Below are 54,685 nucleotides of genomic sequence, written 5' to 3' on the forward strand. Positions count from 1 at the left end.
GGGTGTGGTGGGCTTTGTGCCGCCGCTCATGGGCAAGAGCAAGGCGTCCAAGTCGGCGAAAGAGCTGTTTGCCAAAAACGCTGGCATCAACACGCTGGCCGCTGCGCGGGTGGCGCTGTTTGGCGCGCGCGATGTGTGGTTTGTGGTGGGTGTGCCGGTGTTTTTGTATGCGCAGGGCTGGACCTTCACCATGGTGGGCGGCTTTTTGGCCGCCTGGACCATTGGCTACGGCCTGGTGCAGGCGCTGGCGCCCAACATCGTCAAGCGCAGTGCTGACGGCCTGAGCGCCGAGGTGCCGGCGGCGCGCTGGTGGTCGTTGGGGTTGGCGCTTATTCCGGTGGGCATTGCCGCCGCTGTGCTGCTGCAAGCGCCCCACCTGCAGTGGTGGGTGGTGGGTGGCCTGGGCTTGTTTGGCGTGGCGTTTGCGGTCAACTCGTCGGTGCATTCCTACCTGATCCTGGCCTACGCAGGCTCAGAGAAAGCGGCCGAAGACGTGGGGTTTTATTACGCCGCCAACGCGCTGGGCCGGTTTTTTGGCACGCTCATGTCGGGCCTGCTCTACCAGTGGGGTGGCCTGCTGTACGCGCTGCTGGGCTCGGCGCTGATGCTGCTGGTGTGCTGGCTGCTGACGCTGGGTTTGCCCACGAAGTTGAGCTTGCCACAACCCCAAACCACCTGAGGAAACACCATGGAAGAAGCTGCCGTCGTGCAAGCGCTGGGAGCGCTGGCTCAGGAAACGCGCCTGCGCATTTTTCGTCTGCTGGTGGTGGCCGGTCCCAGTGGCCTGACCCCTGGACACATGTCAGAGGCACTGGGCACTGCGCCCACGGCGCTGTCGTTTCATCTGAAAGAGCTGAGCCAAGCGGGCCTGATTGCCCGTGAGCGAGACGGTCGCAACCTGATCTACCGAGCCGCGATTCCGCTGATGAACGATCTGCTGGGCTTCCTGACGGCGCACTGTTGCCAGGGCCAGGCGTGCCTGGACGTTCCCACCCAGCTGGATTGCCGCGACCACTGAGCGGCCCCACCTGAAAAGTCTCTTTCCTACTCGTCCAACCACTGGCCAGAATAGCTGAAAGGATGTTCATCGTGTCCGTCTACAACGTGCTTTTTCTCTGCACAGGCAACGCTGCCCGAAGCATCATGGCCGAAGCCATCCTCAATCACCTGGGTGGTGGCCGTTTTCGGGCATACAGCGCTGGGAGTCATCCAACCGGCCAGGTGAACCCGCACGCCATCGAACTGCTGGAGCGCAACCGCTTCATGACCGAGAACCTTCGAAGCAAGAACTGGAGTGAGTTTGCCCTGCCTGATGCACCGCACATGAACTTTGTGCTCACCGTTTGCGACAAGGCTGCGGGCGAGATGTGCCCCGTGTGGCCGGGGCAGCCCATGTCAGCGCACTGGGGTGTGCCCGACCCCGCAGAGTTCAAGGACGACGATCAGACAGCAAAAAAAGCGTTTGCCGAAAGCTTCATGATCCTCAGCCGACGTATCGCCCTGATGGTGAACCTGCCGTTTGAAAAACTCGATCGACTGGCCCTGCAAAAGGAGCTGGTGGATATTGGCCGACAACAGGCCTGAGCAGATAATCTGAGACACCAAGCCCGGTCGCCGTTGCGATCGGGCATTTTTCTTTGGCGAGGTGAGCGATGGGTGTGTTTGAGCGGTACCTGACCGTGTGGGTCGGGCTGGGCATTTTGGCTGGGGTGGGCCTGGGCCTGGCCGTTCCCAGCGTCTTCCAGGCCGTTGCAGCGATGGAAATCGCCCAGGTCAACCTTGTCGTGGCCGTGTTCATCTGGGTGATGATTTACCCCATGATGATCCAGATCGACTGGCATGCGATGAAAGACGTGGGCAAGCGCCCGCAGGGCCTGCTGCTGACGCTGGGGGTCAACTGGCTCATCAAGCCTTTCACCATGGCTGCGCTGGGGGTGCTGTTCTTCAAGTTCGTGTTCGCGGACTGGGTCGACCCGCAATCCGCCAGCGAGTACATCGCCGGCATGATCCTGCTGGGCGTGGCACCCTGCACCGCCATGGTGTTTGTGTGGAGCCAACTGGTGAAGGGCGATGCTAACTACACCCTGGTGCAGGTGTCGGTGAACGACCTCATCATGGTGGTGGCGTTTGCGCCGATTGCGGCGTTTCTGCTGGGTGTGACGAATGTGACCGTGCCGTGGGAAACGCTGGTGCTCTCTACCGTGCTGTACGTGGTGTTGCCGCTGCTGGCGGGCATGGCCACGCGCCAGATGCTGCAAAAGAAATCCAGCCACGCGGTCAGCGATCTCGTCGGCCTGCTCAAGCCCTGGTCCGTCGTGGGCTTGATCGCCACGGTGGTGCTGCTGTTCGGTTTTCAGGCCGGCACCATTGTCGAAAAACCCGGCGTCATCGCACTCATTGCGGTGCCCCTGATCATCCAGACCTACAGCATTTTCTTCATCGCCTGGTGGGGCGCCAAGCTGCTGAAACTGCCGCACAACATCGCTGGCCCAGCCTGCCTGATCGGCACATCCAACTTTTTCGAACTGGCGGTGGCGGTGGCCATTTCGCTGTTCGGGCTGAACTCGGGCGCAGCGCTGGCCACCGTGGTGGGCGTTCTGGTTGAGGTACCCGTGATGCTTTCGCTGGTCGCTATCGTCAACGCCTGGAAGCCCAAAACCGCCTGAACGCGCTGCGAGCAACCCGCACATGCCCGACATCACCACGCATCACAGCCCCAGGTGCGGCACGTCCCGCAACACCTTGGCCATGCTCCGCAACAGCGGTGTGGAACCCACCGTCATTGAGTACCTGCAGACGCCGCCCCACACAGAGCAGATCAAGGTCTGGCTGAACGCCATGGGCGCCTAAACACGGGTGTTTCACCCCAGTGGCTTGCCCCTGTCCGACGCGATGCACCGGACACCCATCCCAAGGTGCAGGCGCTCAGCGACCTGGCCTTGTGATCCGAAGGCATGGTCTGGTGCCCACCGGAGCGCCATGGCGCCATGACCGGCATCATGAAGACCCAGATCAACTGAATTGCGCTGGCCGTCGGTACCGTGCGCCCCACCCCGGAAGAGTTGGCGAAGTTGACCTGGCTGACCCGTGATGTTTCACCTTGCTTGGTGGGCAGCTACAGCGAGCGCAAGGAAAACGCAAAAGCACTGCCGCCGCGGGCCAACCTGCCGAAGGCCGTGTGACCTCCGGCGCCGGACCATCAGTCCCGATGGTGATGCCCGTGCTGCTGTACCGCGGAGCGGTCTGCAGGTTCAGACGCATTCGATTCTGCGCCCTGAGGGCTGGACCAATCGCCACACGGTGGGGTGAAGGGCACCTTCACAACCTGCAGGGTGGCATGGCTGATCTCAAAACGGTCGTGCAGCCGATCCGTCACTTCTTTCAGGAACGCATCGTCGGCATGCCCATGCGGCATGACCAGATGGGCCGTCATGGCCACCTGCGACGTGTCCATCGCCCAGATGTGCAGGTCGTGCACGCGGACGATACCCGGCAAAGACGCGAGGTAATCGTGCACCGCCTGCGGATCCACGCTGTCCGGCACACCGTCAAACAACAAATGCAGGGACTTTCGGAACAGGCTCCAGGTGCCCCACAGGATCACGGCGGCGATCATCAGACTGACCACGGGGTCTAGCCACGCCCAGCCCATCCACAAAGTGAGCGCCCCGGCCACGACCACACCAGCCGACACCAGGGCGTCGGCGGCCATGTGCAAAAACGCACCCCGAATATTCAGGTCTTTGTCGCGCCCCCGCATGAAGAGCAAGGCTGTTGCGGTGTTCACGACAATGCCCACACCCGCCACCAACATAATGGTCACACCTTCGGTTCCCGTTGTGGGGTCGGGCGCCATCAAGCGTCCTGCTGCCTCCCAAACCAGCGCGCCCATGGCCACCAACAGCAGCAGGGCATTGGCAAATGCAGCGAGGATGCTGCCGCGCTTCCAGCCGTAGGTGTGGCGTGCGTTGGGACGCAGCTTGCCAGCCAGTGCACCGCCCCAAGCCAGCACCAGGCCGGCCACATCACTCAGGTTGTGCCCGGCGTCCGCCAGCAGGGCCAATGAGTTGATTTTCCAGCCATAAAACGCCTCGATCGCCACAAAGACAAGGTTCAGACCAATACCAATGGCAAAGGCCTGGTTGAAGTTGGCGGGCGCGTGGCTATGGTCGTGTGAGGCACTCATCATTTTGTATGGGTAGAGATCGGATTCAGGCGCGGCGCATCCCGCCGCTCAGCGCCCAGTACAGCACCCTTGGCCAACGTGTTGCAACCCGTACCGCACCGCCAGCACGTTGGCTTGAAGCTTGTCAAAATGCTTTTCTCAGTGTCCACGGTGATCTCATCGCGGAGTCTGTCCATATTGGGCGAACCTTGATGCCGCACACCTTCCACGCTCGACACCCTTGAGCATGCGGGCCAACAGCAACCCGGCCGGTTTGAAGGCGAAGGGTTGCCCGCCCTGTCTGCGCCCGGGCTGATTCAGGCCGCCAGCCATTGTTCAATCTTCTCCCGGCTGGGCACGCCACCGGCGTGCACCACCTGGCCGTTGACGACCACGCCGGGTGTGCTCATGACGCCGTAGCCCATGATCTCGCGCAGCTCTTCGACCTTCTCCAGATTGACTTCAACGCCCTTGGCTTTCGCCACCTGGTCGATCAGCGCGATGGTGTTTTTGCAGTTGGTGCAACCCGTGCCGAGAACCTTGATATCCATGATTTACTCCTGTTCCATTTCGAGATACGTGCGGTTGGCGAGCTGAGGCAGCCAGACACCAACGTGTTTGAGGTGCTGGTAGGGCGCTGCGTCAAAGCCCTTGACCGCTGCACCGATGTCGGTGCCCGCCTCCACCGCCTGGCCCATGTGCGCGCGAAGGGCTTTGAGCAGGTCACCGGTATCTTTTTGCGCCTGGGCCAGCGTGGTCACATTGCCGTGGCCGGGCACCACCACCTTCGGGTTCAGCGCTTCCAGCGCCTCGAAGCTTCGCACCCAGTGCTTCGTCTTGCTCACCGGGTGCAAGCCCAGGATGCGGTCCGTATAAACGACGTCACCGGTGAAGACCACGCCGCTGTGGGGGAGCCAGACCATGCTATCACCCGGCGTGTGGCCGCCGCCCCGGTGCACCACCTGCACGGCCACGCCGCCCAGGTCGAGCGTCGTGTCTGCCTCCTTTAGCCAGCGACTGGGCAGCACCAGCTCGGTGCCTTCCATCTTCTCCTTCAGCACCAGAGCGTTGGCGCGCAGGTGCTCGGGGCCGCGCGCTTTCATGTCGGCTTCGGCGTTGGCGTGCGCCATGACTTCAGCACCCCGTGCCTTGAAGTAACCGTTGCCCAGCCAGCGGTGGTCTTGCCCGCCGGTGTTGATGACCCACTTGATGGGCTGCGGCGTCACCTTCTTTACGGCTTCAGCGATTTGCTTCGCGCCCTGAAAGCTCGCGCCGCTGTCGATCAGCAGCGCACCGGCCGGCGTGACCACCAGGCCCAGGTTCGCGTTGAGTGCCTCGTTCTCATAAGTGCGGCCCTCAATGTCACCCACATAGGCAAACACGTTGGGGGCGACGGGTTGGAAAACGATGTCCACCGCCTGGGCAGAAAACGACAGCACAGCAGCCACGCTGGCGAGGATCATGCGGCTCGAAAAAGTGCCCGCAGCGCGTTGAAAGCCCATGGATGTCTCCTTTTCATGTGTGTAGAAATTACCAATATAAGTGAATGATGATTGTCAAGGCGGATTACCAAACACCGCTTCCGACATGCGGATGGCGTTTGAACTGCGAAAGCGCGTGTCTGCGTAGTTCACCAAGTGGGAAAAAGCCGACTGATCGATCGCTGCGGCCGCTTCTACGGGGTCAAAGGCCCCATCGGCCAGCGCCTTCTTCGCGCCGTCGCGCAGCATTTCCAGGTAGGCCAGGCTGTCGGGAATCACCCGCTCAGGAGGACCCGGTCGCCCGTGCCCGGGCACCACGATCAGCGGCCTGAGGTCGTCGCGCAGAAGCTTGAGTGCGTCGATCCATTTCAGCCCAAGGCCGGGCTGAATACCCAGCAGACGCTCATGAAAAACAATGTCGCCCGCGAACGCGATGCGCTCCTGAGGCAGCCACACGATGAGATCGGCCGGGGTGTGCGCGCCGCCCACGTCGATCAGGTCAATCTGAATACCCTTCACAGGCAGGCGGTAGCGCCGGGCAAAGGTCTCGTCGGGGTACGCGGCCACCGTGCCCGCAAAGCGCTCGCCTACGTTGCGCCGCGCCATGTCCATCTGCTGGAAGGTCCGTGTCTGCTGGTCGTGCTTGCCCGCGTCCGACGCCACCACCCGAGCGCCCACCACCTGCTGAAAGTGGTGATTGCCCAGCCAACGGTGGTCTTGTCCACCGGAGTTCACCACCCAGCGGATGGGCTTGTTCGTCACCGCGCGCACCGCCTGCACGATCACTTCTGCCCCGGCTTTGGAGCCGCCCGAATCGATGACCACGACGCCGTCGTCGGCCACAATGAATCCACCGGTCATGTTATTGCCCAGGTTGCTGGGCGAGCGCTGGGTGAGCTCACCCACCAGCGCATAGGCGCGTTCACTCACTTTCACGGTTTTGAACACCGAATCAGCGGTTTGCGCGCTGGCCCACAACGGCCCGAGCGCCAACGAGGCACTCAACACGAATCGCATCCAGGGACGTGATGGGCTGGATCGCAAGGCTGGGTCGCTTTCTGTGTGGGAAGTGGTCATGTCGTGCACGGCTGCGTCAGAGAATCGCGTCGAAGATGAAGCCCACCGCCAAGATGCCGGTGGCCACTATGCCGACGAAGATGGCGATCAAGCGCAGCTTGAGCACCTTGCGCAGGATGATCATCTCGGGCAGCGACAGGGCCACCACGCTCATCATGAACGCCAGTGCCGTGCCCATGGCCGCGCCCTTGGCGGTCAGCGCCTCGATCACCGGCAGAATGCCTGCGGTGTTGGCGTACATGGGAACGCCTACCAACACCGCCAGCGGTACCGACCACCAGGCGGCGTCCTTGCCCATGAAAGAAACCAGGAATTCCTGCGGTACGTAGCCGTGGATGCCCGCACCCACCGCAATGCCGGCCAGCACATAGGGCCAGACCCTGCCCACGATTTCACGCACCGAGGCCATACCTGCAGATATACGGTCGGCCATCGTCAAGGTTTCCGGATCCACCTCGGCTGAAACTTGGGGCATTTCGCGCACCCAGTCTTCCAGGTGGCGCTCCTGCTTGAGCGCACCGATCACCAGACCGGCAATAACACCGAGCGCCATGCCAAACCCCAGATAGAGTGCGGCGATTTTCCAGCCAAAGAGAGAGAACAGGATCGTGAGGGCAACCGTGTCGACCATGGGCGCCGTGACCAAGAATGAGAACGTCACCCCCAGCGGCACACGGGCCTGCACGAACCCGATGAAAAGCGGCACCGACGAGCAGGAGCAGAACGGCGTTACCACGCCCAGCGCAGAGGCCATGACATTGGCCACGCCGTGCGTGCGCACAGCCAGTAGAGCCCGGGTCCGCTCGGGGGTGAAATAGGTGTTCACCATGCCCATGACGAACACCACCCCGGTCAGCAGCAGCAAGACCTTGGGCACGTCATAGAAGAAGAACTGCAGCGAGTTGCCCAGGTGGCTTTGGCGCTCCACCGGCAGCGCTGCCACCACAGCCTCGGAGAAAGGGACAAGGCTCTGGTACAGCCCCCACCAGACGGCGGCGGCGATCAGCAGAAAAATCACCGGCTGTTTCTGCGGCCAGCGGATCAAATGCGATGCAAGGGTGCTCATGCCTCAGAAGACGAGGCAAGTGGTCAAAGGATGCAGGTCGGCGCGAAAAAAAGTTTTCGCAGCGTCTCCGCTCAGACCGACGATCGCTTCCACGTCCTTGGGAACCATCTGGCTTTTCTGGGCCAGCAGCAGTGCCCCTTGGCTCCCCGCAGCGGCGTGATGTCTGGCATTGGGCCTTCAGCGGTGTGGCTTGTGTCCCGCGCTTTTTTCCCGGTTGCAGGCAGCGTCATCGCCTGCGGCGGCTGCGCAGGCTTCGGGTGCAGCGCTCCCAGGCAGGCGCGCGCGTGGGATGAAGTCGTCCACCCGACCCGTGTCGTCAAACGACACCTGGCAAGCAGAGGTCATGCGTTCGCGCATTCGCTTACGCGCCCGCTGCACGCGCGATTTCGCCGCAGACAACGTCAGCTGCTTGAGTTGGGCAAAGTGGGCCTGCGGCATCCCCTGCAGGTCACACAGCTCAATGGCCTCACGGTCTTGAGGGTCCAGCTCAGCCAGGACTCGGGGCAGGCAAGCTTGCGCCAAGGTGTCCACCGTGTCGGCTTGTTCCACTGGCGCAGGCATCGCTTCAAAATCCTCGGGAAGCGGCAAACTCTCACGCGATCCACGAAAGCGGTCGGTGAGGGTGTTGCGTGTGACTTCAAACAGCCATGCGCGTGGCTGAGAAATGCTTTCCAAGTGTTCTCGATGTTTCAGGGTTTTGAGGAAAACGTCTTGCAACAGATCGTCCACCTCGCTGGCGTTGGGCGCTCGTGAGAGCAACCAGCGGCGCAGCTCGGCTTCATGTCTAGACCAGAGAGATAACAACAATTTCATGCCTGATATGCATCGATGGAGGGCCGCAAGGCTCGGCAGATTTCATGATGATCCACGAATATAAGCAGTTAGCGTTTTCACCAATTGTTCAGTAACCTTTGAAGTGTGAGACTTACGAACTTTTTTGACTTTTATCAATCTCGTCGAAAGAATCCTTATGCAAACCCGCACCCGCCGCGCTGTCATCAAGACCACCGGGGCGTTCGCCACGCTGGTGTCGCTGGGCATCATCACCCAGAGCCAGGCCCAGGCCGCTGTGGATCGCGCCAGCTTCCAAGTCAAGACGCTGGAAGACGCACTCAAAGCCATCGGTGGCACCGCCGCCACCAGCGACCAGGTTACCGTGGTGTCCCCCGACATCGCTGAAAACGGCGCCGTGGTGCCCGTGGGCGCCACCAGCAAGCTGCCCAACACCACCGAGATGTACCTGATCGTCGAGAAGAACCCGACGCCCCTGTCCGCTGGTTTCATGATTCCCGCCGGTACCGTGGCCGACGTGCAAACCCGTCTGAAGATGGGCCAGAGCACCAACGTGATTGCTGTGGTCAAGGCCGACGGCAAGCTGTTCTCGGCCACCAAAGAAACCAAAGTGACCCTGGGTGGCTGCGGCGGCTGATCGCCCCCTGTCCCCCAACTCAAACTTCAACCCATTTATTGAAAATTTAAGAGTCCATCATGGCAGATCCGATGCGCATCCGTGCCGCCCTCGCTGGCGATGAAACCACCGTTCGTGTGCTCATGTCCCACCCCATGGAAGCTGGTACCCGCAAAGACGCGGCCGGCGCCACCATTCCCGCTCACTTCATCCAGGACGTGGAAGCCACCAGCAACGGCAAGACCGTGCTCAAGGCCATGTTCAGCGGCGCTGTGTCGCAAAACCCCTTCCTGTCCTTCAAGTTCAAGGGCGCCGCCAAGGGCGACAAAGTCGTGGTGAAGTGGGTTGACAACAAGGGCGAAACCCGCACCGACGAAGCCGCCATCGCCTGACGCGATCGGCTCCACCCTGTTTTTACCAAGAAGGAGAACCGCAGATGAAGAAAGCCCTCGTGGCCCTGACAGCCATCGCAGCCGCCAGCCTCGTTCAGCCCGTTCTGGCCCAGGATGCGTCAGACGCCGGCATTGCCGAATACCGCGCCGCCCTGCAAGACGGTAACCCTGCTGAACTGTGGGAGATGAAAGGTGAGGAGCTCTGGAAGACCAAGCGCGGCAGCAAAAACGTGTCGCTCGAAACCTGTGATCTGGGCAAAGGCCCGGGCAAGCTGGAAGGCGCCTACGCCGAGCTGCCTCGCTACTTTGCCGACGTGGGCAAGGTGATGGACTTGGAGGCCCGCCTGATTCACTGCATGCAGACCATCCAGGGCTGGGAAACCAAGCAATACTTCAACAAGGGCGCCTTCAAAGGCAGCGGCCCAGGTTCGGACATGGCGGCCATTGCCACGTTCATTTCAGCCCAATCCAACGGGATGGCATTCAAGATCGATACCAGCCACCCCGCGGTGAAGGCCGCTGCCAAGACGGGTGAAGAGTTGTTCTGGCGCCGCAGTGGCCCGTTCGACTTCTCCTGCGCCACCTGCCACGCCGAAGATGGCAAGCGCATCCGCTTGCAAGGTCTGCCCAACCTGCTGAGCAAGGAAGGCGCCGCCTCGGGCGTCTCAACCTGGCCGGCCTACCGTGTCTCTCAGGGGCAGGTTCGTACCTTGCAACACCGCATGTGGGATTGCTACTGGCAGATGCGTCACCCCGACGTGCAATACACATCGGAAGCCGTCACCGCGCTGCTGACTTACATGAACGCGGTCGGCAACGGCAACGAGATCAAGTCCCCCTACATCAAGCGCTGATCACCCAGGAGCAACTGACACATGAATACGAAAAACCTTCTTTTGAGCGCTGGTGCAGTCGCTTTCCTGGCGGCCTGTGGTTCTATGGGTGGTCTGGGCGGTGGTGCCAGCTTCCCCTCTGCCGACCAGGCCGTCGCCAGCTCATGGGAAAACATTCCAGCAGGTTGGGAAAAGCGTCTGGTGCAGGACGACACGCAAAAGACCTGCAGCGCCGCGCGTGACAAACCCAACAAAGCAGACACCGAGCGCGTGGAAAAAATGAACGCCGCCATGCCGGTGGTGTATCCCGCCAGCGGCAAGCTCGTGGGCGACTGGAAAAAGGGCGAAGCCATTGCCCAGAGCGGCTATGGTCTGCGTGTGGGGGACAACAACCCCAATCGCGAGACCGGCGGCAACTGCTATGCCTGCCACCAAATGGACAAAAAAGAACTCTCGTTTGGTACGCTGGGCCCAGGGCTGAATCAATACGGCAAGCTGCGTGGAAACAGCGAAGCGATCGTCAAGTACACCTACGACAAAATTTACAACGCACAGGCGTTCTCGGCATGCTCAAACATGCCGCGTTTTGGCCATAACGGCATCCTCAAGCCCGAGCAAATCGCGGATCTGGTTGGGCTGCTGATGGACCCAGCATCGCCGGTTAATCAGTAATCTGCGTTTCAAGTTTCATCTGGGGTCTTTGGATCCCCTTGCCCCGTCGGCCTACGCCTTCGGGGCTTTTTTGCTGGCCCACGCTGCATGGCCCGCCGAGGCGCTCAAAGGCAAGCTCAAATGCTCATGCGGGCGGATACCGTCCGCACACTTGTTCCAAGGCAAAGACATAGAGGCTCCCGGCCTAGGAGCCTGTGCGGCAGAAGGCATGAGAGCGAAACGGGTGGGAAAAGAGCCCTATTGGGCCCTGATTTTGAGGTTGGTGGCCGTTGCCACAGCCGGAAAAACCGGGGCGAAGTGGGACTTTTCTCCATCCGTTGCACCCGATGCGCTTCTGCCGCGCAGGCTCCTGGATACCGACGGTAAGCCGCGCGGATGCGACCTCCTCGCCCTCAAAGTCCGCGATGTTTGCCATGGGGAACCGCTGGCGATGCGCGCTGCAGGCGTGGATGCATCCGGCTGGACTGAAATCCGATGACTTTCTCTTTCCCCAGCAGGCTCCACGCGTCGCCCCGATCGGGGACTCGACAGTGCGCCCGCATACCTGGCCACCGGGATGCACGGGGTGTTGACCGCCCATCGCAGCGCGGTGGCGCGGGTTGCCATGGCTTTCGCTCGGTATGGCGCGCACGGTATCGCCGAATGCCCCACCCGCTGAGCGGTTTGACGGGGCGCTCCCGCCGGCCGATGATGGACACCCCTTTGAAAGGATGGCCGGGCATGGATACCGTGGCGCACGGTTGGTGGATGGGCGTGGGCCTGGGCGTTGCCGCCCGGGCGGGGTACCCCATGCCCAGACCGCGCACCGTCGGGCTGGTGGTGGGGCTGGCCGTGGTGCCCGACCTGGTGCACCTGCTGCCGGTGGCGCTTGGCGAACTGCGGGGCGCCAGGGGCTTTGGCGCTGTGCGCGACTACGCTCTGGCGCTGCCGGGTGCCGAGCCGCCCATGTCGGCCACGGTGCAATGGCTGGCCCACCACCTGCACTGTATTTTTCACAGCGCGGTGGTGGCTGGGGTGGTCACGCTGGCCCTGCGGGCGGTGCTGAAGCGCTGGTGGCTGCCCTTGCTGGGCTGGTGGTCGCACATCGTGATCGATGTGTTCACGCACTCGGCCGACTTTTACCCGTCGCCCGTTCTGTATCCGTTCACCTACCGCGGTTTTGATGGCATCGCCTGGCACCGGGCGGACTTTCAGGCGCTGAATTACGGCGCGCTGATCGCGGTCACGCTGTGGCTGCTGTGGCGGCGGACGCCGCGCGACAGCCCCTGATAGCCAACGGCGCCAGCACTTTGGCACACTCCGAGCCTTCATTCTCAGGCAGCGCGCCCGTTTTCCATGACCGCCCCCACCGACCACGATCTGCCCCCATTGAACGCCACGCCTGCGGGCCTGTACCGCCATTACAAGGGCGGCTGGTATGCGGTGCTGGACACCGTGCGCTGCAGCGAAACGCTGCAAGGCATGACGCTGTACCGCGCGCTGTATGGCGGTTGGGGCTTGTGGGTGCGCCCGGCGGCCATGTTTGCCGAGCACGGCGTGTTTGACGGCAAAGAGCAGCCCCGCTTCACCCGGCACGACCCGGGTCTGGTACCGCTGGGTGACCTGCCCACGGCGCAGGCGCTCATCGCCCATTTGCGCGGCTTGGCCGAGCGGCGCGGCCTGTGTGTGGACACAGCGCTGCGCCCCCCACCGCCCGAGCCCAGCACCTGCTGCGGGCGCGGCTGCAACGGCTGCGTGTGGGAGGGTTTTTTTGAGGCGCTGCACCACTGGCGGGTGGACGCGCTGGCCTGGCTGGACGAGGCGCCCCGCCCCTGCTAGGAACCTGCGCGGCGCTCAAGTGAGCCCCCGCCCCATCCCAACCAGCCCCCCAGCGCAAGCGGGAGCCAGACGCGCGGTGTACATCGGGTTGCGCTGTGTAGCGCCTGTGCATTGACTGGCGGCTCCTTGCGGCCGCTCTGGCGAAAACCGCATGCCTTTCAGCCCACTGGCTTCAATCCACTTGCCTGGCCACGCACACCCCACATCCAAGGTTATCCCTGTACCCCTCAAACAGCGCTATCTCCTGCGCTGGTTCTGCCACCACGGCCTGTGCCGCCACGCCATGGCGATTTGTCGCCAGTCCTGAGCAAGCCTGAAGAGCCGATGCAAATTGTGCTGCCTGCGGTTTTCTCGGAGCCTGGGCGCCGTGAACAGCCATTGTGTTTGCAGACACGACCGTATCGGTGACACGCTTTCTGTTAGCTTCAACGCATGGCCCTTTCATTCGATTTCCTCACCCTGCCGCTGTTGGCTGCTGCCGCGCTTGTTTTCATCAGCGTGCTGGCTGGGGTGTTTTCCGCGCGCATTGGCTTTTCTTTTCTGCTGGTGTTTCTGGTGGTGGGCACGCTGGCCGGTGTGGACGGCCCCGGTGGCCTGGCCTTTAACGATTTCCAGCTGAGCTTCTGGGTCGGCAACGTGGCGCTGGCGGTGATCTTGCTGGACGGCGGCTTGCGCACCAACATGAGCACGTTTCGAACCGGTTTGCAGCCTTCGCTGCTGTTGGCCACGGTGGGTGTGGTGGTGTGTACCGCCATCACCGGGGCGGCGGCGTATTGGCTGCTGGACTTGTCTTGGCCGCTGGCGCTGCTGGTGGGCGCCATCGTGGGGTCGACGGACGCGGCGGCGGTGTTTTCGCTGCTGAAGTCATCCGGTGTGCACCTCAACGAGCGGGTGGCAGCCACGCTGGAAATCGAGTCGGGCATGAACGACCCCATGGCGGTGTACCTGACGCTGACGTTCATCACCATTGCGCTGGCGGTAGCGGGAGGCGGCACAGGGGCGGTGAGCGCGGGGGACGTGTTGCTGTCGTTGCTGCAGCAGTTTGGCTGGGGCAGCTTGCTGGGGCTGGGCTGCGGCTGGGCGCTGGCCGAGCTGCTCAAGCGGATGGGCCGCGGGGCCGACGGCGGCGGCGGCGTTCGGGCGCTGCTGGTGGTGTCGGGCGGGCTGGCCGTGTTTGCCTTCACCACCTGGTTTGGTGGCTCCGGGTTTCTGGCGGTGTACCTCATGGGTGTGGTCGTGGGCAACCGGGCGCGGCGCCAAGTGCGGCCCTCGCTGTCGGCCATGGACGGCTACGCCTGGCTTTCACAAGCCGGCATGTTTTTGCTGCTGGGGCTGCTGGTCACGCCCACCGACCTGCTGCGCACGCTGTGGCCTGCGCTGGGGGTTTCGCTGGTGTTGATGTTTGTGGCCCGGCCCATTTCGGTCTGGCTGTGCCTGGCGCCGCTGCGGTTCAACCCGCGCGAAATCACCTTTATTTCCTGGGTGGGGCTGCGCGGTGCGGTGCCAATTGTGCTGGCGGTGTTTCCGGTGATGGCTGGCGTGCCCGGTGCCCAGACCTTCTTCAACGTGGCGTTTGTCGTGGTGCTCACGTCGCTGCTGCTGCAGGGCTCCACCATTGCCTGGAGCGCCAACCGCACCGGCGTGACGATCCCCGACCCTGACGACACCGAACACGCGCGGCTGGTGCTGGGTGACTTTGTGCTGGACGCCAGCACACCCATGGAAAACCTGTGTGCGTTTTACGGCTTGCCGGTGCCCAGCGACTCCACCCAGGCGGTGGGCGACTGGCTGCAAGCCGAGCTGAACCGCCCGCCGGTGCCGGGCGACAGCGTGGTGCTGGGCACCGCCGAAATCAGCGTGCGCGACATGAAGGGCAAGCGCATCGGGCACGTGGGCATCAAGTTGGGGTGAGCAGCCTAAGGTATATTAATAACCAACTGGTCATTAATATACCCACCCGTGCCAACCGCCAAACACACCACCAACGCACCACTGGACGCTGAGCCGGCGCAGCGCCGTGCGCGGCGCAAGGAAGCGCGCCCCGGTGAGCTGGTAGAAGCCGCACTGGCACTGTTTGTTGAAAAAGGCTTTGCGGCCACGCGCGTTGAAGAGGTGGCGGCCCGAGCGGGCGTGTCCAAGGGCACGCTGTTTCTGTACTTTCCCAGCAAAGAAGAACTGTTCAAGGCCGTGGTGCGCGAAACCATTGCTGGGCGCTTCACCGAATGGAACGCAGAACTGGACCGTTTTGACGGCAGCAACGCCGAACTGGTGCGCTACTGCATGCACAGCTGGTGGGAGCGCATTGGCATGACCACAGCCTCGGGCATCACCAAGCTGGTGATGAGCGAAGCGGGCATGTTTCCCGAAATTGCAGCCTTTTACCAACAAGAGGTCATTGGCCCTGGCCACGATCTGCTGCGCCGGGTGCTGCAACGCGGCATGGACAGCGGCGAGTTTCGGCCGCTGCAGCTGGAATACGCGGTCTACAGCCTGATCGCCCCCATGATTTTTCTGCTGATGTGGAAGCACTCCATGGCGCCGTGCTGCCCCGCGTCCGAACAGATTGACCCCGTGAGCTTCATCGACAGCCAGGTGAGCCTGCTGCTGGGCGGCATGCTCGCACCGACTGCCCGCTGACCCCCGCATAACGCCCCCGCCTCGCTACCGAGCACCTGACATGAACGCCCCTCGCCGCCCCTGGATCCAATGGTTGTTGCTCGCTTTGCTGGTGCTGGCCATAGCCTGGGGCCTGGCGCGGGCACTCAACAAACGCGCCGTGCAGCGCGACGCCGCCACAGCAGCCGCCACCGCCATGCAGCAGGCCCCGGTGTACGAGCTGACCGCGCAAGATGTGGTGAGCGTGCAACCCCTTGCACTGGCGCAGACGGTGGGCATTTCGGGCTCGCTCAAGGCCTTGCAAACGGCGGCCATCAAGGCCCGCGTGGCCGGTGAGGTGAAAGGACTGCAAAAGCGCGAAGGCGACACGGTGCGCGCGGGCGAAGTGGTGGCCCGCATCGACAGCACCGAAGCACAAGCCCGGCTGCGCCAGGCCAGCCAGCAAGCCGAAGCGGCCCAGGCGCAGGTGAGCATTGCGCGGCGCGCATTGGACAACAACCAGGCCCTGGTGCGCCAGGGCTTCATTTCAGCCACCGCGCTGGAAACCGCCACCGCCAACCTGGCCGCTGCCGAGGCCAACCACCAGGCCGCGCTGGCAGCGCGCGACATTGCCCGCAAGGCACTGGCAGACACCACGCTGCGCTCGCCCCTGAACGGCCAGGTGTCGGCCCGGCTGGTGCAAAACGGTGAGCGGGTGGGGCTGGACGCGCGCATTTTGGAGGTGGTGGACCTGTCGGGCTTTGAGCTGGAAGCCGCGCTGGCCCCGGCCGACGCGGTGGCCGTGCTGCCGGGCTTGCAGGTGCGCTTGATGGTGGAAGGCTTGGCGCAACCGGTGCCGGCCACCGTGGCGCGTATCAACCCCAGCGTGCAGGCGGGCAGCCGCAGTGTGCTGGTGTATCTGCGGGTGTCGGCGGGCGCGGGCATGCGCCAGGGGCTGTTTGCCCAGGGGCACATCGTGACCGGGCAGGTGACTGCGTTGGCGGTGCCGCTTTCGGCCGTGCGCAACGACAAGCCCGCGCCGTTCGTGCAGGTGCTGCGCGACGGCCGCATACAACACCAGACCGTGGCGCCCGGTGCGCGCGGCTTGCTGGACGGTGAGCCCATGGTGGCCCTGGACGGCCTGCCCGCCGGCACCCAGCTGCTGCGCGCGCAGGCCGGGCTGATACGCGAGGGCACGGCTGTGCGCCTGCAAGCCGCCACCGGATCCAACAGCGCGCCCAGCGCCAGCAGCCCCGCCACGCTGACCACCGCCCACTGAGCGCCGCACCATGTGGTTTACCCAGATTTCGCTGCGCAACCCGGTGTTTGCCACCATGGTGATGGTGGCTTTTGTGGTGCTGGGGCTGTTTTCGTTTCAGCGGCTGCAAATTGACCAGTTCCCCAACATCGACTTTCCGGTGGTGGTCGTCACCACCGCATACCCGGGTGCGTCGCCCGAAATCGTCGAGTCAGAGCTGACGAAAAAGGTGGAAGAAGCGGTGAACGCCGTCGCTGGCGTGAACGCTCTGAGCTCGCGCAGCTATGAGGGCCAGTCGATCGTCATCATCGAATTTCAGCTCACGGTGGATGGCCGCAAGGCCGCCGAAGACGTGCGCGAGAAGATCGCGATTCTGCGCCCCACGCTGCGCACCGAAGTGAAAGAGCCACGCGTGCTGCGCTTTGACCCGGCGGCACGCTCCATCTGGTCGCTCGCGGTCATTCCCGAAGCGGTGAACGGCCAAACGCCTTCTGCCGTGGCGGTGACCACCTGGGCCGAGCAAACCCTGAAGAAGCGACTTGAAAACGTACGCGGGGTGGGCTCGGTGACGCTGGTGGGCGGCACCCAGCGCGCGGTCAATATCGACCTCGACCCCAAAGCCATGGAAGCGCTGGGCATCACCGCCGAACAGATCACCACCGCCGTGCGCAACGAAAACCAGGATCTGCCGGTGGGCACACTCAAAAGCGCCGAGCGAGAGCGGGTGGTGCAGGTGCTGTCCCGTCTGAAAAATCCACAGGATTTTGAATCCATCATCGTGGCCCGGCGCGGCGGCTCGCCAGTGACTTTGTCGCAAGTGGCACGGGTGAGTGACAGCACCGAAGAGGTGGAAAGCCTGGCGCTGTACAACGGCCAGCGCACGCTGCTGCTGCAGGTGCAAAAAGCGCAAGACGAAAACACCATTGCCGTGACCGACGGACTGAAAGCGGCGGTGGAAGCGCTCAAGGCCGAGGTGCCGCCCGGCATGCGGCTGGAGCAGATCACCGATGGCTCGCGGCCCATTCGCGTGTCGGTGGACAACGTGCGCCGCACGCTGATTGAAGGTGCCCTGCTCACAGTGCTGATCGTGTTTTTGTTTCTGAACTCGTGGCGCTCCACCGTCATCACCGGGCTTACGCTGCCCATTGCACTGATCGGCACCTTCTTCTTCATGAACCTGTTTGGGTTCACCATCAACATGATCACGCTGATGGCGCTCACGCTTTCCGTGGGTTTGCTGATCGACGATGCCATCGTGGTGCGCGAAAACATCGTGCGCCATGTGCAAATGGGCAAAACGCCCTTCAATGCCGCCATGGACGGCACGCAAGAGATTGGGCTGGCGGTGCTGGCCACCACGCTGTCTATCGTGGCGGTGTTTCTGCCCATCGGTTTCATGGGCGGCATCATCGGCAAGTTTTTCCACGAATTTGGCATCACCATGGTGGCTGCCGTGCTCATTTCTATGTTTGTCAGCTTCACGCTCGACCCCATGCTCTCCAGCGTATGGCACGACCCGGAAATTGAAAAACACGGCGCACATGCCGCCCCGCGCACGCTGTACGACAAAACCATTGGCCGCATCACCGGCTGGTTTGACCGGCTGCAAGACACCATGACCGAGTCTTACCAGGGCGCGCTGCGCTGGTCACTCGCACACAAGCTCGCCACGCTGGCCCTGGCGCTGGCCACCTTTGTGGGCAGCATTTTCATGGTGCCTCTGCTGGGCACCGAGTTTGTGCCCAAGGCCGACTTTTCGGAAACCTCGCTGAGCTTCCATACCCCGGTGGGTTCCTCGCTGGCCGCCACCGAAGCCAAAACCCGCCAGGTGGAGGCGGTGTTGCGCGAATTCCCCGAGGTGAAATACACCCTGGCCACCCTCAACACCGGCAATGCCGTGGGCACCATGTACGCCAGCGTGTACGTGCGCCTGGTGGACCGCAAAGACCGCACGCTGAGTGCCGACGCCATGTCGGCCAAACTGCGCGAGCGCCTGCGCAGCGTGCCCGGCATCACCGTGACCCACGCCGGCCTGCTCGACCCGGTGGGCGGCAACAAGCAGGTAGAGTTTTCGCTGCAGGGCGACGATCTGGCCGAGCTGGAGCGCCTGACCACTCAAGTGATGGAACGCATTCGCCCCATCGTGGGCCTGGTGGACCTGGACGCTAGCGTGAAACCCGACAAACCGACGGTGGACGTGGTGATGCGGCGCGAACTCGCTTCGGACGCCGGGCTGAACGCTGCTGCCGTGGCCAGCAGCCTGCGCACTTTGGTGGCCGGGCAAACCGTGGGCAACTGGCGTGCGGTGGACGGCGAGAGCTACGACGTGAACGTGCGCCTGGCACCCGAGCTGCGCCAGCGCACCAGCGATCTGGAGCAACTGCCCTTTGTGGTGGGCACCGCAGCCGACGGCACCGCCCGCGTGGTCCGCCTGGGCCAAGTGGCACAAGTGATCGAATCCACCGGGCCCAACCAGATCAACCGACGCAACCTGAACCGTGAAGTGGCCATCAACGCCAACGTGTACGGCCGTTCGGCCGGTGACGTGTCGGCCGACATCCGGCAGGTGCTGGACAGCACCACGTTCCCGCCCGGCTACCGCTACGAATTCGGCGGCTCCACCAAAAACATGCAGGAATCGTTTGGCTACGCCGTGTCGGCCCTGGCGCTGGCCGTCATTTTCATTTACATGATTCTGGCCAGCCAGTTCCAGAGCTTTCTGCAGCCGCTGGCGCTCATGACGTCGCTGCCGCTCACCCTCATTGGCGTGGTGGTCACACTGCTCATGTTTGGTTCCACCATGAGCATGTTTTCGGTCATTGGCATTGTGTTGCTGATGGGGCTGGTGACCAAAAACGCCATTTTGCTGGTGGACTTCGCCATCCGCGCCCGCCACGGCATTGACGGCGCCCCGCCGCTGGACCGCGAAAGCGCCCTGCTGCTGGCGGCCAAAGTGCGGCTGCGCCCCATTCTCATGACCACGCTGGCCATGGTGTTTGGCATGGTGCCGCTGGCGTTTGCGCTCACCGAAGGCTCCGAGCAGCGCGCGCCCATGGGGCAAGCCGTTATTGGCGGGGTCATCACCTCGTCGCTGCTTACCTTGGTGGTGGTGCCCGTGGTGTACTGCTACATGGACGACCTTGCGCAGTGGCTGCGCCGCCAGTTCGGCGGGCCAGCCGCAACCCTTGCCAGCATCGACGTCAGGGTTGCGCCACCCGGCGCTCAGTAAAATGGTTCAACATCGGCTAATATACCCACCGGAGTATCAAACATGACCACTCAGACCGCCCCCATGAGCCTTGATCAGGCCCGCTTCAACATGATCGAGCAGCAGATCCGCCCCTGGGAAGTGCTGGACGCCAGCGTGCTGGCGCTGTTGAGCCGCGTGCACCGCGAAGCCTTTGTGCCCACCGCACACCAGGCGCTGGCCTTTGCCGACATGGAATTGCCCCTGACCCACCCGGCCGTGGAAGGCCAGTGCCTGCTGGCGCCCAAGGTGGAAGCCCGCCTGCTGCAAGACCTGCAGCTCAAGCCGTCCGACAAGGTGCTGGAAGTGGGCGCCGGCAGCGGCTACATGGCCGCGCTGCTGGCCAGCCTGGCGCAGCGCGTGGTGTCGATTGAAATCGACCCCAACCTGGCCCGCACCGCCCGCGACAACCTGCAAAAAGTCGGCATCACCAACGCCGATGTGCGCACCGCCGACGCCGCCGCCAACCAATTTGCCGCCTGCACCGCCGAAGGTCCGTTTGACGCCATCGTGCTCAGCGGCTCGGTGGCCGAAATTCCGCCAGCGCTGCTGGCCGTGCTGGCCCCAGGCGGCCGGCTGGTGGCCATTGTTGGGCAAGAGCCCATGATGCGCGCCACGGTGGTCACCCGCGTGGGCGACGCCTCGTTCCAGACCGCCCAGCCCTGGGACACCGTGGCACCGCGCCTGCACAATTTCCCCGAGCCCTCGCGCTTCCAGTTTTGAGCACCCCGCCATGATCTCGATCCACCCCGCCCAACTCCAGGACTGGCTCAAAGCCGCCGAGGCCCACACGCCGCCGGGCGCCTTGCCCATCGTGCTCGACGTGCGCGAGCCTTGGGAACTGCAAACCGCATCGGTCAAAGCCAGCGGCTTCCAGCTGTTGCACATGCCCATGCGCAGCGTGCCCGCCCGCTACCTGGAACTGGACCGCAGCCAGCCCATTGCCTGCCTGTGCCACCACGGCGCCCGCAGCGCCCAGGTGGCGCATTTCCTGATGAACAACGGTTTCACCGAAGTCGTCAATATCCACGGTGGTATCAACGCCTGGTCGCACGAGCTCGATCCCACGGTTGCGCTCTACTGACCGACCAAGAGCCCCACTGCGCCTTGCTGCCCATACCGCCACGCCTCAAAGGAAATTCCATGAACGCCCACTCCAACCGCCCGTCACACACCCAACGTCCGCCAGCGCTGAGCCGCCTGGCCTTCGTTGCACTGCTGGCGTTGGGCGGCACCGCCGGCGCGCAGGCCCAAAGCCTGGTGGAACTCTACGAGGCCGCGCGCGGCTTTGACGCCACCTACCTGTCTGCCCGCGCCCAGTTTGAAGCGAGCCAAGCCAAAGCTGCCCAAGCCCATGCCGGCTTGCTGCCTCAGGCGGGGCTGTCTGCCGCCGCCAACTGGGCCCGCCGCGACAACTCAGGCACCACGCCAGACGGCACCAGCAACAGCCAAAACGTGGCGCTCGCGGCCAGCCAGCCGCTGTACCGCCCAGCCAACAAGCTGGCCAACGACCAGGCACAACTCAGCATCGACATTGCCAAAGCCCAGCTCGAAACCGCCGAACAAGACCTGATCGTGCGCACCACGCAGGCCTACTTTGACGTGCTCGCCGCCGAAGACACGCTCACCTTCGTCAAGGCCCAAAAATCGGCCGTATCCGAGCAACTGGCCGCCGCCAAACGCAACTTTGAGGTGGGCACCACCACCGTGACCGACTCACGCGAAGCCCAGGCCCGCTTTGACCTGGTGCTGGCGCAAGAAATTGCCGCCGAAAACGACCTGCGAGTCAAGAAACTGGCCCTGGACCAACTGGTGGGCAAAGCCAACGTGGCGCCCAAGCGCCTGGCGGCACCAGTGGCGCTGCCCGCCCTGGCCCCGGCAGACCCGCAGGCCTGGGTAACCCAGGCCGAAACCAGCCACCCCGCCGTGCTGCAAGCCACCAAAGGCCTTGAAATTGCCCAACTGGAAACCCGCAAAGCCGAAGCAAGCCACCTGCCCACGCTGGACCTGGTGGGGCAGTACCAGATCGCGCGGGCGCCATCCGCCTCAAACCCAGCGCTGGGCTACGTGCGCAGCAACACAGCCAGCGTGGGTGTGCAGTTCAACATGCCGCTGTACACCGGCGGCGCCGTGCAAAACCGCATCAAAGAAACCCTGGCGCTGGCAGACAAAGCACGCACCGACCTGCAAGCCGCCCAACGCGGCGTGAGCCAGGCCACCCGCGCCGCCTACTTCGGCGTGCTCTCGGGCCAAGGCCAGGTGAAAGCGCTGGAAGCCGCAGAAGCCTCCAGCCAAAGCGCGCTAGACGCCAACAAACTCGGCTACCAGGTGGGCGTGCGCATCAACATCGACGTGCTCAACGCCCAGAGCCAGCTGTTCCAGACCAAGCGTGACTTGGCCGTGGCCCGCTACAACGTGCTGCTGGGCGGCCTGCGGTTGAAGCAGGCCAGCGGGCAGCTGGCGGCGCAAGATTTGCAGCCGATCAACGCGTTGTTGGTACGTTAAGAGATTGCATCAATGGGTCTCTTGAGCTGGAAACTGCGCAGAGAAATCGACCGGATCGGGCAGCAGCTACGAGGAATACCCGAATTTTTTCGGGAGCCCAAACAACGTAAGCGATACGATTCTTCACGTGGGGCTGTGATCAAAACACAGAATGGAGCGATCGCAGAGCGATCGAAAATTGCCCTTTTACTCCTGTATCAACCCGCTGGCGTCTGTGAATCCACCCGTTGGACTTGCGAGCACTTAGTCAAAAAAGGCTACGCACCGCTGATTGTCAGCAACGCTGCGCTGTCCATCAAAGACAAGAACATGTTGGCGCCCTCTACATGGCGCATCATCGAACGTCCGAATTTTGGCTACGATTTCGGTGGATACCGCGATGGGATATGGATGCTGCAACAGTGGGGAATCGACCCAGACACGCTCATCATCCTCAATGACAGCATCTGGTTTCCACTGTACGATGATGAGATATTGACCGATCAGATGGAAGCGATGCCCGCCGCAGTGGTCGGTGCGCTGCAGTTGGACCCTGTGCGAAACACAGAGGGCGCTCCAAAAAAGAAACGCCCCTTTTTCGGTTCATTTTTCCTGATGATCAAAAAAGAGGCCTGGAAGCATCCGGCTTTCAAAGCTTTTTGGGAAAAATACCCCAATTCGAACAACAAATACAAAACTATCCGCAATGGTGAACGTGGGTTCACACATGCCCTGATCGATGCAGGTGTGACCTGTGAAGCTGTCTACACCCGCCGTGCGTTTGATGAACACACGCAGGCACTGCCTAATAAGCGTTTGATGCAGCTACTGCGCGATCTTGTCAGCATCGATGACCGTATCACCGATAGTATTCAGGCCGCAACCAAAAGCTTCAGCGACACGCCAACTTGGCGTTTACAGGCTTTGTCGCTGGCCTTGGCCGCGACCGAAAAGCAAAATATTCTTGCGACAGCACCCATCTCGTCCCTGACCACCTTCAAAGTTCCGTACCTGAAGAAAGCCCGTGACAGAAACAACTTGGCTGCACTGCTGACCGTCCGCCAGAGGATGGCAAAAAACGAGCTGCGGGCTGCCCATCCAAGCATCCTTGACGAAATTGACAAAGTATTGGCGCAAAAAGAGCGCGCCTTTTTTTAATGACATCCCATCTCAAGCACGGCACATCGCTCGGCACAGGTTTGATCCAGGCAGTCTGCGGCTGGAGTGCCGTAGCACTTGTTTTTGCTGCACCGGTTTCGCGCTCTCTTTTCCTTGTTGCTGGGCTGCTGTTTGTGCTGTCTTGGCTGTCCGAGGGCAATCACCGCGCCAAATGGCAACTGCTGAGGGAGAACCCCATCACGACACCGGTTCTCGCGCTTTCAGCCGTCGTGCTTGTGTGGTCGCTGTTTAGCCCAGCTCCATCGATAGCAGTGCTGCACACGCTAAAGGTTTACAGCAAACTTCCTCTGATTTTGATGCTCATCACAACCTTCAGTGATGAACGTTGGCGCCAAAGAGCGTGGTTGGCCTTCATAGCCGCCATGGTGCTGGTGGTGCTCTCGACGTACGCAAACGTCGTGATTGATTTGCCATGGTCCCGAACCCAAAACCAGGGGCTTGGGCAGGACCACAGTGTCTTTATCGAACATGTGTCTCAGAGCCTGATGACCGCCATGTTTGTTGCGGTGTGTGTGCATCGAGCGATCAACTGCCAGACTCAAAAACAGAGGTACTTGTGGATCACACTTGCGCTACTCGCGTTGATTAGCATGGTCTTTCTGGTGCAGGCGCGCTCAGGACTGGTGGCATTGATCGTTGCATCGGCTGTCCTCCTTTTCATGCACATCCCGCGCCAAAAATTGGTCTGGGTGGGTGGCGCCGCAATGCTAATGAGTAGCCTGCTGATTGTTACCAGTCCCCTGATGCGCGATCGGATCGTCCTAGCGTATTCTGAAGTGGTTAACTACAAACCGTTTGAACTCACTTCTCTTGGTGCGCGCATCGACATGTGGCGGTTCGCGTTGGACCAGTCAATTGAACATCCTTTCACAGGAACCGGGGCCGGTACCTACCGGGATCTGGCTGCTCAACACTTCGGGCATTGCACCTGGGTTTGCGAGCATCCACACAACCAATACCTATTTTTCAGCATGGAATATGGTTTGCTCGGGCTTGCGGCCTTTCTTTGGTTTTTATGGCGTGTTTTCGTGAGCGCTTACAAGTCACTCAGACCCGAAAGAACTTTGCTCATGGTCTTTCTGGCCATCTTGATGATTGATAGCTTGTTCAATGTGCCGCTCTGGTTTCGAGGGCAGAGCTATTTCTTCTTCGCCATGCTTGCGCTGTTGTTGGCCTCAGCACGCCCCCCTCCGTCCGCAAACACCGCGCAACTCAACTAGCGCTTGCTGGCCACGAGCTTGATAAAGTCCTGACCCTGGGGCGTACGGGCAAGCGCATGCTCCAACCGTCTGGCTTCTTCACGGTCGGCCGCAACAACTCTACGGCCTTGCCGGGCAATTCGGGCCGACTCCCGTGCGGTTTCCAAGCATCCGTCTGAATGCGATTTCACCTGAAAACCAGCAGCCGTCAGCAAGTCTGAGAGAGTGGACTCAGTAAAAAGAACAAGGTGTCGAGGCGCTTCCAGTCCTCGCCAGTATTTTCCGAAATGCTGGTGAACATCACTTTCCGCATTCGGTGTCGCAAGCAATAAAACACCTCCAGGGCGCAGGGCAGCATGCATGAGACGGATCATCTCCACCGGATCGAACACATGTTCGATCACGTGAGAGCAGACGAGAGCATCAAAGGCTGCCGTGAATTCGCCGAGCCGTTCGAAACCACCTTGCAGAACATCGAGTCCATCATCTCGTGCGGCCTGAACCGCCGCCGGATCCATCTCTAAACCGTGAACCATCCAACCCAACTGGCGTGCCAGTGCCAATGTCGCCCCAGCACCGCAACCAACATCCATGAGTTCACCTGGGTTGAGCTCAGCGAGTTCTTGCCATCCAAAGGCCAAGTCCATGCGGTTGGCTTTGAGCGAAACGAACGACGCCAGAAAACCTGGAAGGTGCAGGCGCGGGCTGATGTTTCTCGCTAAGCGCACAGAAAGTCGCTCGTTCTTCCAACGAGTTTTTAAACGCCTCCAGCCAATGCCACTGGTCACACCCACATGGGTGTAATAGCTTGCATATGCACGCCCGATCGCTTCGGGCCTGGGTAGGGGGTTTAGATACACACTGCCACACTCGCGGCAGCGCCAGTAGCTCCAAGATCCGGGTGCGCTGAAAAAGCTCCAGTCTCTAACGCCCTCGTGCAGCAAATCGCGGTGGGTCGAGCTGCAGACGGGACATACATCCATGGTCTGAAGCTCCACCTCGGGCCAACGCCCCATATCGTCAATCTCGTTCATCTCGGACTTTAAAAGTCGTCCCCGCTGTGAAGGGCATCGCTGGTTGGTATGGGATAAGTTTTAGTTTAGACAGCGAAAATCTTTTGTGCGGGCCGGCTCCAGTAGCTGACGTTCCTCAGGATTTCGCCGAAACGCGCTGCTGCATCCCCCATCCCGAAAGATGAATCCATGGGCATTCGTTGTCCCCATCGCTCCAGTAAGAAGCGGTCGATCACCTTGGTATTGAAGGATGAACAAGCCTCGATGGAGGACGACTGCGCCCGGTTCGTCTGCCTCGTCCCCACATCCAGGCTAGGCAACCCAAGAAAAGGCGCTTCCCTCACTCCAGCGCTGCTGTTGCCCACCATCACCGCGGCGTTTTTCATCAACTCTGAAAAGTAGTTGAAGCGCATTGACGGGATGAGCCGGAATCGCTCCTTGGGCAAACGCTCCAGCACCGCAAAGATGTCTTGTGTGCCGGGATCGTTGTTGGGTGCTATGACGACAAAGTTTTTGCCACTGGCTTCGAGCCGGTCAAACAGTGCTTGGGCTTGCGCGCCCATGGTGTCGGCCTCGGACGTGACGGGATGGAAGATGACGATGCCGAAGTCGTCAAAAGGTATCGCGTAGCGCTGCTTGACTTCCTCAATCGTCACGCCCGAGGGCCTGGCGTGGGTGTCGAGCTCGGGTGAGCCGATGTTGTAAACACTGTCGGGCGATTCGCCGAGCGCAAGCACACGGGCGCGAGCGGATTCTGAGCTGACGAAATGCGTAGCGCAGAGCTTGGTGTTGCAGTGGCGGATGCTTTCGTCGATGGTGCCGGACACTTCGCCGCCTTCGATGTGCGCCGATGGAATGTATTTCATGGCGCAAACGATGGAGGCGGCCAGCGCCTCCACACGGTCGCCGTGGATGACCACCAGGTCGGGCCGGTGTTCGTGCACAAAATCGGAAAAGCCGAGGATGGTTTTGGACAGGATGAAGTCTTGGGCGTCGCCCTCGCGCTGGTTGACGAATTCGAAGAAGTCGGCACCTGCGAAACGCTTGACCTCCAGCCGTGTTTCTCCATAGCGGCGCATCATGTGCATGCCGGTGATGAAGAAACTGATAGCAAAGCCCGCCTGTTGGGCGGCAATAGCCAGCGGTTCGAGCTTGCCGTAGTCGGCCCGCGTGCCGGTTACGAAGAGGAGTCTTTTACTCATCGTCTACTCGGGTTGCACACCATCAAGGTCGCTCCACAGCAATTGCTGGTTGCGCTTGACGGCGCGCGTGAGGCGCGAGCCGATGAGGCGGTCGAAGTGCTGCACGGAAATTTCGCCCGAACCAGGACGGCGCGCCCAGATGTCGGCGGCGCTCACCACGTGGCCGGCGGGCAGGTCTTTGTCGGCCACCACCGATCCGCGGGCGAATCGGTACACGTCCTCTTCGGGTGCAGTGCGCACCTTGGGGTTGTTCAGCGCAATTTGAATTTCGCGCGAGCGGTCAATCAGAAACCGCAACTCGGCGGGGTCCATGGAACAAATGATGTCCGGGCCTTTGCGGTAGCGGGTGTCGGTGAAATGGCGTTCCAGAATGCAGGCGCCCAGCGCCACGGCGGACAGCGCCATTTCGGGGTCAATGCTGTGGTCTGAAAAGCCTATAACGGCGCGCGGGAAGGCGTGGCGCAGTTCGGTGATACCTTGCAGGCTGACGATTTCAGGCGGCGAGGGGTAGAGGTTGGTGCATTCGAGCAGAGCGTATTCGATGCCCGCATCGTCCAGCGCTTGCACTGAGGGGCGCAGGCTGTCGATGGTTTGCATACCGGTGCTGAGAATGACGGGTTTGCCAAAACTTGCGATGTGCCGGATGAGGGGCACGTGGTTGGCTTCGCCCGAGCCGATTTTGAAGCCGGGCACGCCAATGTCGACCAGGAAATCGGCGGCGGCGCGCGAGAAGGGCGTGGAGATGTAGATGAGGCCGAGGTCTTCGGCGTGTTTTTTCAGGGCGATTTCGTCGTCTTTGGACAGGGCGCAGCGGGCCATGACCTCCCAAATGGATACGTCTGCGTTGGGCGGAAAAATGCCTTTGGCTTCGTCGGTCATTTCGTCGTCGACGAAATGGGTCTGGTGCTTCACCATTTCGCAGCCAGCGCGGTGCGCGGCGCTGACCATGGCCTTGGCCACATCCAGGCTGCCGCCGTGGTTGATGCCAATTTCGGCGATGACCAGGGGGGGGTGTTTCGGGCCAATTTCGCGGTGGGCGATTTTCATAGGGGATTTCCTGCGGGGAGCGCGTTGAGGAGCGCTTCGCAGCGCTCAAAGTCAGAGAGATTATCGATGTCGTGGCTGCGCTCAGGTGGCATGACCACGCTGCCCATGCGTTGGGTGACAAAGCCCTGGTTGCTTACAAACCAGTGGGCCTGCATGGCGTAGACCGCGCCGTTGGGTTTGTAAACAGCGGGCAGGCTCTGGCGGTTGGCGAAGCAGTGTTCGGGGCGCGACAAGGGAACAAAGCGGCCATCTTCGATTTGCCCCCACTTCAAAACGCTTCGGTCAGCTTCGGTGACGGACATGACCAAGTCGAACTCGCCGCTGGCCAAACTGCGCAGCGCGGCTTGCACGTCGGCCGGCACGCGCAGGGGCGAGGTGGCTTGCAGCAACACCACCGCGCCACGCACTTTTTCGGTTTGCAGCGCGTGCAAAAGCACGGGTGCCATCGACACGGTGTCGCCGCACAACGCGGTGGGGCGGTGAAGTGTGGTGACGCCGCTGGGAAGACCGGCGGTCAGCACCTCGGTGATGTCGGTGCTGATGATCACGCGGCTGGCACCGGCTGCCAAGGCGATATCAACCGCATGGCGGTAGAGCGGCTTGCCAGCCAACAAACGGGTATTTTTACCGGGCAGGCCTTTGGAGCCTCCGCGCAGGGGAATGACGGCGGTCCAGGGGGTCGGTGGCGGTGTGACGGGCATGGGCCTAACTATACTGAAGCGTTGAGCCACCCGATGGCGCCCGTTTTTGCCCCATGAACCAACCACCTCACCTTGCCGCACCGCCTTTTCCCAGCTGGGGTCTGGGCTTGATCATCAGGGCCTATGAGTTGATGTGGCACTTGCTGCTGCCGTTGGTCTGGGCGCTGCTGTGGCGGCGCGGGGACAAGGAACCCTTGTACCGGCAAGGTTGGAACGAGCGTTTTGGCGCAGTCCACTGCACCTTGACCTTGGCCCAGCCGGTCTGGGTTCACTCGGCGTCGATGGGGGAAATGCGGGGTGCGGCGCCCTGGGTGCACGCGCTGCTGGCGCAAGGCCACTCGGTGTTCGTTACCACGCTCACCCCTGCGGGACGGCTGGCGGCACAGCAGCTGTTTGGTGCAGCTATGCAGCAAGGGCGCCTGCAAGTGGCTTATGCCCCGCTGGAGCTGAGCTGGGCGGTACGCCGCTTTTTGGCCCGTGTGCGGCCTTGCTGCGCGGTGATGACGGAAATTGACACTTGGCCGGTGTTGCTGGCCACGGTGCGCCGGGCTGGTGTGCCGCTGGCCATGGCCAATGCGCAATACCCCCGTGCCAGCTTTGAGCGCGATCAGCGCTGGGGCGGTTTTCGGGCCCGTCTGTTCAAAGCGTATGAGCTGGTGATGTGCAAGTCACACCTGCAGGCACAGCGCTTTGAAAAGGTGGGCTGCCCGCGGGTCGCCATTGTGGGCGAGACGCGTTTTGACCTGCCCGTGTCAGCCAGCCAGCTTGAAGCCGCTGCCAACACCGTTGACACCTATTGGCTGCACGACAGACCCGTGGTGTGTTTTGCCAGCGCCATTGTGGGCGAGGACGGCATTTTTATCGGCACCATGCAAGCCATGCAGCGCGCGCTGGCCCAAGCGGGGCGCCCTGCCCCGTTGTTTGTGTATGTGCCGCGCAGCCCGCAGCGTTTTGATGCGGTGGCCGAGCTGATGCAAAAAGCGGGGATGCGCGTGGTGCGGCGCAGCCAGGCGCTGGATGCAAAGTTGCAATGGCAGCACACACCCGACTGGACGCAAACCGATGTGCTGCTGGGCGACTCCCTTGGCGAAATGTATTTTTACCTGGGGTTGAGCCAGGTGGTGGTGGTGGGTTCGTCGTTTGGCGACAAGGCCGTCCACAACATCATTGAACCGCTGGCGATCAACAAGCCGGTGTGGACCGGGCCCAGTGTGCGGGGGATTGAATACCCGGCCCTGGAGGCCCTGGAGGCCGGTGTGCTGCACCATGCGAAAAACGGTGACGACCTGGCCCGTCAGCTCACCGCGGTGCTGGCTGAACCCAGTGCGTATGCGGCGCTGGTAGAAAAGACACAACACTTCAATGCCACGCATGCCGGGTCGGCTGCCAAGCACATGGCGGTGTTCTCGGCATGGCTCAGCGAACGCTCCAGAACATGAACCTTCACCGACCCCGCGCTTTGCGCATCTACGGCGCCTTGTTTGAGGCACTTTCGCCCCTGTGGCGCTGGTGGCTCAAACGCCGCCTTCAACAGGGCAAGGAAACGCCAACAAGCCTGGACCAGCGCTGGATGCGCCACGCACCCGCACGCCCACAGGGCACGCTGGTGTGGGGCCATGCGGTCGGCGTGGGCGAGGCCCTGGCCTTGGCGGGCTTGCTCAAAAGACTGCATGAGCAACGCCCAGATCTGCACTTTCTGATCACCACCACCGCCCGCACGTCGGGTGAGGCGCTGGCGCGGCAGCAGCTGGGGCCGCACTTTATCCATTGGTTTGCGCCGGTGGACACACCCAGCAATGTGGCGAAGTTTTTGGCTCATTGGCAACCCGACCTGGCCTTGTGGTGCGAAATGGACCTGTGGCCGGCCCTGATAGATGCCACGGCTCAACGCGGAACGCGGCATGTGCTGGTGAATGCCCGCTTGAACGGCGCTTCGGCCGCCAAGCGGCGCTGGGGGCGCGCTCTGTATGCGCCGCTGTTGGCGGGTTTTGACGCCATCTGGGCGCAAAACGCCGAGACGGCTGGCCACCTGCAAGCGCTGGGCGCCCAGGCGGATAGGGTCGAGATCACCGGCACCATCAAGGCCATGGTGCCCCCACCTGCGGCCGACACCGACGAGCTGCAACGCTGGCACACCGCGCTGGGCAGCCGCGCGGTGTGGGTGCTGGCCTCCAGCCATCCGGGCGAAGAAGAGCTGGCACTGGCTGTACACGCCCTTTTGCGCCGCAAATACCCGGATGCGCTGCTGGTATTGGTACCGCGCGACGCGGGCCGCGGCCCGATGGTGGCGACCCTGTGTGGCCCGGCCACCCCGCTGCGCAGCCAAGGCGCCAGGTTGCCCACACACGCCGCGTGCTACGTGGCAGACACCATGGGCGAGCTGGGGCTGTGGTACCGCCTGAGCCGCGTGGCCATGGTGGGCGGCTCGTGGGTGCCTGTGGGTGGACACAACCCGTATGAGGCCACCACCCTGGGCAACACCGTGTTGCATGGGCCCTTGGTGCACAACTTCAGCGAAAGCTACGCCGACCTGGACGCCCAGGGCTTGAGCGTGCTGGCCTCCAGCCCCGAGTCGCTCTCAGCAGCCGTGCGCGAGGTGTGGGCTGCCACCGAAGCAACCGGGCCACAGCGGAGCGCTGACGGACCCGACAACACGGAGCGCAGCGCTGTGCACATTGCGCACCTGCTGGCTCTGCTGCCTGCAACAAACGCGCCGTAAACCAGCTCCTCAGTGCGCGCTGGCGCCCACCACCGCGTCGGGCTTGGCCTGTTTCAGCAGGGCGAGCATGGCGGTTTCAATGCGGTGCAGGGCTTCGGGCGTGTGGCCTTCAAAACGCAGCACCAGCACCGGGGTGGTGTTGGACGCGCGGATCAGGCCAAAACCGTCGGGCCAGTCCACGCGCACGCCGTCGATGGTGGATATCTTGGCTGGCGCGTCGAACCGGGCGAGCGCCACCAGTTGGTCCACCACCGCGTGCGGCTCGCCTTCGGCGCAGGCCACATTGAGTTCAGGCGTGCTGAAACTGGTGGGCAGCGCGTTGAGCACCGCGTTGGCATTCGGGCTGCGGCTCACAATTTCCAGCAGACGCGCGCCAGCGTAGCTGCCGTCGTCAAAACCGTACCAGCGCTCCTTGAAGAAAATGTGGCCGCTCATTTCGCCGCCCAGCGGGCTGTCCAGCTCTTTCATGCGCGCCTTGATGAGCGAGTGGCCTGTCTTGTAAATGTGGGCCACACCGCCTGCGGCCTCAATGGCGGGTGCGAGGCGCTGCGAGCACTTGACGTCAAAAATGATGTTGCCGCCGGGCACACGCGCGAGCACGTCTTGCGCAAACAAGATCATCTGGCGGTCGGGGTAAATGTTGTGGCCTTCTTTGGTCACGATGCCCAGGCGGTCGCCATCGCCGTCAAAGGCCAAGCCCAGTTCGGCATCGGTTTCGCGCAGCACGCGCATCACGTCTTGCAGGTTTTCGGGCTTGCTCGGGTCGGGGTGGTGGTTGGGAAAGTTGCCGTCCACGTCGCTGAACAGTTCAACCACCTCGCACCCCAACGCCCGGAACAGCGCCGGGGCCGACGCGCCGGCCACGCCGTTGCCGCAGTCCACCACCACCTTCATCGGGCGGGCCAGTTTCACGTCGCCCACAATGCGGTCGGTGTAAGGCTTGAGCACATTCACATGGCGCACGCGCCCGCCCTCGGCGAGCTGGTGGCTTTCTGCCTCGATGATGCGGCGCAAGGCCTGGATGTCGTCGCCATAAATGGCGCGCCCACCCAGCACCATCTTGAAGCCGTTGTAATCTTTCGGGTTGTGGCTGCCCGTGACCTGTATGCCGCTGCTGCACAGCGTGTTGGCTGCGAAATACAGCATGGGCGTGGTGGACAGGCCCACGTCGATCACGTCCACACCTGCGGCCACCAGGCCGCGGATGAGTGCCGCTGCCAGGGCTGGGCCGCTCAGGCGGCCGTCGCGCCCCACCGCCACGGTGCGCTCACCCTGGCGCATGGCCACGGTGCCAAAGGCCAGGCCCAGGGCCTCGGCCACGGCTTCGTTCAGCGTGCTCGGCACAATGCCGCGAATGTCGTAGGCCTTGAAGATGGACGCGGCGACTTGCATGTTGGGTTTCCCTGAATACGTTAGGTGCCGGCATTGTAGGTGGCACAGCCGGCAGGTTCACCGGCAAGAAAGCTCAAAAACCATGTCCGGAAATGGCCAGCCAGGGCAGCCCGTCGGGCTTACGATGTGGCTCATGAACCACGCTGCCACGCTCGACGACGAAGCCCGCTACCGCGCGCTGTGCTCGCACGACGCGCGCTTTGACGGCCGGTTTTTCATCGGCGTCACGTCCACAGGCATCTACTGCCGCCCGGTGTGCCGTGTGCGCACGCCACGGCGTGAAAACTGCCGTTTTTTTGACCATGCGGCACAGGCCGAGCAGGCCGGTTTTCGGCCCTGCCTGCGCTGCCGGCCCGAACTCGCACCGCTCGACCGCCACTGGTCTGCCGAAGACGCCGGTGCCATTCTGGCGCGCCAAGCCATGCGCTTGCTGGACGACCCGCAAAGCTGGAATACCCCATTAGCAGATGGCACCGCTATCAGTCGGCTGTCGGCGCGCCTGGGTGTGAGCGACCGGCACCTGCGCCGGATCTTTGAGGCGCACGTCGGGGTGTCGCCCCAGCAATATTTACAAACACGCAAACTGCTCAGCGCCAAACAATTGCTGGCCGACACCCGCTTGCCGGTGCCTCAGGTGGCGCAGGCCAGCGGCTTCACCAGCTTGCGGCGATTCAACAGCGCCATTCAGGCCCGCTACGGGCTCAGCCCCACGCAAATGCGCCGCAGCCAGCCCGCGCCCAGCGGCCAAGCAGCCGCACCTGCGGGCGCCACCGTGCGCCTGTCGTGGCGCCCGCCCTACGATGCCGTGGCCCTGCTCGGGTTTCTGGCTACGCGGCAGCTGCCTGGCGTGGAATGGGTGCAACCGGAAGCGCTTTGCCTGCACCGCACCGTGCGGCTGGTGGTGGGCGGTCAACCGCACAGCGGCTGGCTGGTGGCGCAGTTGCAGCCTGCTGCCCACCGGCTGAAGTTGCACACCAGCGACAGCCTGCAGGCGGTGCTGCCCAGCCTGATCTGGCGGGTGCGCGCCCTGTTTGACCTGGACGCCGAACCGCAGGCCATCAACGCGGTGCTGCACCCCCACTTTCCGACTGGCGACGGCTTGCGGGTGCCCGGTGGGCTGGATGGTTTTGAGCTGGCCGTGCGAGCGGTGCTGGGCCAACAGATCACGGTGGCAGCGGCGCGCACCCTGGCCCAGCGGCTGGTGGAGCGCTTTGGCGAACCCATCGAGACACCGTTTGCGAGCCTGCACCGTCTGTTCCCGTCGGCCCACACCTTGGCCAGCGCCGAGCCCCACGCGCTGGGCGAGCTGGGCATCGTGCGCCAGCGGCAAGCCGCCATCCAGGCGCTGGCCCGCGCCGTGGCCGACGGTTCGCTGGACCTGGACGGCCAGGCCGATCTTTCGTCAACGCTGCAAACCTTGCAGGCCATGCCTGGCATAGGCCCCTGGACCGCGCAATACATCGCCCTGCGCGCCCTGCGCTGGCCCGACGCCTGGCCCACGGGTGATGTGGCGCTGCACCAGGCGCTGGGCCTGAACCACCGCCAGGGTGCCGCCACCCGGCGCCAAGCCGATAACCTGGCCAGCGCCTGGCAACCCTGGCGCAGCTACGCGGTGCTGCGCGCCTGGGCTGGCACCTACCAGGCACCCGGCACCACCATTCCACAGGAAACCATCCCATGAAAAACAGCCCGCACTGGGTCAAAACCACGGTCGATTCACCGCTGGGCCCCCTGCTGTTGGCAGCCAGCGCCCAGGGGCTGGCAGGCCTCTGGTTCACCAACCAGCGCCACCTGCCGGCTGACAGCCTTGTCCAAAGCTGGCCCGCCGATGCCAGCCACCCGATGCTGCAAGCCGCCGTGCAGCAGCTCACCCGCTATTGGGCTGGCGAGTTGAACCCCTTCGACCTGCCGCTGGACCTCTCGGGCGGCACGCCGTTTCAGCAGTCGGTGTGGCAAGCCTTGCGCACCATACCCGCCGGCCAGACGCTGCGCTACGGTGAACTGGCCACCCAGATCGGCCGCCCTGCCGCCGTGCGCGCTGTGGGCACCGCCATCGGGCGCAACCCCCTGAGCATCGTGGTGCCCTGCCACCGGGTGGTCGGTGCAGACGGCTCGCTCACCGGCTATGCTGGCGGGCTTGACCGCAAAGCTGCCCTGCTCCGCCTGGAGCACGGCGACGGTCTTTTCTAGACCTTGGTTCAGCCCCCATCTCCATGTCACCGACCCTGATTGCCGAATTCTTTTTGCTCGCCGCACTCTGGGGCTCTTCTTTTTTGTTCATGCGTCTGGGTGCTGCCGAATTGGGCGCCCTGCCCACCGCGGGCATGCGTGTGGCGCTGGCTGCGCTGTTTTTGCTGCCGGTGTTTTTGGTCAAAGGCGTCTGGGCCGACTTCAGGCAACGCGCCAAACCGATCCTTTTTGTGGGACTGCTCAACTCCGGCATTCCGTTTGCTTTGTTCGCCTTTGCAGTGATGCACATCACCACCGGCCTGACGTCGATCCTCAACGCAACGGTGCCATTGTCGGGCGCGCTGGTGGCCTGGCTCTGGCTGAAAGACCGGCCCAGCGGTTCGCGCATGCTCGGTTTGCTGATCGGGTTTGTGGGTGTGGCGCTGCTGGTTGTGGGCAAGTCAGGCTTCAGCGCCACCGGGGTGGCCGGCGCGGGCTCCACCGGCACCACCTTGCTCGCCATGGGCGCCTGCCTGCTGGCCACGCTGTGCTACGGCCTGGCCGCGAGCTTCACCAAGCGCTACCTCACCGGCGCCCACCCGCTGGCCACCGCCACGGGTAGCCAAATGGGCGCGGCACTCGGCCTGGCCATTCCCACGCTCTGGCTCTGGCCGTCGCAGCCGGTCAGCCTGGGCGCTTGGGGAGCCCTGGCTGCGGTGGCCCTGTTTTGCACGTCCATCGCCTACATCCTGTTTTTTCGCATCATCGCCAAAGCCGGCCCTAGCCGAGCCCTGACCGTGACCTTTCTGGTTCCGGTATTTGCGCTGATGTACGGCGCGCTGTTTCTGGGCGAAAGCATCACCTCGTGGATGGTGCTCTGCGGTGTCGTGATCGTCTGCGGCACGGCTCTGTCCACGGGCCTGGTGCGGCTGCGCTGGCTGGAACGCGCGGTGTAAGCCAGCACATACAGGAGGCCCCATGAACTCGGCACGCGACAAGAAACTGCGACTGAAGGTACCCAAACCGCGCAACCCGCTGGTGGCGCCTGCCGCGCAGCGCAAAGCAGGGGCCCACGGCAAGAGCAGGGCCGCGCAACGCCGCACCGAGAAAGTGGCCTTGCAGAAAGCGGACCACGACGACCTGTAGACTGGGTCACATGAACTTCTGGGACCACCATTTTTCTGTCACGGGCTTCAAGTACGGCACCGCCCCCAACGCGTTTCTGGTGGCGCAGGCGCACCGACTCAGGCCCGGCAGCGACGTGCTGGTGCCCGGCGACGGCGAGGGCCGCAACGGCGTCTGGCTGGCGCAGCAGGGCCACCGCGTGAGCGCCATGGACGGCTCTGCTGTGGGCTTGCAAAAAGCCCAGGCCTTGGCGGCTGAACGGGGCGTGACTCTGCAGACCGTGCTCGGCGACCTGGCCGACTGGGCACCCGAGCCCGCCAGCGTTGACGCCGTGGTGCTGACCTTCGTGCACCTGCCGCCCAGCATCCGCGCTGCTGCGCACCAGCGGCTGGCCGCTGGCTTGCGGCCCGGTGGCCTGCTCATCCTGGAGAGCTTTCACCCGCTGCAGCTGCAGCACCGCAGCGGTGGTCCGAAAGACGCGGCCATGCTCTACACACCGGCGATGCTCCACAAGGACTTTGCCGGCCTCGACGAGCTGCTGTTGTGGCACGGCGAGCTGGTGCTGGACGAAGGCCCGGGGCACCAGGGCTTGGCGCACGTCACGCGTTTTGTCGGCCGTGCCAGGCCGGAACCGGCTTGACCGTGCCTGGCCAAGAAAACGTGCAGCCTTTCAGTTCAGGGCTTTGAGCTTGCGGTAGAGCGACCGCTCGCTGATGCCCAGTGCGGCCGCCAGCGCACAACCGCGTGGTGCGTTCCAGCAGGTTGCGCAGTTCGCGCAGTTCGCGCACATTGCCCGGAAACGGCTGCGCGGACAACAAGGCCATCGCCTTGGGCGCCAGCCGCACCAGCAGCGCGTGGGTCAGCATCGCGATGCCGTTGCGCCGCTCGCGCAAGGGCGGTAACGCAATAGGAAATGTGCTCAGGCGGTGGTTGAGGTCTTCGCGGAACTGACCCTGGGCCACCAGCGCTTCCAGGTCGCGGTGCATGGCCGACACCACACGAATGTCGGCATGGCACCGCTCGTTGCTGCCCACCCTGCGGTAGCTGCCCGACGCCAGCAAACGCAACAGCTTCACTGGCATGAGAAGGGGAATGTCACCCACCTCGTCCAGAAACCGGGTGTCGCCACTGGCCGCATCCACCGGGCCGGGCTTGCTGGTGTTGGCACCGGTAAAAGCGCCGCGCTCGTGGCCAAACAGCTCGGACTCGAACAGGGTTTCCGGCAAACTGGAGCAATCCACCATCAGACCTTGCCCGCGCGCGGGCTGGCCACGCGCCACCGAGCGGCTATGGACCACTTTCATGGGCGCCATCTTTTCTACAAAAAAAGCCTGCTGGCCCGAACCGTCGCGCAGTGGGCTGATCTCAATATTCACGTACTCCTCGCCCTGCGGCGTGTGGTGCAGGTGCAGCACGCGTTCGCGCTGGCCTGATGTCCGCGCCTGGGCCAGCGGGCACGATTCACCCGCCTGGTCGCAGGGCACCTGAAAGTGGTGCGACACCTCGCAGCAGATGTGTCCAATCACGCTGCGTTCGGGGCTGTAGGCGCGTCGGTAGGCGACGTTGGCCGTGCCGTTTGAGAGCAGCTTTGCTGCCCCGCGAGCGTGCCAAGGCACAGTGCGCCAGCGTGCAGGTGGAGGTGGAGGTGGGTGACATCCACCCTGGCGAGATCATGGTGGTCGAATGGCGCGGCCAACCGAAGTGGGTGATGCGCCGCACGCCCGAGATGCTGGCCCAGCTCGACGGCATAACCGACCTGGCAGACCCCGATTCAAAGCAGCAGCAGCCGCCTTGCGCCACCAACACCCACCGCTCGATGAAGCCCGAGGTGCTGGTGACGGTGGGCATTTGCACGCCCCTGGGCTGCTCACCCGTGAACTTGAACGAAGGCAGCAAAAAGCCCTGCATGCCAGTCGACTGGAAGGGCGGCTTCTTTTGCCCCTGCCACGGCTTCACCTTTGACTTTGCGGGCCGCGTGTTCAAGAACAAACCCGCCGCCACCAACCTGCGGGTGCCGCCGCACAAATACCTGGCCGATAACACCCTGCTGACTGGCGAGGACAACAGCGCAGCATGAGCCGATCCGCCTCCATTGACCGATGCACGACCATATCCTGCACGGCGCCTAAAGCGGTGAGCTGAGCTACCTGCTGGCCGAGCTGGTGCAGGGCGACGGCGTACCGGGCACACAGCGCGCCGCCTATGGCAATGTGGTGTGCTTCGGCCATGAGCACCTGCCTGAGCTGGCCACACCGGGCCAAACCCTGGGCTGCCTCAGCTTCGCCTGGCGCGACCGCTTGTTTTGCGGCGCTCTTCTGGCGGTGGATGCCTGCCCGCACCCGCTGTGTGCGGGCCATTCGCGCGACGGTTTTCTGGCCCGCGCGGCGGCTCTGCACCCCACTGGTCACGAGGCCAAATAAGGATACCGACACCATGCAACCTGCACACCAGATCTCCGTCATTGGCGCCGGCTTTGGCGCCTTGTCCACCGTGCGGGAAATCCGCCAGCGCGACCCCGACGCGCACATGACCCCGGTGGTATCGCGCGCCGAACGGCACCACCTGCCGGGCATCATCCGGAGACCGTCGGGCTTGCGCACGCGCGAGCAACTGGTGGTGCCGTGGTCACCAGTCTGCAAGACGGTGGCCGGGTGGTGCTCACCACGGCCGGCGAGCGGCGCAACGACGCGCTGGTGATCGCCAGCGGCGGGCGCTTCATCAGAAAACTGCGGGGTATTCAACACGCCATCACGCCCTGCGAAGGCATCGCCGCGGCCGAAAACATCCGCGACCGGCTGCGCACCATGACCGGTGGCACCATGGCCATGGCCATGGGCTTTGCCGGCAACCCCCACGAGCCCAGCACGGTGCGCGGCGGGCCGATGTTTGAATTCCTGTTCGGCATCGACGAACCGCTCCAACGCGAAGGCCGGCGCAACCAGTTCGACACCGTCTTTTTCAACCCAATCACCGAACCGGGCGAACGCCTGGGCCCGACGGCGGTGCAACACCTGCTGGCCGAGATGGCACGCCGTGGCATCGGCACCCGGCTGGGCCACAAGCTGTTGCGCTTTGACGCCGACCGTGTGGTGACCGAAGGCGGCTCGTTTCCGGCCGATCTCATGCTGTTCACACCCGGCTTGAGCAAATGGGCTGCCACATCGGCTGGCTTGGCCGGCGTCACGCCTTCAATCAGGTCCATCGCCTTCCGGCCGGTGGTGGGCAGGTAAAGCGCACACCGCCACCCAGGCACCTCCCTTGATCACGCCTTGCAGCACCTGCTGCTTGGTGGCGTCGCGCGGCTTGCATCTTGGGCCTTGCTTGCCCGTCACAGCCATGTCACCAGCGGCGCCACACCGCAGCACGCGCACACTGGCTTTTTGCTTCAGGGCCTGACCGGCAAGCACCAAGCCAGCGCCTTGCGCCAGGGTGTTACCGCTTTGGATGTTGACGAACAGCTCTTGTGCCTGGGCCACACCCGACAACAACAGGGCGGCAGCGCCCAGGCCGATCAGCTTCTTCATGCGCGAACGCCTTGAATGGATGGACAAACGTGAAATCGGGTCAAGGTGGCAGCTACCGCCAGCACGCACGCCAGTCTTCACATGCTCATCTGGGTATCCATGAGGAATCGCAAGTCCGTGCAAATTTCGGCGCTTTCAACGCCAACCAAATTTCCGCTTTGCATCAGGATGCATGGCGAGCCCGGCACCCGAACTGCAAGACGGCAGCGGGACTTAAGGCTGCGCCTCGGTCAGCGCCGAAATGGCCTGGTGGTGCGTCAGGAACACACGCCCCGTGAGATGGGTCAGGAAATCGCTGCACTCCAGCCGGTCCATCACCGGGCCCTTGATCTCGCTCAGGTGCATCTGCACCCCGGCATCCTTGAGTCGGTGCACGATGGTTTCCAGGCTTTCCAGCGCACTGGCGTCAATGGCATTGATGGCGGTGCACTGCAGCACCACATGGGCAATGGCGGGGTGCGCGGCCACCTGGGCGGCAATATGGTCTTCAAGATAGCGTGCATTGGCAAAGTAGAGGCTTTCGTCCACCCGCAGGCTGAGCACGCGGGGGTGCGTCTGCACCGCATGGCGCAACACGTTGCGGTAGTGCTCGGTGCCAGGCACTCGGCCCACCGTGGCAATGTGCGGGCGGCTGGTGCGCCACAGGTACAGCAGCAGGGACACACCCACGCCGGCGCTGAGCCCAGCCTCCACACCCCACAGCAGTGTGAGCGAAAACGTCAGGGCCAGGGCGGTGAAGTCGGCTCGGGCGTAGCGCCAGGTGCGGGTGAACGCACCGAAGTCGACCAGCGTGAGCACGGCCACCACAATGGTGGCGGCGAGTGTGGCCTGGGGCAGGTAATACAGGGCAGGGGTGAGCAACAGCGCCGCCAGCAGCAAGGCCAAGGCGGTCAAAACGCCCGCAGCCGGCGTGCGCGCCCCAGCATCAAAATTGACCACCGAACGAGCAAACCCACCCGTGACCGGAAACCCGCCGGTGAGACCGGCTGCGATGTTGCTGGCACCCAATGCACGCAGCTCGGCGTCGGGTTCGATGCGCTCGCGCCGTTTGGCCGCCAGCGACTGCCCCACCGAGACCGATTCCACAAAGCCCACCAGGCTGATCAGCAGCGCGGCCAGGGCCAGCTGTTTGACCTGTGGCCACAGGTCAGCGTTCAGCGCCGGCATGGTCAGCGGCGGCAGCCCCCCGGGCACAGCGCCCACCACCCGCAAGCCGCTTGCGTCCAACCGCAAGCCCCAGGCCAGCAGGGTGGTCACCGCCAGCGCCAGCACCGGCGCGGCCTTGGTGACCACATCGGCCACCAGCGGCCCCAGGCCCCAGGCGCGCAGTCGAGCCTTGAGCGACCGGCGCACCCACATCAGAAACGCCAACGCAGCCAAGCCAATGCCCAGCGTGGGCCAGTGCACCTGTGCCGCGTGTTGCCAAAGGCTGGGCAGCAGTTCGGGCAAGGTCTGCCCGGTCAACGGAACGCCCATGAGGTGTTTGAGTTGCGTGGCGGCAATCAGCAAACCGGAGGCAGAGACAAAGCCCGAGATGACGGGGTGGCTCAAAAAATTGGCCACAAAACCCAGGCGCAGCGCGCCCATGGCAAACAGCATGAAGCCGCTGATCAGTGCGAGCAAGGTCGCAGCCGTGGCATAGCCCAGGCTGCCCGCTGCGGCCACCGAGCCCAGCGCTGCGGCAGTCATGAGCGACGTCACCGCGGCCGGCCCCACCGCCAGGGTGCTGCTGGTACCCAAAACAGCGTACACCACCAAAGGCGCCATGCTGGCATACAACCCGGCTTCGGGTGGCAAGCCCGCAAGCAACGCATAGGCCAAACTCTGCGGAATCAGCATGAGCGTGACCACGGCGGCCGCCACCGCGTCGGCACTGAAATGCGCGCGGTTGTAACTTTTTCCCCAATCCAATATGGGGAACCAATGGGCCAGGGTGTGCTTCATGGGCGGAGCAAGTCGGTCTTGAGGGTTTGGCATCGCGCCGTTGCCGTTGCCGTTGCCGGTGCGGGTGCGGGTGCGCTCACACAGCGTTGATGGGTATTTTCAAATAGGTCACGCCGTTGTCTTCAGCCGGCGGCAGCTGGCCGCCCCGCATGTTGACCTGCACCGACGGCAGGATCAGCGCCGGCATGGCCAAAGTGGCGTCGCGCTGCTGGCGCATTCGCACAAACTCGGCCTCGGACACGCCCTGGTGCACGTGCACATTGGCTTCCCTTTGGGCGCCCACAGTGGTCAGGCATTGCGGTTCGCGGTCGCTGGGTGGGTAGTCGTGGCACAGGTACAGCACGGTGTCGTGCGGCAGGCTCAGCACCTTCTGGATGGATTGGTACAGCGTGCTGGCGCTGCCGCCCGGGAAATCGCATCGCGCGGTACCGTAATCGGGCATGAACAGCGTGTCCCCCACAAAGGCCGCGGTGCGTATCGGGTCCACGCTGTGGTCTCGCACCACGTAGGTCATGCAAGCAGGCGTGTGGCCAGGGGTGTGCAGCGCACGTGCCTGTAAGTGCCCAATGGAGAAGCTTTCGCCATCGACCAGCAGCCGGTCAAACTGGCTGCCATCGCGGACAAACTCGGTGCCCGCATTGAAAAGTTTGCCAAAGACTTTTTGCACGGTGGTGATGTGCGAACCAATGGCAATGAGCCCACCCAGGCGCTGCTGTAAATAGGGCGCTGCGGAGAGGTGGTCAGCGTGTACGTGTGTCTCCAGCAACCACTGCACGCTCAGGCCCAGTTCACCCACGCGGTCGATCAGGCGGTCTGCGCTGGCGGTGTCGGTGCGACCCGACTTGGGGTCGTAGTCGAGCACGCTGTCGATCAGGGCGCACTGCCCTGTGGAGGCGTCCCACAAGATGTGGCTGAAAGTGGATGTGGCCGGGTCGAAATACGACTCGACATGCATGCGGGGGGTGTTCATGGTGTTTGTGCAGCGCGGCGCAGACCTTGTGGGCCAGGCCGCGCCGTTTGACAGGTTGATGGGTTTCCGACAAACCTCAAGTCCGTGGCACGGGGCCACGAACCTGTGTGTCACAGCGACTTGGTGGCGTAATACCAGTCGACCATCTTGTAGCCTTCACTGGCGCGCTTGGCCAGGGCTTCGGCCGTCTTGGGTGGCGGAACGATCACGTCCTGGCCAGGCACCCAGCCTTCAGGGGTTGCCACCTGGCTTTTGTCGCTGGTCTGCATGGCTTGGAGCAAGCGCACAAACTCGTCGATGCTGCGGCCATTGCTCATTGGGTAATACACCATGGCGCGCAGAATGCCGTTCGGGTCGATGAAGAACGTGGCACGCACGGCCTGTGTATCGGCCGCACCAGGGTGAACCATGCCATAGGCGCGGGCCACATCCATCTTGATGTCCTCGATGATCGGGAACGGAATGTGCACACCAAACTTGTCCTGGATGTTGTGCGTCCAGGCCAGATGCGAGTACAGGCTATCGATCGACAAGCCCAGCAACTCGCAGTTCATGCTTTTGAAGGTGTCCGCAGCGTTGGCAAACCCGATGAACTCGGTGGTGCACACCGGGGTGAAGTCGGCCGGGTGCGAAAACAGAACCAGCCACTTGCCCTTGTAGTCGGCCAGGCTTCGTTCGCCGTGGGTGGTTTTGGCGTGAAACGCGGGTGCGGCTTCGTTGAGGCGGGGGAAAGTGACGACTTGTTCCATGATGAACTCCTTTTTGATTGACTATCAAGAATGCCGATTGAAAGATTTTTTCAATCGACAAATGAAGTATGGACACCCGTGGGCGTTGGCCACTTGCGAAAAATCAATGAGGTGGTTGGATTTGTTGATCGAGCCGATAGGTCCGCTGCCCGCACCGGGGATGGCGCTGGCCAGTCTGAGAAGAGCCCGTTGGTCAGCCCTGCACGGTGGCGCTTGTCCGGGAGGCGCTTATCCGGTTGGCGCGCGCCACAACGGAACGGCTCACGCGGGCAAGCAGGCTGCACCGCCCGTGGCCAAGCACAGGGGTCTGTCAGCGGTGATCGGGGCGGTCTGGCGCAATCAACAGATTCGCCATAAGCAGACGAACTTTTGGCGCCTGCAATGACCCAAGCTGTCGCTGAACATGCTGAGAGCGAAGGTTGCCACATCTCCGCTCAAGCGGTGCGTGGGTGTTCTCGGGCTGGATGGTGCGATCCGGTGAGAGCACTGCGCAGCAAAAACAAAAAAGCCGTTGAAAATCAATGACTTTCAACGGCTTATTGCTTTTCTGGCGGAGTGGACGGGACTCGAACCCGCGACCCCCGGCGTGACAGGCCGGTATTCTAACCAACTGAACTACCACTCCGCAGTGGTGCAGCTTTTGCCTGATGCTTTTCAGCTTCAAGCCAAGTGCCACAAACTTGGCGACCCTACGGGGATTCGAACCCCGGTACTCACCGTGAAAGGGTGATGTCCTAGGCCTCTAGACGATAGGGTCAAAACCTTGGAACTAACCGAGCTTCACATTATATACCGATAAAATCGATTTTAAGACGCGAAGCTAAATTTTTGGTGGAGGTAAGCGGGATCGAACCGCTGACCTCTTGCATGCCATGCAAGCGCTCTCCCAGCTGAGCTATACCCCCACAGGGTTTGTCGTTTTGCGCTTTCCAGTTATTCGCTGTTAAGTGCATCCCGCCAAGCCTCAAATTATAGGACAAATTTCAAGCTTTTTGCAATCTGTCCAAAATTGTTTGTTGTTTTTGCAATTCAAGCACCGCATCAAGCGAAGGCGTCTGTGCGGTCCCCATGACCAGCACGCGCACGGGCATGGCCAATTGGGGCATTTTCAGTCCGTGTGCTGCCAGCACCTCTTTGATGGCTACAGCAATCGCAGCCCGTTCCCAGGCGCAGGTGGCAAGCCTCTCGGCCAGCGCAAGCACCGCTGGGCGCACGGCGTCGGTCACATGTTGAGCGCGCTCTTCGGGGTTGGGTGTGATGTCGGCGTAAAACGCTGCCGCCCAGTTGGCCAGGGCCACGGTGGTGTCGCAGCGGTCTTTGAACAGGGCGCAAATGCGGGGCAGGCGCTCATCCACAGCGATACCGCGTTTCTCAAGTTGCACAGCCACCAGCGGGGCCAGCGCGTTGTCGTCCATGGCTTTCAGGTGCTGCGCATTGACCCAGCGCAGCTTGGCTTCGTCAAACTGTGCGGCGCTGCGGCCCAGGTGGTCCAGGTTGAACCATTCGAGGAACTGCGCGCGGCTGAAGATTTCGTCATCGCCGTGGCTCCACCCCAGGCGGGCCAGGTAGTTCACCATCGCGTCGGGCAGGTAGCCTTCGTCGCGGTACTGCGTGACGGGTTTGGCACCATTGCGCTTGCTCATCTTTTCACCCAGCTCATTCAGCACGGTGGGCAGGTGGGCGTACACCGGCGGCTCTTTGCCGAGCGCCTTGAAGATGTTGATCTGGCGCGGCGTGTTGTTTACGTGGTCGTCGCCGCGGATGACGTGGGTGATGGCCATGTCGATGTCGTCCACCACCACGCAGAAGTTGTAGGTGGGCGTGCCATCGGGCCGGGCGATCACCAGATCATCAAGCTCGTCGTTGCGGATTTCGATCAGACCTTTGACCTTGTCGTCCCACGCCACCACGCCGCCTTGCGGGTTTTTGAACCGCAGCACGGGCTTGACACCCTCGGGCACTGGCGGCAGTACCTTGCCGGGTTCCGGGCGCCAGGTACCGTCGTAACGCGGCTTTTCTTTATTGGCCATCTGGCGCTCGCGCAGCGCGTCGAGCTCGGCCATGCTCGTGTAGCACGGGTACACATGGCCAGCGTCCACCATCTCGGCCAGCACCGCCTTGTAGCGGTCTATGCGCTGCATTTGGTAGAACGGGCCTTCGTCGTGGTCCAGCCCCAGCCACTTCATGCCCTCGATGATCACGTCCACCGCAGCTTGTGACGAACGCTCCAGATCGGTGTCTTCGATGCGCAAGATGAAGATGCCGCCGTTGGCGCGGGCAAAGGCCCAGGGGTACAGAGCCGAGCGGATATTGCCCAGGTGAATAAAGCCGGTGGGCGATGGGGCGAAACGGGTGCGTATGGACGTAGTCATGTGTTGAATCGGTGGCAGTGGCCCTGCGGTGCAAGGGCGCTGTGTCAAATACGGGAAAGGCCGCGGTCCAGGTCGGTCTGGATGTCGGCAATGTGCTCCAGGCCCACCGCCACGCGGATCAGGCCCTGGCTCACGCCGGCCAGTTGGCGCTGCGCTTCGGTCAGGCGGCCGTGCGAGGTGCTGGCGGGGTGGGCCACCAGCGTTTTGGTGTCGCCCAGGTTGGTTGAAAGCGACAGCATCTGCATCTCGTCGAGTACGTGAAACGCGCGCTTGCGCCCCTCGTCGGCGTCGGCGGCTTTCACCTCAAACGACAACACCGCGCCGCCGCAGCCCGACTGCTGGGCCATGGCCAGCTCGTGCTGCGGGTGGCTGGTGAGGCCCGGGTAGTGAACGCGCGCAACCGCCGGGTGCGCCTGCAACCACTGCGCCAGCGCCAGTGCGCGGGCCGACTGCGCCTGCATGCGAATGTCTAGCGTCTCCAGCCCTTTGAGCACGACCCAGGCGTTGAAGGGTGCCAGCGTCATGCCGGCACTCTTCATGATGGGCAGAAAACTCTTGGTCACCAGCGCCTGGCTGGCGCACAAAGCGCCGGCCATGACGCGGCCCTGGCCGTCCAGGTATTTGGTGCCGGAGTGCATGACGATGTCGGCACCCAGCGCCATGGGGCGCTGCAGCGCGGGCGTGGCAAAACAGTTGTCCACGCACAGCAAAGCGCCGGCGTTGTGAGCCACATCGGCCAGCGCGCGGATGTCGCACACGTCGGTGAGCGGGTTGGTGGGGGTTTCGGCAAACAGCAGTTTGGTGCTGGGCCTGATGGCGTCTTTCCAGGCGTTCACGTCGGTTTGCGACACGAAGCTAGACTCAACGCCGAACTTGGCGAGGTCGGTGCCAATGAGCTTGATGGTGGAACCGAACATGGAGTGCGAGCAGATCACATGATCGCCAGCCTTGAGCAGACCCATGCACATCAGCAAGATGGCCGACATGCCCGAGGCGGTGGACATGCAGGCCTCGGCACCTTCGAGCGCGGCCAGGCGCTGCTCCAGGCTGGCCACCGTGGGGTTGCCGTAACGGCCGTAGGTGAAGCCCTCTTCGTCGCCGGCAAAGCGGCGTGCTGCAGCTTCGGCGCTGGGCTGCACGTAGCCACTGGTGAGGTAAAGCGCTTCGGAGTTTTCGCCGTATTGGCTGCGCTCTACCGCCGCGCGCACGGCCAGCGTGTCGCGGTGCAAGCCAGCGAACACGTCGTCAGATGCCGGTTTCTCTGTGTTCATATTCAAGCCGTTTTCAATAAAAGCGCACGCGCATCAGGCTGTCTGGGCATTGGGCAGGGCCAAGCGCGAGGTGTCTTCTTCGCCCTCTTCGCTCTGGTCGCGGCCCGCGTTCATGCGCGCGATGTCTTCCAGCGTGATGTCGCCGGTGACATACACACCGTCAAAACACGAGGCGTCAAAGCCGGCCAGTTTGGGGTTGAGCGAGGCAATGGCCTGCTTCATGGCGTCCACGTCCTGGTAAATCAGCGCATCACAGCCGATGCTGATGCGGATTTCGTCGACCGTGCGGTTGTGGGCCACCAGCTCGTCAGAAGTGGGCATGTCGATGCCGTAGACGTTGGGGTAGCGCACCGGTGGCGCGGCGCTGGCCAGGTACACCTTGCGCGCGCCAGCGTCGCGTGCCATTTGTACAATTTCGCGGCTGGTGGTGCCGCGCACGATGGAGTCGTCCACCAGCAGCACGTTGCGGCCTTTGAACTCACTGGCGATCACGTTGAGCTTCTGGCGCACCGACTTTTTGCGCACGCCCTGCCCCGGCATGATGAACGTGCGGCCCACATAGCGGTTCTTCACGAAACCTTCGCGGTAGGGCAGGCCCAGCAGTTGGGCCAGTTCCATCGCGCTGGGGCGTGAAGACTCGGGAATCGGAATCACCACGTCGATTTCACTGGGCGGCACGGTGGACACCACGCGCTTGGCCAGCGTCTCGCCCATGTTCAGGCGCGCCTGGTACACCGAAACGCCGTCTAGCACAGAGTCTGGCCGGGCCAGGTACACGTACTCAAACACGCAGGGGTTGTGGCTGGTCTTCTCGGCGCACTGCTCGAACTGCGTGTTGCCTTCCAGGTCCACAAACAGCGCCTCACCGGGCATCACATCACGGTCGAGTTCAAAGCCATTGCCTTCAAGGGTGACCGATTCGCTGGCCACCATCACGCCGGCAGGACTGCGCCCCACACACAGGGGACGGATGCCGAACGGATCGCGAAACGCCACCAAGCCATGCCCTGCAATCAGGGCAACGACCGCGTAAGAGCCGCGCACGCGCTGGTGCACGCCGCGCACGGCGGCAAACACGTCGGCGGGTTTCAGGGTGATGCCGCGCGTGACCTTCTCCAACTCGTGCGCCAGCACGTTGAGCAACACCTCGGAATCGCTGTCGGTGTTGATGTGGCGGTGGTCGGTCTGGAACAGCTCCTTTTTCAGCGCCTGGGCGTTGGTCAGGTTGCCGTTGTGCACCAGTACCAGGCCAAACGGCGCGTTCACGTAAAAAGGCTGTGCCTCTTCTTCGCTGTAAGCGTTGCCCGCAGTGGGGTAGCGCACCTGGCCCAGGCCGCAATTGCCCGGCAGCGCCCGCATGTTGCGGGTGCGAAACACATCGCGCACCATGCCTTTGGCCTTGTGCATGAAAAACTTGCGGCCCTGCTGGGTGACGATACCGGCAGCGTCCTGGCCGCGGTGCTGCAACAGCAGCAACGCGTCGTAAATCAGTTGATTAACCGGCGCCTGGCTGACCACGCCCACGATTCCACACATGTTTGATCCTTGACGAGAAACGAAAAATTCAGACGAAAACCACAGTCTGTATGCACTGTTCAGGGCAGGTAGCGGGCCACGGCATCGGGCAGCAAAGGCTTGACTTCATGCAATGTGGCCGAGAGCAGACCGGCACCGTGAGAAGCCTGCCATGCACCCTGCTGCAGCGGCGTCATGCTCACCACCACCGCCACGCCCAGCAACATCACGACGCCCCGCACCATGCCAAACACACCACCCAACACCCGGTCCACCGGGCGCAGGCCCACAGACTCCACCAATTTTTTAACCAACCAGGCCACCAGACCGCCGGCAAAGGCCGCCGCCATGAACACCACCGCAAAACCAGCCGCCAGCTGCAGCGGGGCTGAAAAACCATCCATCGGGAGCCACGCGGCTGCGTCACTGGCGTACGCCTGGGCCAGCACAAACGCAGCCACCCAGCCCGCCACAGAAATCACCTCGTACACCAGCCCGCGCCACAAACCCAACAGGGCCGAGAGCAACAGCACGGCCAGCAGGGCCCAGTCAATCCACAACATGGGCATCAGACCCGCGCGGCTGCGAAGGGCATCACAGCGTGAGAATGGCGGCAGGCAAGCCAAGCGCCTTCGCGCGCGCGGCGGCTTTTTCAGCCTCGGCTCGGGACGCAAAGGGCCCCAGCCGCACCCGAATGCGCTTGCCTTCAGGTGTTTCGGCCACATGGGTATAGGTCTTGAGGCCCGCGCGTTCCAGCGTCAGGCGCACTTCACGGGCCCTTGCGGCGTCAGCAAAGGCGCCCACCTGCACCACAATGCGCTCAGCCGATTCAACGGACCCGCCTTCCAGCAGCGCTTGGGCCCGCGCAGCTTCGGCGGCACTGGTTTTGGCGACATCGGGCGCCGGCGCTGCGGGCTTGGGCTCAGGCCCGGGTTTGGGCTCAGGCTGGGCGGGCGCCGCCGCAGAGCGCACGGTTTCCACCGCTTCTTCGCGGGCACTCAGGCTTTCGTTGGTGGTCACTCCAGCCGCTGCCGTGGCCACGGGTGGCTTGGTTTCGGTAGGTGCTGCTTGGCTGGTGGGTGACGTGGTTTTGGGTGCTTTGAGGGGTGCCACAGGGTTCTTGGCCGGAATTTCGATCGGAATGTCCACCGAAATCGGGCGCGGCTGGGTGTCAAACAACAGAGGGAAACCCAACACGCCCAACAAAACCAGCACCGCAGCCCCGATAAGGCGGTGGCGCGCTCGCCGGCGCACCGCCTCAATGCTTTGGGTCGGGTGTGTCGCCGAGTTGCCCTGAGAGCCTGAACGGGATTTGAACATTCGCGGTAGAGACCCTAACGCCATCAACGCCTGGCGCGGCCGGCCTCAGGAAACAAGGTGTTTGGCGGACATTCGAGGCACGCCGTCCTGCAAAACGCCGCCCACGGTAAAGAACGAACCGAAGACCACGATTCTATCAGCGGGGTCTGCCTGCGACACAGCGGCCCGCAGCGCATCCATCGGGCTGGCGTGGCAGCCAGCGACCCGGCTTTTGCCACCAGGCGCCGTGGCCGGGTGGCCGTTAAGCACCAGCGCCAGCGCGTCGGCTTTCATGGCACGCTCCAGCGGCAGGTCGGTCAGGTGCCAGTGGTCAACCAGCGGTGCAATACGCTCCAGCATGGCGGGCAGGTCTTTGTCGGCCATGGCGCCAAACACGGCGTGGGTGGTGGGGTAGTAGCCCATGGCGTCCAGGTTTTCGGTGAGCGCGGCCACCGAATGGGGGTTGTGGGCCACGTCCAATACCAGGGTGGGCGTGCCTGGCACGATCTGGAAGCGCCCCGGCAGCTCAACCAGCGCCAGCCCGTTGCGCACCGCCTGCGCCGTCACCGGCAGGCGCGAGCGCAGGGCCTCCACAGCCCCGAGCACACCCGAGGCGTTCACCAATTGGTTGGCGCCGCGCAGCGCGGGGTAAGCCAAGCCCGCATAACGCCGCCCGCCGTGCGACGGATGCATGGCCCAGCCCCACTGCTGCTGGTCGCCGGCAAAATGGAAGTCTTTGCCCAGCCGCCACAAGTTGGCACCCACTTCCAGCGCACGGTCCAGCACGCTTTGGGGTGGCACCGGGTCGCTCACCACCACCGGGCGCCCAGTGCGCATGATGCCGGCCTTCTCGTAGCCAATGGCCTCGCGGTCGTTGCCCAGCAGCGCCATATGGTCCAGCGCAATGCAGGTGATCACGGCGCAGTCGGTGTCGATGATGTTCACCGCGTCCAGCCGGCCACCCAGACCCACCTCCAGGATGGCGACGTCCAGCCCGCTGCGCGACAAGGTGCGCAAAATGGCCAGGGTGGTGAATTCAAAGTAGCTCAGGCTGACTTCTTCCTGGTCTGCGCCCTGCCCTTTGCGAGCCATTTCCACCTCGGCAAAAGCGGGCAACAGGTCTTGCGTGGCCACCGGCTCACCGGCAATGCGGCAACGCTCCTCAAAGTGCACCAGGTGCGGCGAGGTGTATACGCCGGTTCGGTAGCCTGACTGGGTGTACACCGCCTCCAGCATGGCGCAGGTAGAGCCTTTGCCGTTGGTGCCGGCCACAGTGATGACCGGGCATCCCATGGCCAGGCCCATGCGCTGGGCCACGCGCTGCACGCGCTCCAGCCCCATGTCGATGGTGACGGGGTGCAAGCGCTCGCAGTGGGCCAGCCACTCGGGCAGGGTCTGGGGATGGGAAGGCAGGTCGATGTTGAGCATGACCCGATTGTCCCATTGCGCCCGGTGCAGCCCAGGCATCAAGGACAATCGGCGCCATGACCACGATCTACGGCATCCCCAACTGCGACACCGTCAAAAAAGCCCGCACCTGGCTGACGGACCATGGCGTGGAACACCAGTTCCACGATTTCAAAAAACAAGGCGTACCCGAGGCAGCGCTGGACCAATGGCTGGCCGCGCTGGGCTGGGAGCCCCTGGTGAACCGCAAAGGCACCACCTGGCGCAAGCTGGACGAAACCACGCGCGCCGCCGTGGTGGACGTCGCCAGCGCACGGGCGCTCATGCTGGCGCAACCCAGCGTGATCAAGCGCCCGGTGGTGCGTTGGGCCGACGGCGTGACCGTGGGCTTTGACGCCGAGGCCTGGCAAAGACGGCGCTGAGCGGGAGACGCCCGGCCTAAAATCAAGGTTTTCGCCTCTTACATATTCTCCGCCCATGACCACCACCCACATCGACGGCGTGACCGTCACCACCCAGGCCAGCGTGTACTTTGACGGCAAGTGCGTCAGCCACGGCATCACCTACCCCGACGGCACGAAAAAATCGGTCGGCGTGGTGCTGCCCGCCGCGCTCACTTTCAACACCGGCGCGCCGGAAATCATGGAATGCGTGGCCGGCGGCTGCGAATACAAGCTGGCCGGCACCGACGCCTGGCTCAAGTCCGGCCCGGGCGACACGTTCGCCATTCCCGGCAACAGCAGCTTCGACATCCGAGTCACCGAGCCTTACCACTACATCTGCCACTTCGGGTAATCACAACATGGCCACCATTCTCCAAAACCTGCCCACCCAGCAGAAAGTCGGTATCGCCTTTTCCGGCGGCCTGGACACCTCCGCCGCCCTGCTGTGGATGAAGCAGAAGGGTGCGATCCCCTACGCGTACACCGCCAACCTGGGCCAGCCTGACGAGCCAGATTACGACGAGATCCCGCGCAAAGCCATGCAATACGGCGCCGAGCAGGCGCGCCTGATCGACTGCCGCACCCAGCTGGCGCACGAAGGCATTGCCGCGCTGCAGTGCGGCGCTTTTCACATCAGCACCGCTGGCGTGACCTACTTCAACACCACGCCGCTGGGCCGCGCCGTGACCGGCACCATGCTGGTGGCCGCGATGAAGGAAGACGACGTCCACATCTGGGGCGACGGCAGCACCTACAAGGGCAACGACATTGAGCGTTTCTACCGCTACGGCCTGCTCACCAACCCCAGCCTGAAGATCTACAAGCCCTGGCTGGACCAGCTGTTCATCGACGAACTGGGTGGCCGCGCCGAGATGAGCGCCTTCATGACGGCCAACGGCTTCGGCTACAAGATGAGCGCTGAAAAAGCCTACAGCACCGACAGCAACATGCTTGGCGCCACACACGAGGCGAAAGACCTGGAGCACCTGAACAGCGGCATCAGCATCGTCAACCCGATCATGGGCGTGGCGTTCTGGAAAGACGAGGTCGAAGTCAAGCGTGAGACCGTGACGGTGCGCTTTGAAGAAGGCCAGCCGGTCGCGCTGAACGGCCAGACCTTCGACTCGCCGGTGGACCTGATCCTGGAAGCCAACCGCATCGGTGGCCGGCACGGCCTGGGCATGAGCGACCAGATCGAGAACCGCATCATCGAGGCCAAGAGCCGCGGCATCTACGAAGCCCCCGGCCTGGCCTTGCTGCACATCGCCTACGAGCGCCTGGTCACCGGCATCCACAACGAAGACACCATCGAGCAGTACCGCATCAACGGCCTGAAACTCGGGCGCCTTCTCTACCAGGGCCGCTGGTTCGACCCGCAGTCCATCATGCTGCGCGAAACCGCCCAGCGCTGGGTGGCCCGCGCCATCACCGGCGAGGTGACCATCGAGCTGCGCCGTGGCAACGACTACTCGATCATGAACACCGAGAGCGCCAACCTGACCTACGCGCCCGAACGCCTGAGCATGGAAAAGGTGGAAGACGCGCCGTTCACGCCGCTGGACCGCATCGGCCAGCTCACCATGCGCAACCTAGACATCGTAGACACACGCGCCAAGCTGGGCATTTACGCCAAGAGCGGGTTGCTGTCGCTGGGCGAGGGCGCCAGCATGTTGCGCCTGGAAGGTGAAAAAGGCAGCACAGGCGGGTAAGCCGGCTAAAGCCCCATGAAAAAAGGCGCTCCACGGAGCGCCTTTATTTTGCTGGCGGCGAGGCTGGGCGTCAGATCACCACCGGCTCGGGCTCCAGCCGGATGCCAAAGCGTTCGTACACACTGGTCTGTATGGCCTTGGCCAGCGTCATCACCTCGCCGCCGGTGGCGCCACCCCGGTTCACCAGCACCAGCGCCTGGCGTTCAAACACCCCGGCGTTGCCCACGCTTTTGCCTTTCCAGCCGCAGGCATCAATGAGCCAGCCAGCGGCCAGCTTGATGCTGCCGTCGGGCATGGGGTAGTGCACCACCTTGGGGTCGCGGGCAATGATGTCGGCGCACTGCACTTCGTTCACCGTGGGGTTTTTGAAGAAGCTGCCGGCGTTGCCAATGACGGCCGGGTCGGGCAGCTTGGCGCGGCGAATGGCCACCACCCAGTCAAAAATCTGGCGCGCGTCGGGCGCTGCAATGCCGGTCTCGGCCATCTTGCGCTCCAGGTCCAGGTAGCCCAGCACCGGCTTCCAGGGCTTGGGCAACCAGAACCGCACCCGCGTGATCAGCGCACGCCCGGCCAGCCCCAGGCCTTTTTCCCCGGCTGGCGCGTGTTTGAACACCGAATCGCGGTAGCCAAAACCGCACTGCGCGGCGTCCAACGTGAATGTCTGGCCGGTGTGCAGGTCGATGGCGTCCAGCGAATGAAAGCGGTCTTGCAGCTCCACACCATAGGCCCCGATGTTTTGTACCGGCGAAGCCCCCACCGAGCCCGGAATGAGTGCCAGGTTTTCCAGGCCAGGCCAGCCCTGGTCGAGCGTCCAGGCCACAAAGGCGTGCCAGTTTTCGCCCGCCCCGCCTTCCACCAGCCAGCCTTTCGGAGTTTCTTCCACCAGTCGGCGCCCGGCGATCTCCACCTTCAGCACCAGCGGCTTCACGTCACCCGTGATCACCAGGTTGCTGCCGCCACCCAGCACAAACGGCGGCGCGGCGGCGGTGTTGGCGGCCCAGTCGGGGCTGGCCATGAGTTGCAGCAGGTTGGCTTCGCTGCGCACGCGCGCCAGGCGCTGCGCCCGGGCCACGATGCCAAAGGTGTTGTAGGGCTGGAGCGCCACGTTGTTCTCGACTAACATCCTTGGATTGTCTCACCCACGCTCTCTGGAATCCTCACCATGCCTTCTTTTGACACCGTTCTCGAAGCCGATTTCGTTGAAGTAAAAAATGCCGTTGAACAAGTGGCTCGCGAAATT

Annotated in this window: 57 protein-coding genes, 3 tRNA genes and 4 pseudogenes (1 of these 64 cut by a window edge); 38 read left to right on the plus strand and 26 right to left on the minus strand. The window is 63.2% G+C overall.

Annotated features, from left to right (window positions below):
• The 5 genes and pseudogenes from ACTG4K_RS02620 to ACTG4K_RS02640 form a co-directional block, all read left to right on the plus strand.
• A pseudogene (locus ACTG4K_RS02620) lies at positions 1-679 on the plus strand (organoarsenical effux MFS transporter ArsJ); the annotation flags it as partial.
• Between the two features lie 9 nt (positions 680-688).
• Positions 689-1,018, plus strand: a complete 330-nt coding sequence (locus tag ACTG4K_RS02625; protein ID WP_439112655.1) for an ArsR/SmtB family transcription factor — start codon at positions 689-691, stop codon at positions 1,016-1,018.
• A 62-nt stretch (positions 1,019-1,080) separates the two neighbouring features.
• A complete protein-coding gene (locus tag ACTG4K_RS02630) occupies positions 1,081-1,584 on the plus strand; it encodes an arsenate reductase ArsC (protein ID WP_439112656.1) in 504 nt (167 codons plus the stop codon).
• A 68-nt stretch (positions 1,585-1,652) separates the two neighbouring features.
• Positions 1,653-2,666, plus strand: coding sequence for an ACR3 family arsenite efflux transporter (gene arsB / locus ACTG4K_RS02635; RefSeq protein WP_439112657.1), 1,014 nt, complete (start codon positions 1,653-1,655; stop codon positions 2,664-2,666).
• A 22-nt stretch (positions 2,667-2,688) separates the two neighbouring features.
• Positions 2,689-3,182: pseudogene (locus tag ACTG4K_RS02640) on the plus strand (NAD(P)H-dependent oxidoreductase).
• A gap of 17 nt (positions 3,183-3,199) precedes the next feature.
• Here ACTG4K_RS02640 and ACTG4K_RS02645 read toward each other — a convergent pair.
• The 6 genes from ACTG4K_RS02645 to ACTG4K_RS02670 form a co-directional block, all read right to left on the minus strand.
• A complete protein-coding gene (locus ACTG4K_RS02645; RefSeq protein WP_439112658.1) occupies positions 3,200-4,186 on the minus strand; it encodes a cation diffusion facilitator family transporter in 987 nt (328 codons plus the stop codon).
• Positions 4,187-4,482: 296 nt separating this feature from the next.
• Positions 4,483-4,716 (minus strand): thioredoxin family protein, encoded by a 234-nt coding sequence (locus ACTG4K_RS02650; RefSeq protein WP_439112659.1) that lies wholly within the window; start codon positions 4,714-4,716, stop codon positions 4,483-4,485.
• Positions 4,717-4,719: 3 nt separating this feature from the next.
• Positions 4,720-5,667: an MBL fold metallo-hydrolase gene (locus ACTG4K_RS02655; RefSeq protein ID WP_439112660.1), complete on the minus strand. Its 948-nt coding sequence runs from the start codon at positions 5,665-5,667 to the stop codon at positions 4,720-4,722.
• A gap of 54 nt (positions 5,668-5,721) precedes the next feature.
• Entirely contained in the window at positions 5,722-6,723 is a 1,002-nt protein-coding gene (locus ACTG4K_RS02660) for an MBL fold metallo-hydrolase (protein ID WP_439112661.1), read from the minus strand.
• Positions 6,724-6,739: 16 nt separating this feature from the next.
• Positions 6,740-7,789, minus strand: coding sequence for a permease (locus ACTG4K_RS02665; protein WP_439112662.1), 1,050 nt, complete (start codon positions 7,787-7,789; stop codon positions 6,740-6,742).
• A gap of 177 nt (positions 7,790-7,966) precedes the next feature.
• The gene (locus ACTG4K_RS02670; RefSeq protein WP_439112663.1) at positions 7,967-8,602 is read right to left on the minus strand and encodes a sigma-70 family RNA polymerase sigma factor; all 636 of its coding nucleotides are present in this window, start codon (positions 8,600-8,602) and stop codon (positions 7,967-7,969) included.
• 157 nt (positions 8,603-8,759) lie between these two features.
• Between ACTG4K_RS02670 and soxY the strand changes: the two genes are divergently transcribed.
• The 17 genes and pseudogenes from soxY (at position 8,760) to ACTG4K_RS02755 (ending at position 24,895) form a co-directional block, all read left to right on the plus strand.
• Complete coding sequence (soxY, locus tag ACTG4K_RS02675; RefSeq protein ID WP_439112664.1) at positions 8,760-9,218, plus strand: thiosulfate oxidation carrier protein SoxY; 459 nt, start codon at positions 8,760-8,762, stop codon at positions 9,216-9,218.
• 59 nt (positions 9,219-9,277) lie between these two features.
• Entirely contained in the window at positions 9,278-9,589 is a 312-nt protein-coding gene (gene soxZ, locus ACTG4K_RS02680; RefSeq protein WP_439112665.1) for a thiosulfate oxidation carrier complex protein SoxZ, read from the plus strand.
• A gap of 44 nt (positions 9,590-9,633) precedes the next feature.
• On the plus strand, positions 9,634-10,443 hold the full coding sequence (gene soxA, locus ACTG4K_RS02685; protein ID WP_439112666.1) for a sulfur oxidation c-type cytochrome SoxA: 810 nt from the start codon (positions 9,634-9,636) through the stop codon (positions 10,441-10,443).
• A 21-nt stretch (positions 10,444-10,464) separates the two neighbouring features.
• A complete protein-coding gene (gene soxX / locus ACTG4K_RS02690) occupies positions 10,465-11,094 on the plus strand; it encodes a sulfur oxidation c-type cytochrome SoxX (protein ID WP_439112667.1) in 630 nt (209 codons plus the stop codon).
• A 349-nt stretch (positions 11,095-11,443) separates the two neighbouring features.
• A pseudogene (locus tag ACTG4K_RS02695) lies at positions 11,444-11,709 on the plus strand (integrase); the annotation flags it as partial.
• Between the two features lie 105 nt (positions 11,710-11,814).
• Positions 11,815-12,363, plus strand: coding sequence for a hypothetical protein (locus tag ACTG4K_RS02700; protein ID WP_439113148.1), 549 nt, complete (start codon positions 11,815-11,817; stop codon positions 12,361-12,363).
• A 66-nt stretch (positions 12,364-12,429) separates the two neighbouring features.
• Positions 12,430-12,666: pseudogene (locus tag ACTG4K_RS02705) on the plus strand (DUF1653 domain-containing protein); the annotation flags it as partial.
• A 93-nt stretch (positions 12,667-12,759) separates the two neighbouring features.
• Positions 12,760-12,912 carry an oxidoreductase-like domain-containing protein gene (locus ACTG4K_RS02710; protein ID WP_439113126.1) on the plus strand — a complete coding sequence of 51 codons (153 nt, stop codon included), beginning with the start codon at positions 12,760-12,762 and terminating at the stop codon, positions 12,910-12,912.
• Between the two features lie 432 nt (positions 12,913-13,344).
• Positions 13,345-14,823 carry a potassium/proton antiporter gene (locus ACTG4K_RS02715; RefSeq protein WP_439112668.1) on the plus strand — a complete coding sequence of 493 codons (1,479 nt, stop codon included), beginning with the start codon at positions 13,345-13,347 and terminating at the stop codon, positions 14,821-14,823.
• Positions 14,824-14,871: 48 nt separating this feature from the next.
• The gene (locus ACTG4K_RS02720) at positions 14,872-15,549 is read left to right on the plus strand and encodes a TetR/AcrR family transcriptional regulator (RefSeq protein WP_439112669.1); all 678 of its coding nucleotides are present in this window, start codon (positions 14,872-14,874) and stop codon (positions 15,547-15,549) included.
• A gap of 40 nt (positions 15,550-15,589) precedes the next feature.
• Positions 15,590-16,786 carry an efflux RND transporter periplasmic adaptor subunit gene (locus ACTG4K_RS02725; RefSeq protein WP_439112670.1) on the plus strand — a complete coding sequence of 399 codons (1,197 nt, stop codon included), beginning with the start codon at positions 15,590-15,592 and terminating at the stop codon, positions 16,784-16,786.
• 10 nt (positions 16,787-16,796) lie between these two features.
• The gene (locus tag ACTG4K_RS02730; protein WP_439112671.1) at positions 16,797-19,994 is read left to right on the plus strand and encodes an efflux RND transporter permease subunit; all 3,198 of its coding nucleotides are present in this window, start codon (positions 16,797-16,799) and stop codon (positions 19,992-19,994) included.
• 63 nt (positions 19,995-20,057) lie between these two features.
• Entirely contained in the window at positions 20,058-20,735 is a 678-nt protein-coding gene (locus ACTG4K_RS02735; RefSeq protein WP_439113127.1) for a protein-L-isoaspartate O-methyltransferase family protein, read from the plus strand.
• Positions 20,736-20,745: 10 nt separating this feature from the next.
• Entirely contained in the window at positions 20,746-21,096 is a 351-nt protein-coding gene (locus ACTG4K_RS02740) for a rhodanese-like domain-containing protein (protein ID WP_439112672.1), read from the plus strand.
• Positions 21,097-21,155: 59 nt separating this feature from the next.
• Positions 21,156-22,517 carry a TolC family outer membrane protein gene (locus ACTG4K_RS02745; protein ID WP_439112673.1) on the plus strand — a complete coding sequence of 454 codons (1,362 nt, stop codon included), beginning with the start codon at positions 21,156-21,158 and terminating at the stop codon, positions 22,515-22,517.
• A 21-nt stretch (positions 22,518-22,538) separates the two neighbouring features.
• Positions 22,539-23,654 carry a rhamnan synthesis F family protein gene (locus ACTG4K_RS02750; protein WP_439112674.1) on the plus strand — a complete coding sequence of 372 codons (1,116 nt, stop codon included), beginning with the start codon at positions 22,539-22,541 and terminating at the stop codon, positions 23,652-23,654.
• The gene (locus ACTG4K_RS02755) at positions 23,654-24,895 is read left to right on the plus strand and encodes an O-antigen ligase family protein (protein ID WP_439112675.1); all 1,242 of its coding nucleotides are present in this window, start codon (positions 23,654-23,656) and stop codon (positions 24,893-24,895) included. Before ACTG4K_RS02750 ends, ACTG4K_RS02755 begins: the two co-directional genes overlap by 1 nt.
• Here the strand turns inward: ACTG4K_RS02755 and ACTG4K_RS02760 are convergent.
• From ACTG4K_RS02760 to ACTG4K_RS02775, 4 genes are all read right to left on the minus strand, one after another.
• Positions 24,892-25,908 carry a class I SAM-dependent methyltransferase gene (locus ACTG4K_RS02760; protein ID WP_439112676.1) on the minus strand — a complete coding sequence of 339 codons (1,017 nt, stop codon included), beginning with the start codon at positions 25,906-25,908 and terminating at the stop codon, positions 24,892-24,894. The two genes, ACTG4K_RS02755 and ACTG4K_RS02760, sit on opposite strands and share 4 nt — an antisense overlap.
• 65 nt (positions 25,909-25,973) lie before the next feature.
• Entirely contained in the window at positions 25,974-27,089 is a 1,116-nt protein-coding gene (gene neuC / locus ACTG4K_RS02765) for a UDP-N-acetylglucosamine 2-epimerase (protein WP_439112677.1), read from the minus strand.
• A gap of 3 nt (positions 27,090-27,092) precedes the next feature.
• Positions 27,093-28,136 carry an N-acetylneuraminate synthase family protein gene (locus ACTG4K_RS02770; protein WP_439112678.1) on the minus strand — a complete coding sequence of 348 codons (1,044 nt, stop codon included), beginning with the start codon at positions 28,134-28,136 and terminating at the stop codon, positions 27,093-27,095.
• Positions 28,133-28,837: an acylneuraminate cytidylyltransferase family protein gene (locus ACTG4K_RS02775; protein ID WP_439112679.1), complete on the minus strand. Its 705-nt coding sequence runs from the start codon at positions 28,835-28,837 to the stop codon at positions 28,133-28,135. The genes ACTG4K_RS02770 and ACTG4K_RS02775 overlap by 4 nt, the downstream gene beginning before the upstream one ends.
• A gap of 53 nt (positions 28,838-28,890) precedes the next feature.
• Here ACTG4K_RS02775 and ACTG4K_RS02780 point away from each other — a divergent pair, with 53 nt between their 5' ends.
• Complete coding sequence (locus ACTG4K_RS02780; RefSeq protein ID WP_439112680.1) at positions 28,891-30,276, plus strand: 3-deoxy-D-manno-octulosonic acid transferase; 1,386 nt, start codon at positions 28,891-28,893, stop codon at positions 30,274-30,276.
• Positions 30,273-31,556, plus strand: coding sequence for a 3-deoxy-D-manno-octulosonic acid transferase (locus ACTG4K_RS02785; RefSeq protein ID WP_439112681.1), 1,284 nt, complete (start codon positions 30,273-30,275; stop codon positions 31,554-31,556). The genes ACTG4K_RS02780 and ACTG4K_RS02785 overlap by 4 nt, the downstream gene beginning before the upstream one ends.
• A gap of 9 nt (positions 31,557-31,565) precedes the next feature.
• Here the strand turns inward: ACTG4K_RS02785 and ACTG4K_RS02790 are convergent, their stop codons facing one another.
• Positions 31,566-32,948: a phosphomannomutase/phosphoglucomutase gene (locus tag ACTG4K_RS02790; RefSeq protein ID WP_439112682.1), complete on the minus strand. Its 1,383-nt coding sequence runs from the start codon at positions 32,946-32,948 to the stop codon at positions 31,566-31,568.
• Positions 32,949-33,081: 133 nt separating this feature from the next.
• Here ACTG4K_RS02790 and ACTG4K_RS02795 point away from each other — a divergent pair, with 133 nt between their 5' ends.
• The 5 genes from ACTG4K_RS02795 to ACTG4K_RS02815 are packed head-to-tail and all read left to right on the plus strand — an operon-like array spanning position 33,082 to position 36,882.
• Entirely contained in the window at positions 33,082-34,629 is a 1,548-nt protein-coding gene (locus ACTG4K_RS02795; protein WP_439112683.1) for a DNA-3-methyladenine glycosylase 2 family protein, read from the plus strand.
• Complete coding sequence (locus ACTG4K_RS02800; protein ID WP_439112684.1) at positions 34,626-35,138, plus strand: methylated-DNA--[protein]-cysteine S-methyltransferase; 513 nt, start codon at positions 34,626-34,628, stop codon at positions 35,136-35,138. Before ACTG4K_RS02795 ends, ACTG4K_RS02800 begins: the two co-directional genes overlap by 4 nt.
• 23 nt (positions 35,139-35,161) lie before the next feature.
• Positions 35,162-36,073: a DMT family transporter gene (locus ACTG4K_RS02805; RefSeq protein WP_439112685.1), complete on the plus strand. Its 912-nt coding sequence runs from the start codon at positions 35,162-35,164 to the stop codon at positions 36,071-36,073.
• A 22-nt stretch (positions 36,074-36,095) separates the two neighbouring features.
• Entirely contained in the window at positions 36,096-36,263 is a 168-nt protein-coding gene (locus ACTG4K_RS02810) for a hypothetical protein (RefSeq protein ID WP_439112686.1), read from the plus strand.
• 10 nt (positions 36,264-36,273) lie between these two features.
• Positions 36,274-36,882 carry a class I SAM-dependent methyltransferase gene (locus tag ACTG4K_RS02815; protein ID WP_439112687.1) on the plus strand — a complete coding sequence of 203 codons (609 nt, stop codon included), beginning with the start codon at positions 36,274-36,276 and terminating at the stop codon, positions 36,880-36,882.
• Here ACTG4K_RS02815 and ACTG4K_RS02820 read toward each other — a convergent pair.
• Positions 36,842-37,768 (minus strand): sigma 54-interacting transcriptional regulator, encoded by a 927-nt coding sequence (locus ACTG4K_RS02820; RefSeq protein WP_439112688.1) that lies wholly within the window; start codon positions 37,766-37,768, stop codon positions 36,842-36,844. The two genes, ACTG4K_RS02815 and ACTG4K_RS02820, sit on opposite strands and share 41 nt — an antisense overlap.
• A 50-nt stretch (positions 37,769-37,818) precedes the next feature.
• On the opposite strand from ACTG4K_RS02820, the gene petA reads away from it, so the two are divergent.
• The 4 genes from petA (at position 37,819) to ACTG4K_RS02840 (ending at position 39,472) form a co-directional block, all read left to right on the plus strand.
• Positions 37,819-38,319: a ubiquinol-cytochrome c reductase iron-sulfur subunit gene (gene petA / locus ACTG4K_RS02825; protein WP_439112689.1), complete on the plus strand. Its 501-nt coding sequence runs from the start codon at positions 37,819-37,821 to the stop codon at positions 38,317-38,319.
• 85 nt (positions 38,320-38,404) lie between these two features.
• On the plus strand, positions 38,405-38,662 hold the full coding sequence (locus ACTG4K_RS02830; protein ID WP_439112690.1) for a hypothetical protein: 258 nt from the start codon (positions 38,405-38,407) through the stop codon (positions 38,660-38,662).
• Positions 38,663-38,675: 13 nt separating this feature from the next.
• The gene (locus tag ACTG4K_RS02835; protein ID WP_439112691.1) at positions 38,676-38,939 is read left to right on the plus strand and encodes a hypothetical protein; all 264 of its coding nucleotides are present in this window, start codon (positions 38,676-38,678) and stop codon (positions 38,937-38,939) included.
• Positions 38,864-39,472 (plus strand): hypothetical protein, encoded by a 609-nt coding sequence (locus tag ACTG4K_RS02840; RefSeq protein WP_439112692.1) that lies wholly within the window; start codon positions 38,864-38,866, stop codon positions 39,470-39,472. Before ACTG4K_RS02835 ends, ACTG4K_RS02840 begins: the two co-directional genes overlap by 76 nt.
• Here ACTG4K_RS02840 and ACTG4K_RS02845 read toward each other — a convergent pair.
• The 4 genes from ACTG4K_RS02845 to ACTG4K_RS02860 all read right to left on the minus strand — a co-directional run bounded on the left by ACTG4K_RS02845 (position 39,431) and on the right by ACTG4K_RS02860 (position 43,429).
• The gene (locus ACTG4K_RS02845) at positions 39,431-39,766 is read right to left on the minus strand and encodes a hypothetical protein (protein WP_439112693.1); all 336 of its coding nucleotides are present in this window, start codon (positions 39,764-39,766) and stop codon (positions 39,431-39,433) included. The genes ACTG4K_RS02840 and ACTG4K_RS02845 overlap by 42 nt on opposite strands.
• 213 nt (positions 39,767-39,979) lie before the next feature.
• A complete protein-coding gene (locus tag ACTG4K_RS02850) occupies positions 39,980-41,710 on the minus strand; it encodes a SulP family inorganic anion transporter (RefSeq protein WP_439112694.1) in 1,731 nt (576 codons plus the stop codon).
• A gap of 76 nt (positions 41,711-41,786) precedes the next feature.
• Positions 41,787-42,680, minus strand: coding sequence for an MBL fold metallo-hydrolase (locus ACTG4K_RS02855; protein WP_439112695.1), 894 nt, complete (start codon positions 42,678-42,680; stop codon positions 41,787-41,789).
• A gap of 110 nt (positions 42,681-42,790) precedes the next feature.
• Positions 42,791-43,429 (minus strand): peroxiredoxin, encoded by a 639-nt coding sequence (locus ACTG4K_RS02860; protein WP_439112696.1) that lies wholly within the window; start codon positions 43,427-43,429, stop codon positions 42,791-42,793.
• Here ACTG4K_RS02860 and ACTG4K_RS02865 point away from each other — a divergent pair.
• On the plus strand, positions 43,428-43,814 hold the full coding sequence (locus ACTG4K_RS02865; protein ID WP_439112697.1) for a hypothetical protein: 387 nt from the start codon (positions 43,428-43,430) through the stop codon (positions 43,812-43,814). The genes ACTG4K_RS02860 and ACTG4K_RS02865 overlap by 2 nt on opposite strands.
• 163 nt (positions 43,815-43,977) lie before the next feature.
• On the opposite strand, the gene ACTG4K_RS02870 is transcribed toward ACTG4K_RS02865, so the two are convergent.
• The 9 genes from ACTG4K_RS02870 to folC form a co-directional block, all read right to left on the minus strand.
• Positions 43,978-44,054 (minus strand) — tRNA-Asp (locus ACTG4K_RS02870).
• Between the two features lie 56 nt (positions 44,055-44,110).
• A tRNA-Glu gene (locus ACTG4K_RS02875) sits at positions 44,111-44,186 on the minus strand.
• Between the two features lie 72 nt (positions 44,187-44,258).
• Positions 44,259-44,334, minus strand: a tRNA-Ala gene (locus ACTG4K_RS02880).
• Positions 44,335-44,412: 78 nt separating this feature from the next.
• Positions 44,413-45,801 (minus strand): glutamate--tRNA ligase, encoded by a 1,389-nt coding sequence (gene gltX, locus ACTG4K_RS02885; protein ID WP_439112698.1) that lies wholly within the window; start codon positions 45,799-45,801, stop codon positions 44,413-44,415.
• Between the two features lie 44 nt (positions 45,802-45,845).
• On the minus strand, positions 45,846-47,072 hold the full coding sequence (locus ACTG4K_RS02890) for an O-succinylhomoserine sulfhydrylase (RefSeq protein WP_439112699.1): 1,227 nt from the start codon (positions 47,070-47,072) through the stop codon (positions 45,846-45,848).
• Positions 47,073-47,105: 33 nt separating this feature from the next.
• Positions 47,106-48,608 carry an amidophosphoribosyltransferase gene (gene purF / locus ACTG4K_RS02895; RefSeq protein WP_439112700.1) on the minus strand — a complete coding sequence of 501 codons (1,503 nt, stop codon included), beginning with the start codon at positions 48,606-48,608 and terminating at the stop codon, positions 47,106-47,108.
• 59 nt (positions 48,609-48,667) lie between these two features.
• Positions 48,668-49,150, minus strand: coding sequence for a CvpA family protein (locus ACTG4K_RS02900; protein WP_439112701.1), 483 nt, complete (start codon positions 49,148-49,150; stop codon positions 48,668-48,670).
• 31 nt (positions 49,151-49,181) lie between these two features.
• Positions 49,182-49,907, minus strand: coding sequence for an SPOR domain-containing protein (locus tag ACTG4K_RS02905; RefSeq protein WP_439112702.1), 726 nt, complete (start codon positions 49,905-49,907; stop codon positions 49,182-49,184).
• 45 nt (positions 49,908-49,952) lie between these two features.
• Positions 49,953-51,314: a bifunctional tetrahydrofolate synthase/dihydrofolate synthase gene (folC, locus tag ACTG4K_RS02910; protein WP_439112703.1), complete on the minus strand. Its 1,362-nt coding sequence runs from the start codon at positions 51,312-51,314 to the stop codon at positions 49,953-49,955.
• Between the two features lie 56 nt (positions 51,315-51,370).
• On the opposite strand from folC, the gene ACTG4K_RS02915 reads away from it, so the two are divergent.
• From ACTG4K_RS02915 to argG, 3 genes are read left to right on the plus strand one after another with little or no spacing between them, the layout of a single operon-like run.
• On the plus strand, positions 51,371-51,715 hold the full coding sequence (locus ACTG4K_RS02915) for an ArsC family reductase (RefSeq protein ID WP_439112704.1): 345 nt from the start codon (positions 51,371-51,373) through the stop codon (positions 51,713-51,715).
• 55 nt (positions 51,716-51,770) lie between these two features.
• On the plus strand, positions 51,771-52,088 hold the full coding sequence (locus tag ACTG4K_RS02920) for a pyrimidine/purine nucleoside phosphorylase (protein WP_439112705.1): 318 nt from the start codon (positions 51,771-51,773) through the stop codon (positions 52,086-52,088).
• 7 nt (positions 52,089-52,095) lie between these two features.
• Positions 52,096-53,445, plus strand: coding sequence for an argininosuccinate synthase (argG, locus tag ACTG4K_RS02925; protein WP_439112706.1), 1,350 nt, complete (start codon positions 52,096-52,098; stop codon positions 53,443-53,445).
• Between the two features lie 70 nt (positions 53,446-53,515).
• Here the strand turns inward: argG and murB are convergent, their stop codons facing one another.
• A complete protein-coding gene (gene murB, locus ACTG4K_RS02930) occupies positions 53,516-54,568 on the minus strand; it encodes a UDP-N-acetylmuramate dehydrogenase (protein WP_439112707.1) in 1,053 nt (350 codons plus the stop codon).
• A gap of 39 nt (positions 54,569-54,607) precedes the next feature.
• Here murB and ACTG4K_RS02935 point away from each other — a divergent pair, with 39 nt between their 5' ends.
• On the plus strand, positions 54,608-54,685 hold the beginning of the coding sequence (locus ACTG4K_RS02935) for a YajQ family cyclic di-GMP-binding protein (RefSeq protein ID WP_439112708.1). Its footprint extends 408 nt past the window's final position; 78 of the gene's 486 nt are visible here — the first part of the coding sequence; it begins with the start codon at positions 54,608-54,610; the stop codon falls past the right edge of the window.

Origin of the sequence: Hydrogenophaga sp. (assembly GCF_965657535.1) — a bacterium.
In the GTDB taxonomy this organism is placed as follows: Bacteria; Pseudomonadota; Gammaproteobacteria; order Burkholderiales; family Burkholderiaceae_C; genus Hydrogenophaga.

Excerpts from the sequence above, each read along its gene's own strand:
- ACTG4K_RS02625 (WP_439112655.1), top strand. The coding sequence starts at position 689 with ATGGAAGAAGCTGCCGTCGTGCAAGCGCTGGGAGCGCTGGCTCAGGAA.
- ACTG4K_RS02630 (WP_439112656.1), top strand. The coding sequence starts at position 1,081 with ATGTTCATCGTGTCCGTCTACAACGTGCTTTTTCTCTGCACAGGCAAC.
- arsB (WP_439112657.1), top strand. The coding sequence starts at position 1,653 with ATGGGTGTGTTTGAGCGGTACCTGACCGTGTGGGTCGGGCTGGGCATT.
- ACTG4K_RS02645 (WP_439112658.1), bottom strand. The coding sequence starts at position 4,186 with ATGAGTGCCTCACACGACCATAGCCACGCGCCCGCCAACTTCAACCAG.
- ACTG4K_RS02650 (WP_439112659.1), bottom strand. The coding sequence starts at position 4,716 with ATGGATATCAAGGTTCTCGGCACGGGTTGCACCAACTGCAAAAACACC.
- ACTG4K_RS02655 (WP_439112660.1), bottom strand. The coding sequence starts at position 5,667 with ATGGGCTTTCAACGCGCTGCGGGCACTTTTTCGAGCCGCATGATCCTC.
- ACTG4K_RS02660 (WP_439112661.1), bottom strand. The coding sequence starts at position 6,723 with ATGACCACTTCCCACACAGAAAGCGACCCAGCCTTGCGATCCAGCCCA.
- ACTG4K_RS02665 (WP_439112662.1), bottom strand. The coding sequence starts at position 7,789 with ATGAGCACCCTTGCATCGCATTTGATCCGCTGGCCGCAGAAACAGCCG.
- ACTG4K_RS02670 (WP_439112663.1), bottom strand. The coding sequence starts at position 8,602 with ATGAAATTGTTGTTATCTCTCTGGTCTAGACATGAAGCCGAGCTGCGC.
- soxY (WP_439112664.1), top strand. The coding sequence starts at position 8,760 with ATGCAAACCCGCACCCGCCGCGCTGTCATCAAGACCACCGGGGCGTTC.
- soxZ (WP_439112665.1), top strand. The coding sequence starts at position 9,278 with ATGGCAGATCCGATGCGCATCCGTGCCGCCCTCGCTGGCGATGAAACC.
- soxA (WP_439112666.1), top strand. The coding sequence starts at position 9,634 with ATGAAGAAAGCCCTCGTGGCCCTGACAGCCATCGCAGCCGCCAGCCTC.
- soxX (WP_439112667.1), top strand. The coding sequence starts at position 10,465 with ATGAATACGAAAAACCTTCTTTTGAGCGCTGGTGCAGTCGCTTTCCTG.
- ACTG4K_RS02700 (WP_439113148.1), top strand. The coding sequence starts at position 11,815 with ATGGATACCGTGGCGCACGGTTGGTGGATGGGCGTGGGCCTGGGCGTT.
- ACTG4K_RS02715 (WP_439112668.1), top strand. The coding sequence starts at position 13,345 with ATGGCCCTTTCATTCGATTTCCTCACCCTGCCGCTGTTGGCTGCTGCC.
- ACTG4K_RS02725 (WP_439112670.1), top strand. The coding sequence starts at position 15,590 with ATGAACGCCCCTCGCCGCCCCTGGATCCAATGGTTGTTGCTCGCTTTG.
- ACTG4K_RS02730 (WP_439112671.1), top strand. The coding sequence starts at position 16,797 with ATGTGGTTTACCCAGATTTCGCTGCGCAACCCGGTGTTTGCCACCATG.
- ACTG4K_RS02735 (WP_439113127.1), top strand. The coding sequence starts at position 20,058 with ATGAGCCTTGATCAGGCCCGCTTCAACATGATCGAGCAGCAGATCCGC.
- ACTG4K_RS02740 (WP_439112672.1), top strand. The coding sequence starts at position 20,746 with ATGATCTCGATCCACCCCGCCCAACTCCAGGACTGGCTCAAAGCCGCC.
- ACTG4K_RS02745 (WP_439112673.1), top strand. The coding sequence starts at position 21,156 with ATGAACGCCCACTCCAACCGCCCGTCACACACCCAACGTCCGCCAGCG.
- ACTG4K_RS02755 (WP_439112675.1), top strand. The coding sequence starts at position 23,654 with ATGACATCCCATCTCAAGCACGGCACATCGCTCGGCACAGGTTTGATC.
- ACTG4K_RS02760 (WP_439112676.1), bottom strand. The coding sequence starts at position 25,908 with ATGAACGAGATTGACGATATGGGGCGTTGGCCCGAGGTGGAGCTTCAG.
- neuC (WP_439112677.1), bottom strand. The coding sequence starts at position 27,089 with ATGAGTAAAAGACTCCTCTTCGTAACCGGCACGCGGGCCGACTACGGC.
- ACTG4K_RS02770 (WP_439112678.1), bottom strand. The coding sequence starts at position 28,136 with ATGAAAATCGCCCACCGCGAAATTGGCCCGAAACACCCCCCCCTGGTC.
- ACTG4K_RS02775 (WP_439112679.1), bottom strand. The coding sequence starts at position 28,837 with ATGCCCGTCACACCGCCACCGACCCCCTGGACCGCCGTCATTCCCCTG.
- ACTG4K_RS02780 (WP_439112680.1), top strand. The coding sequence starts at position 28,891 with ATGAACCAACCACCTCACCTTGCCGCACCGCCTTTTCCCAGCTGGGGT.
- ACTG4K_RS02785 (WP_439112681.1), top strand. The coding sequence starts at position 30,273 with ATGAACCTTCACCGACCCCGCGCTTTGCGCATCTACGGCGCCTTGTTT.
- ACTG4K_RS02790 (WP_439112682.1), bottom strand. The coding sequence starts at position 32,948 with ATGCAAGTCGCCGCGTCCATCTTCAAGGCCTACGACATTCGCGGCATT.
- ACTG4K_RS02795 (WP_439112683.1), top strand. The coding sequence starts at position 33,082 with ATGAACCACGCTGCCACGCTCGACGACGAAGCCCGCTACCGCGCGCTG.
- ACTG4K_RS02800 (WP_439112684.1), top strand. The coding sequence starts at position 34,626 with ATGAAAAACAGCCCGCACTGGGTCAAAACCACGGTCGATTCACCGCTG.
- ACTG4K_RS02805 (WP_439112685.1), top strand. The coding sequence starts at position 35,162 with ATGTCACCGACCCTGATTGCCGAATTCTTTTTGCTCGCCGCACTCTGG.
- ACTG4K_RS02810 (WP_439112686.1), top strand. The coding sequence starts at position 36,096 with ATGAACTCGGCACGCGACAAGAAACTGCGACTGAAGGTACCCAAACCG.
- ACTG4K_RS02815 (WP_439112687.1), top strand. The coding sequence starts at position 36,274 with ATGAACTTCTGGGACCACCATTTTTCTGTCACGGGCTTCAAGTACGGC.
- ACTG4K_RS02835 (WP_439112691.1), top strand. The coding sequence starts at position 38,676 with ATGCAACCTGCACACCAGATCTCCGTCATTGGCGCCGGCTTTGGCGCC.
- ACTG4K_RS02845 (WP_439112693.1), bottom strand. The coding sequence starts at position 39,766 with ATGAAGAAGCTGATCGGCCTGGGCGCTGCCGCCCTGTTGTTGTCGGGT.
- ACTG4K_RS02850 (WP_439112694.1), bottom strand. The coding sequence starts at position 41,710 with ATGAAGCACACCCTGGCCCATTGGTTCCCCATATTGGATTGGGGAAAA.
- ACTG4K_RS02855 (WP_439112695.1), bottom strand. The coding sequence starts at position 42,680 with ATGAACACCCCCCGCATGCATGTCGAGTCGTATTTCGACCCGGCCACA.
- ACTG4K_RS02865 (WP_439112697.1), top strand. The coding sequence starts at position 43,428 with ATGATGAACTCCTTTTTGATTGACTATCAAGAATGCCGATTGAAAGAT.
- ACTG4K_RS02860 (WP_439112696.1), bottom strand. The coding sequence starts at position 43,429 with ATGGAACAAGTCGTCACTTTCCCCCGCCTCAACGAAGCCGCACCCGCG.
- gltX (WP_439112698.1), bottom strand. The coding sequence starts at position 45,801 with ATGACTACGTCCATACGCACCCGTTTCGCCCCATCGCCCACCGGCTTT.
- ACTG4K_RS02890 (WP_439112699.1), bottom strand. The coding sequence starts at position 47,072 with ATGAACACAGAGAAACCGGCATCTGACGACGTGTTCGCTGGCTTGCAC.
- purF (WP_439112700.1), bottom strand. The coding sequence starts at position 48,608 with ATGTGTGGAATCGTGGGCGTGGTCAGCCAGGCGCCGGTTAATCAACTG.
- ACTG4K_RS02900 (WP_439112701.1), bottom strand. The coding sequence starts at position 49,150 with ATGTTGTGGATTGACTGGGCCCTGCTGGCCGTGCTGTTGCTCTCGGCC.
- ACTG4K_RS02905 (WP_439112702.1), bottom strand. The coding sequence starts at position 49,907 with ATGTTCAAATCCCGTTCAGGCTCTCAGGGCAACTCGGCGACACACCCG.
- folC (WP_439112703.1), bottom strand. The coding sequence starts at position 51,314 with ATGCTCAACATCGACCTGCCTTCCCATCCCCAGACCCTGCCCGAGTGG.
- ACTG4K_RS02915 (WP_439112704.1), top strand. The coding sequence starts at position 51,371 with ATGACCACGATCTACGGCATCCCCAACTGCGACACCGTCAAAAAAGCC.
- ACTG4K_RS02920 (WP_439112705.1), top strand. The coding sequence starts at position 51,771 with ATGACCACCACCCACATCGACGGCGTGACCGTCACCACCCAGGCCAGC.
- argG (WP_439112706.1), top strand. The coding sequence starts at position 52,096 with ATGGCCACCATTCTCCAAAACCTGCCCACCCAGCAGAAAGTCGGTATC.
- murB (WP_439112707.1), bottom strand. The coding sequence starts at position 54,568 with ATGTTAGTCGAGAACAACGTGGCGCTCCAGCCCTACAACACCTTTGGC.